Genomic DNA, 56007 nt, shown 5'->3' with positions numbered 1-56007 from the left:
GCGGCGGCGATCAGTGCGGCCCGCACGTCCGGAGTGATCGTCGTCATGAAATCAATGATACGCCACCCGGCTAGCGCCGTTACGAGAACGTGCTACGGTGGTCATATCAGCGCTACGGCGCAGCGATATCGACGCTAGGGAGCACAGACATGGCACGGGTAGCAATCGTCACCGGCGGCTCGCGCGGCATCGGCCGGGCCACCGCCGTCAAGCTGGGCGCGCGCGGCGACGCGGTAGTGGTCGGATACGCGGGCAACGCCGATCTGGCCGCCGAGGTCGTCCGCGAGATCGTCGGCGCGGGCGGGCAGGCCGTCGCGGCCCAGGCCGACGTGGCCGACGAGAAGCAGGTGGCGGCCCTGTTCGACCTGGCCGAGCAGACCTACGGCGGGGTCGACACGGTGGTCAACTCGGCCGGCATCATGGTCCTCTCCCCCGTCGCCGACATCGACCTCGACGACCTCGACCGGATGCACCGCACCAACATCCGCGGCACCTTCGTCGTGACCCGCGAGGCGGCCCGCCGGGTGCGCGACGGCGGTGCGATCGTCACGATCTCGACCTCGGTCGTCGGTCTGCAGCTCCCCTCGTACGCCGGGTACGCCGCGAGCAAGGCGGCCGTCGAGGCGACGAGCCTGATCCTGGCCCGCGAGTTGCGCGGCCGGCAGATCACGGTCAACACGGTGGCCCCCGGCCCCACCGCGACCAGCTTCTTCCTGGACGGCAAGGACCAGGAGACGATCGACCGGATGGCCAAGCAGCCGCCCCTGGAGCGGCTCGGCACCCCCGAGGACGCCGCCGAGATGGTCGCGTTCCTGACCGGCCCGCAGGGCCACTGGATCAACGGGCAGACCATCCGCAGCAACGGCGGGATCATCTGATGGCCGCCGGGGAGGTCGTCCTCGTCACCGGCGCGTCGAGCGGCTTCGGCCGGCTCACCGCGGAGTCCCTCACCCGCGCCGGTTACCTGGTGGCGGCGGGCATGCGGGACGTCGCCGGCCGCAACGCCCCGGCCGCCGCCGCGCTCGGCGGCCGGGCGGTGGAGCTCGACGTGCAGTCCCAGGAGTCGGTCGACGCCGCCGTGGCCGCGGTGCTCGACCGGCACGGCCGGATCGACGCGATCGTGCACAACGCCGGGCACATGGCGCTCGGCCCGGCCGAGGCGTTCACTCCGGACGAGTACGCGGCCCTGTACGACGTCAACGTGCTCGGCGCTCAGCGGGTCAACCGGGCCGCGCTGCCCTCGATGCGTACGGCTGGGAAAGGTTTTCTGATCTGGGTGGGCAGCTCCTCGACGCGCGGCGGGCACCCGCCGTTCCTGGCGCCCTACTTCGCGGCCAAGGCGGCCATGGACGCGCTGGCCGAGAGCTACGCAAGCGAACTGATCCGCTTCGGGATCGACACCACGATCGTGGTGCCGGGCGCCTTCACCTCGGGCACCAACCACTTCGCGCACGCCGGCACACCGCGCGACCACGAGCGCGAGCAGGCGTACGGGGAACTCTACGGCGAACTGCGGGCGGGCCTGAGCGATCGGCTGGCCGCCCTGATCCCGCCCGGCAGCGAGGCGCAGACCGTGGCCGACGAGATCCTGCGCGTGCTCGACCGGCCCGCCGGCACCCGCCCGTTCCGCACCCACGTCGACCCGAGCCGCGACGGCAGCGAGGTCGTCTCGGCGGTGGCCGACCGCATCCGCCAGGAGTTCTTCCACCGCATCGGCCTGCCCGACCTGCTGCCCGCCAACGCCGCCCTGTGAACCGCATCGGCCTGCCCGACCCGCCGCCCGCCAACGCCGCCCTGTGAACCGCATCGGCCTGCCCGACCCGCCGCCCTGTGACCGGAGGCTGGTGGCCGCGGTGCACACCGCCATCGATCAGGTGGGCAGCGGGACCCCGAGAAGGTCGAGCAGCTGACGTCGCAGGGCGCCGAAACCGGCGGCGTCCGGCGTGCGCGGGTGCGGCAGCGTGACCGGCAGGTCGGCCGCGATGACGCCGCGGTCGAGCACGAGGGCCCGGTCGGCCAGGAGCAGGGCTTCCTCGACGTCGTGGGTGACCAGCAGGGCCGCGAAGCCGTGCCGGGCCCGCAGCCGGCCGAACAGTTCCTGCATGCGCAGCCGGGTCAGCGCGTCGAGGGCGCCGAACGGCTCGTCCAGCAACAGCAGCGCCGGCTCGCGGGCCAGGGCCCGGGCGAACGCCACCCGTTGCGCCTGGCCGCCGGACAGCTCGATCGGCCAGGCCCGGGCCCGGTCGGCCAGGCCCACCTCGGCCAGGGCGTCGGTGCAGCGGGAGCGGTCGGTCACGCCGAGGGCCACGTTGTCGAGGACCCGCTTCCAGGGCAGCAGCCGGTGCTCCTGGAAGACGACGGCGTGCTTCTCGCTGACGGTGTACGAGCCCGGCGCCGCGGGGTCGAGCCCGGCCAGGACACGCAGCAGCGTGCTCTTGCCCGAGCCGCTGCCGCCGAGCAGGGCGACCACCTCGCCGGGGGCGATGTCGAGATCGACCCCGTCCAGCACGGTGGCCGGGCCGAAGCTGCGGCGCACGCCGCGGGCGGTCACGACGCCTGCAGTCCCCGTCGCCACGACAGCACCCTCCTTTCCGCGATGCGCAGCAGCAGGTCGGAGAGCAGGCCCAGACCGGCGTAGACGAAGAGGCCGAGCACCACGACGTCGGTCTGGCTGAACTCGCGGGCCTCCATCATCAGGAAGCCGATGCCGTTCTGCGTGTTGGTCTGCTCGCCCACGACCAGGCTGAGCCAGGCCGCGCCGATCGCCAGGCGCAGGCCGAGGAAGAGCGACGGCATCGCGCCCGGCAGCACCACGTGCCGGATCCGCTGCCAGGTGCCGAGCCCGCACGTACGGGCCGCTTCGACCAGGCGCTCGTCGATGTCGCGGATGCCCGCGTAGACGTTGAAGTAGAGCGGGAAGAACGCGCCCAGGGCGACCAGCGTGATCTTCATGGACTCGCCGATGCCGACCCAGATGATCAGCAGCGGGACCAGCGCCAGGTGGGGCAGCATGCGGGCCATCTGCACGGGCGGGTCGATGGCGTCGTCCCCGGCCCGCAACAGCCCGGCCACCGAGCCGAGCACGAGCGCCAGGCTGCCCCCGATGAGCAGGCCGATCACCGCGCGGGTGAGCGAGTCGAGCAGGTGGTCGCCGAGCGTGCCGTCCGCGGCGAGCCGCCAGCCGGTGGCGAACACGGTGGTCGGCGCGGGCAGTTTGTCCTCGTCGATGACTCCCGTACGCGAGGCGGCCTCCCACGCGACCAGGATGATCACCGGGCTCAGCGTGCGCTGCCACCGGAGCTGGCGTCGCCGGCGCACCGGCGCCGCCTGCTCGGTGGTGGCCGGCGCGGCCACCAGCGTCACGGCGCGGCCTCGGCGAACCGCTCGTCGACCAGCGACTTCACGTCGACCCGGCCGGGGATGAGCTCGAGGTCGGCGAACCCGTCGGCGATGGTCTGGATCTCCGTGCCGATCTCGCCGTTCAGCGTGTCGACCGGCTGCGCCGCGCGGGCCAGCGCCCGTTTCGTGGTCGGCTCGTCGATCTTCAACTCGGGCGCGAGCACGGCGGCCCGCTCGTCGGGGTGCTCGATCCCCCACGCGGTCGTTTTCCCGTACGTCTGCAGGAAGCTCCTGATCCGGTCGGTCTTCGCGTCGGCCGCCGTCTTGCTGACGAGCAGGTATTCGCGGTTGTTGGCGAGCCCGGTGGCGTCGGCCAGGACTTTGACGCCCGGCTGTTCGGCCAGCGCGAAGTACGGATCCCAAATGATCCACGCGTCGACCTGGTCGTTGTCGAACGCGGGCCGGCCCTCGGCCGGCTTGAGGTACTTGACGTTGATGTCGGACAGCGTCATCTTGTTCGCCTCGAGCAACTTCACGAGCAGCCAGTGCACGTTCGAGCCCTTGTTGAGCGCGACCGTCTTGCCCTTGAGATCCGCGAAGGTCTTGAAGCCCTTGGACTCCTTGACCAGCACGGCCTCGCTCCGGGGCGACGGCGCGCCGACCCCGGCGATGACGAAGTCGGTCCCGGCGGCGGCCGCGAAGATCGGGGGTGCCTCGCCGGTCTGCCCGATGTCGATCGCGCCCGCCTTGAGCGCCTCGGTCAGCGCGGGCCCGCTCTCGAACAGCGACCAGGTCACCCCGGGCGCGTCGCCGCGCGCCTTGATCAGGCTGAGCCCGCCGAACCGCTGATAACCGACGCGCAGGCCGCCGTCGCCGGACCCGGCCTCCTCGTCACCCCCGCAGCCACCCAGGGCCACAGCCACAACCACGGTCGCCACCACTGCAAGCCATCGACGCATGGGCTGTACTCTACATAACCCATAGGAGATGCCGGAAGAGTGGGATCGAGGTTGATCAGTACGTGAACGACGCCACCAAGGTCTGCAGGTCGTCCGACGCGCGACCCAGATCGGCTGCGGTCTGCTTCGTGCGGCCGGCACCGGCGGTGGTCTCCTGCGCGTTCCGGGCCACGCCCTGGATGCCGGCCGCGATGTCGCCGGCGCCGGTGGCGGTCTCACCCACGTTGCGGCTCATCTCGGCCGTGGTGGCCGACTGCTCCTCGATGGCCGAGGCGATGGTCAGCTGAGTGGCGTTGATGTCGGCCACGACCGTGCCGATGCGGCCGATCGCCTGCACCGCGGCCGCACTGCCCTGCTGGATGGCGGTGACCCGCCGGCCGATCTGCTCGGTCGCGGCCGCCGTCTGCTCGGCCAGGGCCTTCACCTCGCCGGCGACCACCGCGAAGCCTTTGCCGCTCTCCCCCGCCCGGGCGGCCTCGATGGTCGCGTTGAGGGCCAGCATGTTGGTCTGCTGCGCGATCGACGTGATCAGGTTGACCACGTCGTGGATCTCGGCCGACGAGTCGCCGAGCCGGGTGATCGTCTCATTGGCCTCCTCGGCCACGCGGACGCCGCCCTCGGCGATCTCCGTGGCCATGGCGGCGCTGCGCGAGATCTCGGCGATCGACGCGGTCATCTCCTCCGCCGACGCCGCCATGGTCGAGACGATGGCCGACACCTCCTCGGCGCCGGTGCTGACCACGCCGGCCTGGCTGCTGGTCTGCGCGGCGCCACCGGCCAGCTGAGCGCTGACCGTGCCGAGCTCGTCGGCGGCGCGGGCGACCCGGCCCGCCTCGGCCGCGACCTTGGCCACGAGCTGTTGCATGCGCTCCGCGAACCGGTTGAAGCTGCGGGCGGCCTGACCGAGTTCGTCGCGGCCGTCGTCGTGCACGCGCTGAGTCAGGTCGCCGTCCCCGTCGGCGATCTCGGCCAGCCGGTCGTTGAGGTCCCGCAGCGGCCGGGTGATCGAGCGGACCAGCAGGAACGCCAGCATCGCACCCAGCAGGACGACCACGGCCCCGGCCGCGATCATCACTGCGGAGGACCGCTCGGACGCCTTCGCAGCGGCGGCCACGGCCAGCTCCGAGTTGCGGTCGACGGAGTCCACGAGCTGGTCGACGGCGGCCGCGACCGCGTTGAAGATCTTGATCTCGTCCACGGCCACCAGCTCGTGACCGCGGGCCACCGAGGCCGGGCGGCCGTTCCGGTATCCGGCGATGATGGTCTTGTCGAGCGTCATGAACTGCTCGAACAGGTCCGCGGCACGGTCGGCGGCGGCCCGCTCGGCGTCGGTCAGCCGAGCCGCGCGCAGGGCGGCGAGCTCCCGGCGGAACGCGTCAGCCGAGGCGAGGAACGCGGCCCGGCTGTCCGCGGTGTCCGCCGTCGCGCCGGCCAGGCCGCGGGCGACGTCGAAGGCGTACGCCGTCTGCCAGCCGTTGAAGTCGGCCGACCGGAACTTGACCTGCATGGCCAGGCGCGTGGCCTCGCGGTGATCCTGCACCGAGGCGGTCGCCCGGCGCTGCTCGGCCATCGCCGACAGCCCTACGGTGATCATGGTGACGATGAGGGCGAGCAGCAGCGACATGCTCAGGACGAGCCGTGCACCGATCTTGATCCTGCGCAGCGCCGCGAGCATTGGTGTCCCCTCATGATGCGTACCGGGCACTGCCCCTTCGGCAATCGCTCAGACATCCTTAGTCCCCGGCGGTGAGGCCGGCCGCCACCTGCTCGAGGGTTTCGCGCAGGGCCCGGGCCGCCGGGGAGGCCGCACCGGCCACGCGCTGGGCCGTGAAGATGGTGCGGTGCGGCCGGCCGGGCAGGTCGAGCAGGCGGCACGAGGTGTCGCGGCCCAGCCAGAGCAGGTCCGGGATCAGAGCGACCGCGTTGCCGGATTCGACGAGGCGGATGTGGGCTTGCAGGTCGGCGGTCTCGTAGCGTACGTCGGGCTCGAAACCGGTGAGCCGGCACAGCTGCTCGGCGAAGTGGCGCGACGCCGTGCCGCGCGGCTCCATCACCCAGGGCATGTGCCGGGCCTCGCCGAGGGAGGCCACCGGGTGCAGCGCGGCCCCGGGCGACGGCAGGGCGAGCCGGATGGCGTCGGTGGTCAGCGGGCGGCGATCGAGGCCGGGGTGGTGTGGGGCGGCGTGAGCCGGGTACTGCTCAGCGATCACCATGTCGAAGTCGCGGGCCCAGGTTTCGCGCAGCGCCTCTTCCGGCTCGCGCTGCACCATTTCGACCCGTACGTCGGGAAAGCGGGACGCCATGGCGAGGAGCGTCGCCGGCATCAGGGCGAGCGCGGCGGACTGGAACACGGCCACCCGGACCCGGCCGCTGACCCGGGTCACGGCGGCCTGCAGCCCGGCCTCCGCGCGCTCCAGGCTGTCGAGGATCTCGCCCACCGACGCCACCAGCACCTCGGCCTGCGGGGTGAGCTGCACGCCGCGCCCCGACTTGCGCAGCAGCGGCTGGCCGGCCTCCTTCTCGAGCAGGCTGAGCTGCTGCGACACGGCCGACGGGGAGAAGTTGAGCGCCTCCGCCACGGCCGCGATCGTGCCCCGGACGGCCAGCTCCCGCAGCAGCACGAGCCGCCGGATCTCCAGCATTCGACCCCCCTCGGCATCGTTAAGCAGAACTGAAGAGTACTCGTCGGAAACCGTTGCTTTTCCTGAACGGATAGCGGAAGGACACTTTCGGCATGTCTGACGTCGTGCAGTCCCGGCCCCTGAACGTCGAACGCGACGAGCTCGCCGACGAGGCCATCGCCCTGGTCCGCCGGTGGCTCCGCGAGGCCTCGGCGATCAAGACCACCGGGTCCGCCGCGCAACTGGCCGGTGTGCTGCGCGACCCGAAGGGGCTGGCCTTCGCGGTCGGCTTCGTCGACGGCGTGGTGCGGCCGGAGGACGTACGGGTCAGTGCCCGCGCCCTGGCCGCCCTCGCGCCGGACGTGCCGCGGTTCCTGCCCGCTCCCCTGCGCGCCGCCGTCCGCGCCGGTGGGGTGCTGGCGCCGGTGCTGCCGGGCGTCGTCGTGCCGATCGCCCGCCGGGTGCTGCGGCGCATGGTCGGCCACCTGATCGTGGACGCGACCGACGCCAAGCTGGGCCGTGCGATCGCGAAGATCAAGCGCCGCGACGTGCGGCTGAACGTCAACCTGCTCGGCGAGGCGGTGCTGGGCCGGGGCGAGGCGACCCGCAGGTTGCGCGAAACCGAGCGTCTGCTCGGCCGCGACGACGTCGACTACGTGTCGATCAAGGTGTCGTCGACCGTCGCGCCGCACAACCCGTGGGCGTTCGACGAGGCCGTGACCGAGATCGTCGAGCAGCTGACGCCGCTGTTCACGCTGGCCGCCACCGCCCGTACGCGCAAATTCGTCAACCTCGACATGGAGGAGTACAAGGACCTCGACCTGACGATCGCGGTCTTCACCCGGCTGCTCGACAAGCCCGAGATGCACAACCTCGAGGCCGGCATCGTGCTGCAGGCCTATCTGCCGGACGCGCTCGCGGCCATGATCCGCCTGCAGGAGTGGGCCGCGGTGCGCCGGCAGACCGGCGGCGCGGGCGTCAAGGTGCGCCTGGTCAAGGGGGCCAACCTGCCGATGGAGCAGGTCGAGGCGACGGTGCACGGCTGGCCGCTGGCCACGTGGGGCTCCAAGCAGGAGACGGACACCAACTACAAGCGGGTGCTCGACTACGCGCTCGATCCCGCGCGGATCGGCAACGTGCGGCTGGGCGTGGCCGGGCACAACCTGTTCGACGTCGCGTACGCGTGGCTGCTCGCCGGTCGTCGCGGGGTGCGTGAGGGCATCGAGTTCGAGATGCTGCTCGGCATGGCCGAAGGGCAGGCCGAGGTGGTGCGGCGCGAGGTCGGCGGGCTGTTGCTCTACACCCCGGTCGTACGGCCGGAGCAGTTCGACGTGGCCATCGCGTACTTGATCCGTCGCCTCGAGGAGGGCGCGTCGAGCGACAACTTCATGTCCGCGGTGTTCGAGCTGGACAGCAATACTGCGTTGTTCACGCGCGAGCGTGACCGCTTCCTGGCTTCGCTGGCGGGTCTTGATGCTGCGGTGCCGTCGCCGCATCGGGTGGCGGACCGGCACGCGGCGGTACCGCCTGCCGTTTCCGGGCATTTCGCCAATACGCCCGACACCGACCCGTCCGTCGCGGAGAACCGTTCTCTCGTCCGCGAGGTGCTCGGGCGGGTGCCGACCTCGCAGCTGGGCGTGGCCACGATCGCGGCCGCGCGGGTCGTCGACGAACGCCGGCTCGACGACCGGCTGGGATCCGCGGTGGCCGCGGCCGACGCGTGGGGAGCCCTCAGCGGGGCCGCCCGCGGTGAGATCCTGCACCGTGTGGGCGCGGCCCTGGAGGCCCGGCGCGCCGACCTGATCGAAGTCATGGCGTCCGAGACGGGCAAAACGGCCGACCAGGCCGACCCCGAAGTGTCCGAAGCTGTCGACTTCGCGCACTACTACGCGGAACTGGCCGCGCAACTGGACGACATCGACGGCGCGGTGGCCATCCCGGAGAAGCTGACCCTGGTCACGCCGCCGTGGAACTTCCCCGTGGCCATCCCCGCCGGTTCGGTGCTGTCCGCGCTGGCCGCCGGCTCGGCCGTCGCGCTCAAACCGGCCGGGCCGGCCGAACGCTGCGGCGCCCTGCTGGCCGAGATCATCAAGCCCGAACTGCCGGACGCCGACCTGCTCACGCTCGTGCAGGTCGAGGAGAACGAACTGGGCAGCAAACTGATCGCCCACGCGCTCGTCGACCGGGTGATCCTGACCGGGGCGTACGAGACCGCGCAGCTGTTCCGCTCGTTCCGCGCCGACCTGCCGCTGCTGGCCGAGACGAGCGGCAAGAACGCCATCATCGTCACCCCGAGCGCCGACCTGGACCTGGCCGTCAAGGACGTGGTGAACTCCGCGTTCGGCCACGCCGGTCAGAAGTGCTCGGCCGCCTCGCTGGTCGTTCTGGTCGGATCGGTGGCCCGGTCCGAGCGGTTCCGCCACCAGCTGCTCGACGCGGCGTCGTCGCTCACCGTGGGCTGGCCGTCGGACGCGCGCAGCCAGGTCGGCCCGGTCATCGAACCCGCCGCCGGAAAACTGCACGACGGCCTGACGAAGCTCGGCCCCGGCGAGAAATGGCTGCTCCAGCCGAAGTCGCTCGACGACAGCGGCCGCCTGTGGACCCCCGGCATCCGCGACGGCGTGACCCGCGGCTCGGCCTTCCACCGCACCGAGTACTTCGGCCCCGTGCTCGGCATCATGACCGCGGCGACCCTCGACGAGGCCATCGACCTGGTCAACGACGTCGACTTCGGTCTGACCTCCGGTCTGCACTCGCTCGACCCGGCCGAGCTCAACACGTGGCTGTCGCGCGTGCAGGCCGGCAACCTGTACGTCAACCGCGGCATCACCGGCGCGATCGTCCGCCGCCAGCCGTTCGGCGGCTGGAAGAAGTCGGCGGTCGGCCCCGGCACGAAGGCCGGCGGCCCCAACTACCTGATCGGCCTGACCGGTTGGCAGTCGGCTCCGGCCACCACGGGCGAGGTGCCCGACGACATGCGCGCCCTGCTGGCCGCGGCGCCCTCAACGGCTGCTGACCTGCTCACGCGCGCCGTCGCCAGTGACGCCGCCGCCTGGTCCGGGCACTTCGCCCAGTCCGACGTCTCCGGCCTGTGGGCCGAACGCAACGTGCTGCGCTACCTGCCGGTCCCGGTCACCGTCCGGTTGTCCGCGGACGCCCCCGTGGAGTCCCTGGCCCGCGTGGTCGCCGCCGGCCTGCGCGCCGGCGCTCCCGTCCAGGTCTCCGTGGCGTCCCCGCTCCCGGCCGAACTGGCCGCGGCCATCCCGTTCGGCATCCGCGTGGAGGACGACGCCACCTTCGCGGCGGGCCTGCGCACGGTGAACCGGGTCCGCCTGATCGGCGGCTCCGCCGAGGCCCTGGCCCGCGCCACCGAAGGCCGCCCCGACCTGGCCGTCTGGTCAGGTCCCGTCACCGAGGCCGGGCGCGTCGAACTCCTGCCGTTCCTCCACGAACAGGCCGTGAGCATCACCGCGCACCGCTTCGGCAACCCCGACAAGCTCGCCCACACAGCCCTGTAACTCAACCCTCAACGGCCGCGCGGTTCCCTTCACCGCGCGGCCGTTCACTGCAAGACACGCCCGCCTGTCGTTGCTCGTTTCATCCGCCCCGCCGCCCGCGACGAAGCCCACCGCCCACCGTCGCTCACCGCTCACCTCAGCCGGGCCGCCGCACGAACACGACCACCGGCCGTCGTTTGCTGCTCACTTCAGCCGAACCGCCGCGCAGACACGACCGCCTCACTGCTCACCTCAGCCGGGCCGCTGCTCGAATGTGACCGCCGACCGCCGGCTGCCGACCGCCGCTCACTGCGCACCTCGGCCAAACTGCTGCGCGAACATGACCATCGGGCGCCGCTTACTGCTCACCCCGGCCAAACCGCTACGCGAACACGACCATCGGACGCCGCTTACTGCTCACCCCGGCCAAACCGCTACGCGAACACGACCATCGGACGCCGCCTACTGCTCACCCCGGCCAAACCGCTACGCGAACACGACCATCGGACGCCGCCTACTGCTCACCCCGGCCAAACCGCTACGCGAACACGACCATCGGACGCCGCCTACTGCTCACCCCGGCCAAACCGCTACGCGAACATGACCGCCGGGCGTCGTTTTGTTACTCGCCTGGGTGGGTGGGCATGGGCGCCAGCCGTCGTTGAGGGCTTGTCGGGGCTGGGTCTGTCGTGTGGTGCTGGACGGTGGACGGGGGTCAGCGTTCGACGATGTTGCGCAGTGGGCGGCCGTCCTGGAAGGCGGTCACGTTTTCGCTGATCAGGGCGGAAGCGCCGAGCGGGCGGCCGCCGGCCACGTGGGGGGTGAGGATGACGTTGGGCTCGTTCCACAGGCCGGAGTCGGCGGGCAGCGGCTCGGTCTCGAAGACGTCCAGAGCCGCCCCGCCGATGTCACCCTCGCGCAGGGCGTCGAGCAGCGCGTCCTCGTCCAGGGTGGCGCCGCGCCCGACGTTGACCACCCAGGCGTGCGCAGGTAGTTGCGCGAACATGTCCGCGTTGAGCGCGTGCTGCGTGGCCGGGGTGGCGGGCAGGATGCCGATGAGCACGTCGGCCGTGGGCAGCAGCTGGGCGAAGCTGTCCTCGGTCACCACTTCGACGCCGTGGCGGGTGCCGGCGCTGCGGGCGACCCCGGTGACCCGCGCCCCCAGCGCGGTCAGGTGTGGTGTGAGCGCGGCCGCGATGCCGCCGAAGCCCCAGATGACCACATGCGCATCGCGGAGTGTGTAGAACTGCGCGGTGGCCGGTGCGGCTTGCAGTTCGCGCATCTCCTCGGCCCAGTGGTGGCCGATCTGCGCGCGAACGAGCACGTGCAGGTGGCGTACGGCGGCCAGTACCATCGCCAGCGTGTGCTCGGCCACTGTCTGATCGTGCAGCCCGCGCCCAGAGGTGATCACAACCTCGGGCGCGAAACCGGCGGCGACCACGGCGTCGGGCCCGGCGGCCAGGGTCTGCACCCAGCGCAGCCGGGTGAGCCGCTGCGCGGCGTCGCGCATCTGGTCGCCCGAGTTGTTCCAGACGACCAGCGCCTCGGCGTCGGTGTGCTCGCCGGGGATCGGCCGGTTGACCGCGTATCGCACGGCCGTCACGCCGGCGGGCAGGTCGGGGTTCAGGTCGACGCTGTCGGGCAGCAGAAGCTTCATGTCCCCCATTCTGGTTCAGTGACGATCGTTCAGTTCGAGCCCCGCGACGGAATCCTCGATCTCGGCTGGGGCCACCCGCTGCCGGAGCTGCTGCCGGCGGCCGCGTGGGCCACGGCCGCGGCGAGCGCCTTGGACACGTACGGCTGGAAAGCGCTCACCTACGGCCATGCCCCCGGCCCGGCGCCGTTGCGCGAATGGATCGCGGCGCGCACGAATGAACAGTCCGCGGACTGCACGTTTGTGACTGCGGGCGCTTCGCACGGGCTGACGCTGGTGGCGCAGGTGCTGGCCGAACCCGGCGACACCGTCCTGGTCGACTCCCCTACCTATCACTACGCGTTCCGGATCCTGACCGATCGTGGCCTCAGGCTTGTTCCCGTGCGGGCGGAGGACGCCGACGAGGTGGGCCGGCAGGCACGCCGGCACCGGGCCGCCTTCCTGTACGTGGTCCCGACGTTCGGCAACCCGACCGGTCGCAGCCTCTCCCCCGGGCAGCGCCGAGCGCTGGCCGCCCAGGACCTGCCGATCGTGGAGGACGACCCTTATCGCGAGCTGTACTACGACAGATCGCCGCCGCCGTTCACCGACGCCAACGTGATCAGCCTGGGCTCTTTCTCGAAAACGGTCGCCCCCGGCCTGCGCCTGGGCTGGATCACCGCGACACCGGACCTGGTCGCCCGGCTGGCCCGAGTCGGCTCCGTCCACAGCGGAGGCGGCGTCAACCACACGACCGCGCTCACCATGGCCGAGTTCGCCGCCTCAGGGGCGTACGGGAAGCATGTCGCTCTTCTGCGCGAACGCTATCGAACGCACAGGGACGTCCTGAGTGAGGCGATCAACGCCGACCGGCCGGACGGCGGCTGGTTCCTCTGGCTGAGGTTGCCCGACGGTGTCGACGCGGAGTCACTGCTGGCGGTCGCGGAGCGTCACGGCACCAGCTTCGTTCCGGGCCCACGGTTCTTCGCCGACCGGCGTGGGGGTTCTGATCGCGTACGGCTCAGTTTCTCGCTCCTGCCCCCGGCCGAGCTGACCGAGGCGGCCCGTCGCCTGAAACTCGCCCTTCGTTCCGTCTCGGGACAGTGACGAGATCACCCGCCTACTAGGACCTGACGCTGCAGCCGGCGGAAAAGACCTGCTAAATTCTTCCCGTACGCCGTCAGGCCCAGCAGAAGGGAGGTCGCACCGTGTCCCAGGAAATGCGCCCCTTCCGCGGCCCGGCGTCCCCGCGGTTCTGACTCCGGGGCGCACTCTGCGCGCCTCGGAGGTCCCGCATGATCTACCGCCATCTGCTCCCCGGCGAGGAAGCCGTCTTCGACTCCCTCGGCCCGATCACCCCGATCTCGTACGCCGACGGCCTCGCCGGCGGCGGTTTCCACCCGTCCCGTACGTGGGTCGCCCAGCGCGACGGCCAGGTGGTGGCGCGCGCCGCGTGGGTGCTCCCGCCCGGCGCCGCCGGCGGTCCGTGGCTGGAACACTTCGACCTGACCGGCCCGCCCGAGGTCGGGTCCGCGCTGCTGACCGCGGCCCACGCCGCGCTGGGCGGCCCCCGCCCGTTCCATGCCACCCTGCCCGTGGACGAGCGCGTGCTGACGGCGGCCCGCCTGGCCGGTCTCGTCCCCACCGTCGAGCGCAGGCGTTTCCGCTGGTCCGGCGGTCGTGTCGAGACCCCGGCCCAGCCCGTACGCCCGGCGGCGGGCGCCGGTGAGGTCCGGGCGCTGGTGGCTGGGGTCGCCCGCCCCGATGTGCTCACCGGCTCCGAGACCGCGCTGGCCGTGGCCGGGCTCGATCTGGCCCGCGACCCGTGGCCGTGGCTGACCGGCCCGGCCGCGGCGTGGCACGTGCTTGCGGACGGCACGGGCCTGGCCGGAACCGCGGGCGAGGCCTGCTGGCCCATGCTCGTCTACCTCGGGGTGCTGCCCGGCGCCGCCCCCGGGGCCCGGTCGTCGCTGCTCGCCGCGTCGCTCGGCGCGCTGGTCGCGGGCGGCGCGGAGCAGGTCGTGGCCGATGTCGAGTCCACCTTGCCGGGCCTGGAGCCTGCGGGGTTCCATCACATCCGGTCGCGCCTGACGTTCGTGCCGGCCTGAGCACCCACCAGGTCCCGGATCCGGTCGATCGAGCGCCGGAAGTAGCGGTGCTCGACCGGCCGGGTCAGGAAGTCGGCCAGCGCGAACAGGTCGGCGGCCTGGCTGATGCGCCGCCAGCCGGGCGGGAGGTCACCGCCGGCGTCGCGGAAGCCGCTCAGGAAGCCGTCGAGGAACGCCGGCGGCCGCGGGTCGCGCAGCATGTTGCCCACGTCGACGAGCGGGGTGCTGCTGAACGCGAATTCCCAGTCGAGCACGGCCGCCACCCGCCACCGACCGGTCGCGGAGCGGGCGGCGAGCAGGTTCTTCGGGTTGTAGTCGGAGTGCACCAACTGCCGGGAGCCCTTGACCGCGGCCAGGTCGGCGGCGGCTCCGGCGGCGTAACGCAGCAAGGCGTCCTGCTCGGCGGCGGTCAGGTGGCCGGCGGCGTTGCCCTCACGCAGGCAGCGCTCGACGAACTGGTCGAGGCCCACGGTGGGTTCCGACCCGTCGGGCCGCAGGCCGTCGGCGAAGAAGCCGGGCGCCTCGAACGCGATCGTGCCGATACGGGCCAGCGTGGCCCCGACATCACGGCCCAGCTCGGCGTCGTCGCCCGCGGCCAGGATCTCGCCCACCGGCAGGCCCGCGACGAACGTCGACAGCAGCAGCGGCTCACCCACGCTGTCGCCCGTGGGGTCGGCCGCCACCACCTCGGGCACCGGCGCCGTGCCCTTGAGCCGGTCGGCCAGGGCGGCCTCGAGGGCGCACTTGTTGTGCCGCAGGTAGCGCCGGAGCACGTACCGGTGGCCGTCGTCGGTGGTGAGCGCCGTGTTCTCGTTGCTGTAGCCACCGGTCAGCCTGCGCGCGTCGACGATCCGGCGGCCCGGCAGGGCGACGTGCTCGACCCAGTGCGTGACGGCTTGTTCCATGGTCACCACTGCCCTGTCCAGCCGAGCGCCACACAGGCGATCGGCCACCAATGGCGTTGCCCCAGCAGGGCCGGCGCCTCGTCGCGGCCGACCCAGGCGCCCAGCGTCCCGTCCGGTTCGGGCGGCTCGGTGCGGGGCGTGAACACCAGGACGTTCGCGTCCGGGACGGGCAGCCGGTAGGTCTCGTCGGGTTCGGGCACGATGTTGCGCACGTAGCCGACGCAGCGCGTGGCCACCTCCGACCCCAGGTGCACGCGGCACAGACCGGCCACACCCGCCTGCCAGCGGTGAACGGTGCCGAGCACGGTGGTCGGCAGGTCGGGGCCTCGCGGCGTCGGGACGCAGAAGATCTCGCCGGGCGCGCGGGTCAGCAGCAGCCGCACGATGACGGCCGGGCGTGGGATGTCGAGGTCCTCGCCGGCCCAGACCTCGGCGGTGCTCCCGGCGGGCAGCCACGGCGCGCCCGGCACCGTGCGCACGAGCCGCGGGAAGTCCATCACCGCACCCTCGTTCGGATCTTGCTGGTTACCGTGCACCGACCCACCTCCGAACCCACCCCCCGCCCTGGGGGTGTGCCGACCCTACGCGGCGCGTACGACAGGAATCCGGGTTGTCCACAGGGCAGCCCACCCCGGCGCGACGGCGTTCCGGAGTCGTCCACAGCTGACGGCCCGGCCTTGACACCACAGCCAGACCCTACGATGTGCGGCATGTTGTGGGTCTTCTCAATGGCCTACTGGGCGTTCATCGGGCTCAGTTGCGTCGTGTTCTTCGCCGGCGCGGTCGTGGTGTGGCTCGTGACGCTCCCGTTCGACCGGCGGCGGGTGGCCCTGCACCTGTACTCCTCGGCCTGGGCGTCGTTCTACGTCTACGTGAACCCGCTGTGGCGGCTGCGCGTGACCGGTCGCGACCTCGTGCCCTGGCACGGCTCGGCGGTCCTGGTGGCCAACCACGCGTCGCTGATCGACATCCTGGGGCTGTTCGCGCTGTTCCGGCCGTTCAAGTGGGTGTCGAAGCAGGAAATCTTCCGGGTTCCCCTGATCGGGTGGAACATGCGCCTCAACGACTACGTGCCGCTGGTCCGGGGCAGTGGCGAGTCGATCCGCCGCATGATGGCGCACTGCGACCGTCTGCTGGCCGCCGGTTCGCCCGTCCTGATGTTCCCGGAGGGCCGGCGCACCTCCGACGGTGAGCTGCAGCCGTTCAAGGACGGCGCCTTCGAGCTTGCCGTTCGCCACCAGGTGCCCATCGTCCCGATCGCGGTGCACGGCACCCGGCGCGCGCTGCCGCGGCACGGTCTCGTCCTGCGCGACCACGTCGACGTGCACGTGGAAGTGCTGCCCCCGATCGCGCCGCAGGACGACGCCGCGACGATGAAGGATCTGGCCCGCAAGGCGATCGCGAGCGCCCTCAACGCGTCGTGAGGGTCGCCCACTTCTGCGACAGCCACACCGGCCGTCCCGACGGGGTGTCCCGGTCGGCCACCCTGACCGTCGCGCTGCCGCGGTCGTCCCGGCGTACGGGAAAGATTGTCCTGTTGGTGGGCCGGGCGACGGCGACACGCTCCGCGCAAACGTGACCGACCACGGTTGGCGCGCCACCGAGGCGTACGGGCCGGAGGTCTACCCCGGCCGCCCGGTCGAGCTGTAGCAACGCCTGTGACCCCCGTGCGGAGCCGCCACCGGCACCAGCCGCCGCAGTCGGGACAGCGGTCGGGAAATGACCGGAATTGCTGGTTCGCTCGAGACATGAGCATGTTGCACACGCCCGGGCACGGCGCCGTCCTGAACCCGTTCGTCATGGTCGAGGACGCGGCCGGCCTGATCACCTTCGTGTCCGAGGTCTTCGACGTCGGCGAGACCCCCGAGGCGCACACCGAGATGCCCGACGGCAAACTCATCCACTCCGAGCTGCGGCTGGGCAGCGTCGACCTGATGATCGTGGACCGCCTGGACGGCTGGCCGCTGCGCCCCGGCCTGCTGCAGGTCTGGGTCACCGACGTCGCGACCGTGCAGAAACGCGCAGCCGAACGAGGCGCGAGGATCGTCACCGAGCCGACCCCGTTCTACGGTGAGACCACTGTGGGTCGCATGCTCGACCCGTGGCAGAACCTCTGGTGGCTGTACGCCCCGGCCCCCGGCCAACCCGACCCGGCGCCGCACTGGGACGACGAGGGCGGCGACACGATCTTCACCACGCTCGACGCCGCCTTGCGCACCCTTCGCTGAGGTCTGTCCGGTACCTGGGTCCGGACGCAGCCAGGAGACAGTCCCTATGCGTTCACCTTGTCGAACGCGCGCTTGAGGCGGACGACGGCCTCGTCCATCAGGGCGGGCGGGGCCGCGGCGTAGGTGAGGCGCAAGTAGGCGGCCGGCGGCTCGGCCGCGAACCAGGGGCGGCCGGGAAAGACGATGACGCCCTCGGCCGCGGCGGCGGAGGCCAGCGCCACGTCGTCGATGTCATGACCGGAACGCACCCACAGGTGCAGGCCGCCGGTGGGAGCCTGGCCCGCGTCGAGCGGAAGATGCCGGCGCAGAGCGGTCAGGAGCGCGTCGCGGCGGGCGCGCAACTCCTTGCGGAGCGCACGACGGTGGCGGTCCCAGGCCGGCGACGTGACCAGTTCGAGGGCGGCCTGCTGCAAGGGGCCCGCCACGAACAGGTCGTCGAGCAGGCGGGCCGCGCGCAACCGGGCCCCGGCCTGACCCCGGGCCCCGATCGCGGCGATCCGCAGGCCGGGGGCGGCCGACTTGGTGAGCGAGCGCAGATGCACGACGTGACCGTCCGGGTCGTCGGCCGCGAGCGGGGGCGGTGGTGTGCCGTCGATGGCCAGGTCGCGGGCATAGTCGTCCTCGATGAGAAAAGAACCGGTTTCGCGTACGGCGTCGAGCACCTCGATCCTGCGGTGCGGGGCCAGGGTGGCGCCGGTCGGGTTGGCGTACAGGGGCTGGCTGTAGAAGACGCGCGCCCCGGTGCGGGTGAACGCCGCCCGCAACTGGTCGGGGAGCACGCCGTTGGCGTCCGCCGGCACGGGGATGACGGTGAGTCCCGCGGCGCGGGCCGCGGCCAGCGCGCCCAGATAGGTCGGTGACTCCACGAGGAGGGTGTCGCCCGGGTTGGTCAGGGCGCGCAGGGTCGACGTGATCGCGGCCTGACCGCCGGGGCTGATCACCATGTCGTCGGCGCGCAGGCCCGGGTCCCGGGCGAACCAGGCGCGCAGGTCGGCCCGGCCCTCCGCCGGTCCGCGCTGCCAGGCGGCGGGTTGCCGGGCGGCCCGGGCCAGCGCCGCACCGAGGGCGGCCGTCGGCTGCAGCTCCGGGTCGAGGTAGCCACCGGATAACGCAATGGTCCCGTCAGGCGGTGTCGCGAGTAACGCTTGCAGCTCCTCCTCGCCGCCGCGCCTCGCTCCTAAGGCCACGGTCTGCCACGACAGGTCGGGTCGTGCGCTCTGCCGGTTCCGGCCGCGCGGCTCGCGCTGCGCAACAAAGGTGCCCTGCCCCGGCCGTGCTTCGACAAGCCCTTCGCGCACAAGGGCCCGGATCGCCGCCGCGACAGTGACCGGTGAGGCGTGATGCCGAGCGGTCAATTCCCGTACGGAGGGCAGCCTGGACCCTGACGGGGCCGCACCGGCCCGCTCGCGCAGATCTTGGATAACGCGATCGACTGCGTTACCGTCACTCATGAGGGACCAGAGTAGCGCTACCACCGCCGGGCCGGTAACAGCGTCGGCGACCACAGGTCCACCGAACGGAAGCGTCCCGGCCGGCCCCGAGCAACAGGGCGCCAACGACGCGGAACGAGCAAACGCCTGGGGCCGGGGACGGCAAGACGCAGCCGGCGCGAAACGGTGGGCTGCCGACAGCGCGGAACGGCCGGTTGCCGGCGACGCTCAACGGCCCAGCAGCGGCCGCTCCCGGCCGCACGATCCTGACGGCACGCAACGGACCGGCACCCACGGCGCGGAGCGGCGGGAGGGGCGCGCGGCTGCCCCGAGCAGGAACTCCGCGGCCCCGGGCCGGGCCGGTGGGCTGGCGCTGGGGGCGCTGGGTGTGCTGGCGTTCAGCATGTCGCTGCCGGCCACCCGCGTCGCGGTCGGTGAGCTGGATGCCTGGTTCGTGGCTTTCGGGCGGGCGGCCGGGGCGGCGGTCCTGGCCGCCGTCTACCTGCGGATCACCGGCGCGCCCCGGCCGGCCGGTCGGCAGTGGCGGCGGCTGGCGATTGTCGCCCTGGGTGTGGTGGTCGGGTTTCCGCTTTTCACGTCGCTGGCCCTGACCAGTCAGACGTCGGCGCACGGCGCGGTCGTGGTCACCGTTCTGCCCGCCGTGACGGCGGTTTTCGCCGTGTTGCGGGCCGGGGAACGCCCTCCGTGGGTGTTCTGGCCGGCCGGTGCGGCCGGGGTGGGCGTCGTCCTGACGTTCCTCGTCGCCACGGGGGCGGCCGGTGGGGCGCTTGCCGCTTCCGACCTGTTTCTGCTGGCCGCGGTCATCCTCTGCGGACTGGGTTACGCCGAGGGCGGCGCCTTGGCCCGGGAGCTCGGCGGGGCCCGCACGATCTGCTGGGCACTGGTGCTGTCGCTGCCCGTAACGGCGACCATCACGGCGGTTTCGGCGACCGCCGCCGTCCCGCACGCGGGAACCGCGGCCTGGTCGGCGTTCGCCTACCTGACCGCGGTCTCGATGTTTCTCGGCTTCTTCGCCTGGTACGCGGGCCTGGCCCGGGGCGGGATCGCGCGGGTGGGCCAGGTTCAGCTGGCCCAGCCCGTGCTCACCTTGCTCTGGTCGGCCCTGCTGCTGGGCGAGTCCGTCACCCCGGCCGCGCTGGTGGCCGCCGCTGTGGTCCTCGCCTGCGTCGCCCTGATCCAGCGAACCCGCCGCTGACCGGGCCCCGCGCCGGCGTCATGACGTCACTCCTTCGCGGTCCGTCACGGCCACCTCCCGTACGGCCGAGGCCACGGCCCGGTAGTCGCGGCGCAGGAGCGCGCCGTGGTTGCTGCTCACCTTGGCGCTCAGCCGGATGTGGCTGTTGCGCGTCATCACCGCGTCCAGACCGGCCCGGATCCGCTCCTGCTCGTCGTTGCGGCTGCCGAACGACGTGCCCGACGCCACCACGTACCGGGCCGGCACCGTCAGCGTGTCGAGCACCGGCCCGAGCGCCTCCGTCCGCGACAGCCGTCCGAGCTCGATGTTGGACTCGGCTTGCTGCCGGGCGGTCATGCGCGGCATCAGCCCGGCGAGCCGCAGGACCGGCGCGATCAGCCGCAACCGGCCGAACAGGGTGTGGATCCGCTTCTCCATGGCGTCGTCCAGCCAGTCGTACGGGAAAGCACCGTCGACGAGGACCGCGCCGACCGTCCGCCCGGGGTTGCGGGCCGCCCAGTGCGCGGCCACGACCGCCCCGTAGGACCAGCCCACCAGGAGCGCCCGGTCGACGCCCCGGGCCTCGAGGACCGCGTCGACGTCCCGTAGGGCGGCCTCGAACGAGTAGTCCGCCGAGCGGCCCGACCGGCGCCCGCGGGCCCGTCCGTCGAACGTGATGTGCCGCCACTGCGGCCCGAGTTCGGCGCGGACCCGACGCCAGTAGCCCTGGGTGGCGAACTGTCCGTTCAGGTAGATCACCGGTGGCCCGTCGCCGCCGGTGTCGGTGACCGCGAGGGCCGTGTCGTCCACCGGCACCAGACCGGTCCAGGCCGAGTTCGTCATGCTGATCTCCTTGAAGCAGGGGAAGAAGGTTGCGGCAAAAGGGAACGGGAAGAAGGCTGCGGGACGGAAAGGCTCGGGTCAGAGGCTGCGAGCGGTGATGTCGCCGCGGGCGGTGGTGGCTCGGATGCAGAGCTCGGCCCCGCCGCCGTTCACCAGCGAGCTGCTGACCCGGCCGAGGCTGGTGCCCGCGTCCAGGGTGGCGGGAGCCCCGGCCGCGGCGCCGATCGTGATGTCGCCGTCCTGGCTGGTCAGAATGACTGTGCCGCGGACGGCCTCGTCGATGCGGATGGCGCCGCGGGTGGTGCTGATCTCGGCCGGGCCGGTGAGCCGGCCCACCGCGACGTCGCCGTCGACGGCGGTCAGGCGCAGGCTCGCCGCCTCGTCGACCTTGATCGCCCGGTAGGCCCCGGTGAAGACGACGTCGCCCAGCCGTCCGACGCCGCGCAGCTCGGCGGCGGCGCTGTGCCCCTCGACCCGCGAACCGGCGGGCAGTTGCACGGTGACCTCGACCGCGCCGGCCTTGTTGTCCGCGGGGGCCTCGACCCGCAGCACGCCGTCGGCGAAGCCCACAGTGGTCTCGGCCGCGCTGCGGACGTCGCGGCTGTTGCCGGGCTGGGCGGGCCGGACCTCGACGACGGTGTCGGCGCGTTCGGCCGCGATGAACTGGACCCGGCCCGCGGGAACGGTGAGGACGGCGGCGATCGGGGCCGGGGTGGCGAACTGGTTCATGACTCTACCTCCGTGTTGTTGTTTCCGATGCAGGAAACGCTACGTTGCTTTCCACATGAGGGCAACGTCGTTGTTGCACTAGCTGGAGATAGCGCCAGCTCAGAGCCCTGCATTCATTGCAACAGTTCGGAATCTAACGCAACGTTGCGTTGCAATGGAGGGAAGTGAAGGCTAGGGTGGGCGAACGACGAGCGAAGGGAGCCCGGGCATGCCGGGAGGCCGACTGACCCAGCAGGAACGCCACCAGATCGCGCTGGGGCTGGCCGACGACCTGCCCTACGCCGAGATCGCCCGCCGCCTCGACCGTCCCACGTCGACGATCACCCGCGAGGTGATGCGCAACGGCGGCCCGATGGCCTATCGCGCCGATCTCGCCCACCACGCCACCGAGCACCGGGCCCACCGCCGCCGGCCCAGCAGCGCCGGGCCGCGAGAGGCCACGCAGCAAGGGCCGCAGGGGCGAGCCGAATACGAGGAGACACTGACCGGCGTGCTCATGGGCTCGGGCCTGCCCAAGATGACGGCCCGCGTGCTGACCTGCCTGTTCACCGTCGACGAGGGCAGCCTGACCGCGGCCCAGCTGGCGCAGCGCCTGCGGGTCAGCCCGGCGTCGATCTCCAAGGCCATCGCGTTTCTCGAGAGCCAGAGTCTCGTGCGGCGCGAGCGTGACGAGCGCCGCCGCGATCGTTACATCGTCGACGACGAACTGTTCTATCAGGCCACGATCGCCAGTGCCCGCGCCAACGACCAGCTCATCGCCACCGCGCGGCAGGGCGTGGCGGTGCTCGGCCCCGGCTCGCCCGCCGCCGACCGCCTCGAGAAGATCGCCCGCTTCCTCGATTTCGTCAGTGAGAACATCCTGCGCGCCGCCGAGCAGGGCCGTGCCGTGCTGCACACGAAGCCGTCAACCGGCCAGCTTCTCGAGCGACCCGACGACGGACTCCGGTGACGGCATGCCGGCGATCTCGGCGGCGACCTCCCGGGCCGCCGCCCGCAGCCCTTCGTCGCTGATCAGCCGGTTCAGGTCGGCCGCGGTGATCGCGTCGGCCGCCACGGCCAGCCCGGCGCCGCGCCGGGCCAGCAGCCCGGAGTTGTAGCGCCGGTCCCCCGCCCCCGGCGTGGTCAGTTGGGGCACGCCCGCGGCCAGCCCGCCGAGCACGCTGCCGGCCCCGGAGTGGTGCACGAAACCCGCGGCGTACGGGAGTAACTCGTCGAGGGGAACCCGCCCGACGGAACGCACATTGGCCGGCAGAGCACCGTCTCGAGCCGGACGCACCAGCACGATCTCGGCGTCGACGTCGGCCGCGGCGGCGATGACGGCGGGCCCCGGGTTGCCGTCGCTGGGGCCCTCCAGGGTGCTGCGGCTGACCAGGATGCGCGGCTTGTCACCGGGTGCGGTCAGCCAGGGCGGGATCGCGCCGCCGCCCGAGAACGGCACCGGGCGCATCGGCTGCGCGCCCTCGACCGGCGTACGGAGGCTGGGTGGGGTCACGGCCAGGGTCAGCGCGGGGGCGGCGGCGCCCAGCCGGGTGAGCGCGGAGCTGCCGGTGACCGCGCGGTAGAGCTCGTCGGCCGGCCACAGTGTGTTCTCCTGGAGCACCGACGGGATACCGAGGCGTCCGGCCACGACCGCGCCCGCCTCGCTGAGCGACTCGTAGACGATCAGGTCGGGGCGTTCCCGCTCGGCCAGGGCCTGCAACGGCCCGAGCAGCGCCAGGTTGGCCCGGCCGAACAGTTCGCCGACGAAGCCGTGCCCGGCGCGGCCCCGCATCTCGGCGCGGGCGAGCCCGGGATGCCGCAGGGCCACCCGGATCGCGCTGCGGGGCAGGTTGAAACCGCCCCCGATGTCCGCGGTGCGCAGGCCCCGCACGTCGGGCGGGAACCCGCCGGAGGCCAGGGTCACGTCATGCCCGGCGTCGCGGCAGGCCGCGGCGAGCGGGACCAGCGGCAGCAGATGACCTTGCAGGGGCGCGGCGACGAACACGATACGCATAAATGGGTTCTACCAGAGGTCACCTGGGTCTACGCTGAGCCGCCGTGATCCGGATCGTGCATCTCGACGCCGACGCCTTCCGCGCGCTCGCCGCCGGCGACGTGACCACCGCCGGGAAGGTCAGCCCCGTCGCCGTGTCCGCGTGGCTGGCCGGGCCCGACAACCGCGATGTCTGGCTGATGCGGCTGGGGCAGGCCCGCGACGACCCCGGCAGTGCGGCCTGGACGACCGGCATCGTCTGGGATCCCGTACGGGGAAAGGCTGTCGGCCGTGCCGGTTTCCACGCCCCGCCCGACGCCGCCGGCACGGTCGAGATCGGCTATGCCATCGACCCCGCCTTCCGCCGTCAGGGCTACGCGCGCGCGGCGCTGGAGGCGTTGCTCGCCCGGGCCCGCGACGAGCCTTCGGTGCGCCGGATCCGCGTGAGCATCAGCCCCGGCAACCTGGCCTCGCAGAACCTGGCGCTGCCCTACGGCTTCGCGAAGGTCGGTGAGCAGTGGGACGAGGAGGACGGCCTTGAGATCGTCTACGAGCTACCGGCCTAGCTGAGCGATCACCGCGGACAGGGCCTCGGCGCCGAGTTCGTGGGCCGTCTCGCCGGCGCGCGGGTCACGGGCGTGCAGGACGTGCAGCAACGGCGAGTGCGGGGTGCTCAGGTCGACCAGAGTGGCGCACGCCCCGCGTACCGCGCGCTCGGTGCCCGGAACACCCGTGAGGTCGACCCGCGTGATGACACCGGGAGTCACCCACACCGGCACCGATCCGAGCAGGCCGAACAGCTGCAGGTGGAAGTGGCCGGTCAGGATCAGCCGCACGTCGCTGCCGCGGATGGCCTCGGCCAGCGCCTCCGGGTCGAGCAGGCCCAGTTCGCGCTGCACCTCGACGCCGGGCAGGGCGATCGGCGGGTGGTGGAAGGCGAGCACCGTGCCGTTGGCGGCGGGCGTCGACAGTTCCCGGCGCAGCCAGGCCAGCTGGTCGTCGCCGAGCCGGCCGTACGCCTTGCCGGGCACCAGCGTGTCCAGCGTGATCAGGCGGAACCCGTCGACGTCGGTGGCCGCGACCAGGTCGTCGCCGAGCACCGACGCGAAGGCCGTGCGCTCGTCGTGGTTGCCCGTGGTGTAGAGGGCCGGAATGCCCCGCGCCTGCGCGAACCCGCCGACCAGGGCCCGCACGTCCGCATACGCCGAGACGCTGCCGTCGTCGGCGATGTCACCGGTGACGAGCACCGCGCTCAGCCCGGTGAGCCGTTCGCAGTCGGCCAGCATGCCGCGCAGCGATTCGCGGGAGTCGATGCCGTCGGCATTGGGGCCGGGCGCGGCGGTCAGATGGGTGTCCGACAGGTGCAGGATCCTCATCGGAGCAAGCTATCGAGGATCCCGCGCCCGCGAACGGTCCACGGCGATGCCGGTGGCCTGCTTACCGGTTCAGCTTCGTGCGCCAGTCGGCCGGCACGTTCCCGGCCGGGCCGGGCACGGGCTGGTCCTCGGGGCGGCTGGTGGCCGGCGCGAGCTGCGGACCGTTGCCCGCCTCCTGCGTCGTGAAGTCCCAATACCAGTCCTCGCCGGGCTCGAACGACTGGATGATCGGGTGGCCGGTCTCGCGCCAGTGGCCGGTGGCGTGCTGCGCCGGTGAGGTGTCGCAGCAGCCGATGTGCCCGCACTGGGCGCAGCGGCGCAGGTGGAACCACCACCCGCCGTTGTCGAGGCACTCGACGCAGCCGGTGCCGGAAGGGGGTACGTCGGGCTGGATCGCTTCGCTCGTCACGCGCAGAACCTACCCCAACTCCTCGGTCACGTCCGCGAACGTCCCGCCCAGCGCCTGCACGGCCTCGTCGGCGGACACCTGCAGCCCCACGCCGCGCTCGCCGGCGCCCAGGTTGATCGTCCGTCCCCGCGTACGGGAATCGGCTATCACGGGCCAGGCCCGGGCCGAGCCGAACGGGGTGATGGTGCCGCGCTCGTAACCGGTGGCCTGCTTGGCCGTGGCCGCGTCGGGCATGGAGAGCCGGTTGACGCCGAGCAGCGCGCGCAGCTTGGGCCACGAGATCGACCGGTCACCGGGCACCAGCACGAACACGTAGTCGTCGTCGGCGCGCCGGACGACGAGGGTCTTGACCAGGTCGCGGATCTCGACACCCTGGGCCGCGGCGGCCTCGGCGACGCTGCTGACCGGGCCGTGACTCAACAGCTTGAACGCCAGGCCGAGGGAGGTGGCCGCGGCTTCGGCGGGATTCGTCGACATGGGTCGAAAATAGCGTCAGGCCACACCCGGAGCGGGTGTGGCCTGGCCATTCTGTGACGGATCAGTCGTCGTCGCCGCGGTGGTCGCGCCAGTCGCGACCGCGGTCGCGCCAGTCCCGATCCTTCTCGACGGTCAGCTGCCAGTCGCCACGGTGACGGCCCCAGCGGACCAGGTCGCAGTCGTAGCTGTCCCACCGGTCACGACGTTCGCCGACCCGGCCGATCCATTCGCACTCGCGTCGTGTGTCGTAGTAACCGAAGGTCCACTCCCGGTCACGACGCGGCTGGTCAGCCGTGGTCGTGGCCGTGCGGGCCGCCGGGTCTGGTGCGGATGTCGACGCCATGGCCGGAGCGGCCCCGAGCGTCGCGCCCGTCATCAGGCTCAGTCCGACGAGTGTCAGAATCCGCGTTGCCGCTTTCATGGTTCACCCTTCCTCGAGCCGATTTGTGCACCCCCAGACCATCACGCCCGCTCGCCCGGCATGTGGCAATCACGGCCTTTCGGCCGTTCGGTGGAGGCAGGGGTGGATATCCGTCCCGAATACCGTGGCGAGACTGACGCCACGCTCGCGATATGCGACGCGCGCAGAGGGAATGGTGGTGTGCGGGAGCGGATTGATCCCAGAGCAGACCACAGACATTTTCGAGGAGCTGTCATGTCCAAGCGTCCCGAGCTCGAGCCCGGCCCTGACCACCCCATCACCATCACGCCGAGCACGGCCCACATCGTCGTGAAGGTGGGCGGCAAGGTGGTCGCCGACACCTACAGCGCGCAGACGCTGCAGGAATCGACCTACCCGCCGGTGCCGTACATCCCGATCGGCGACGTCGACCAGTCGCTGCTCGAGCGCACGTCGACGACGACCTACTGCCCGTACAAGGGGGACGCCACCTACTACTCGATCCCGGCCGGCGGCGAGAAGTCCGTCGACGCCATCTGGGTCTACGAGAACCCGCGCGAGGCCGTGGCCCCGATCAAGGACCACGTGGCGTTCTACCCCGACCGGGTCGACTCGATCGAGGTCACAGCCGCACCACAGTGAAACCACAGACCCGCGCGGCAGCGTGAGGCCGGTGCGTAGACGAACACTGTTGCTCAGCATGTCGGCGGCCGCGGCCGGGGGTCTCGCGGTCAAGGCGGGGCAGGCCTCGGCCGCCGGACGGACCGTGCTGTCGTCGACCAAGGCCTCGGCGCTGGCGCCGCAGCCGGTCACCCCGTACGAGCCCCGGCCGGGCCGCGCGCCCGCCGCGGTCCGGACCGTCGGGCGCCACGACTTCTCGTTCGCCCGCGACGGCCGGGCCCTGCCGACCCGCGTCTGGTATCCGATCGGCCCCGGCCCGTACCCCGTGGTGCTCTTCAGTCACGGGCTGCACTCGCGCCCCGACGACTACGCGGCATTGCTGGTCAGCTGGGCCCTGGCCGGGTTCGTGGTGGCCGCCCCGGCCTACCCGCACACCTCGCTCGGCTCGTCCCGGTTCAACGCCTACGACCTGGTCAACCAGCCGGAGGACGCGTCCGAGGTGCTCACCCGGGTCGTCGAGCGCAACACCTCCGGCGGCGGCCCGCTGCGCGGCAAGCTGGACACGAGCCGGCTGGCCGCGGCCGGGCACTCGGGCGGCGGCATCACCACGGCCGGCCTGTTCAGCGCGCACCGCGACGACCGCTTGTCGGCGGGCATCCTGATCGCCGGCACGGACTTCCTCGGTACGCCGTTCAGCGGGCCCGCCGCGGCCGTGCTGCTCGTGCACGGCCGCAAGGACACCTCGGTCAAGTACTCCGCGGCGCGCACGGTCTACGAGGCGGTGCCCTGGTCGCGAGCCATGCTGTCGATCACCGAGGGCGGCCACCAGACCACGAACGACGAGTTCGCCGCGGTCAGCGGGACCACTGCGGCCTTCCTGCGGTGGAGCCTCTACGGCGGCGCGCCCGCGCTGGAACCGGCCGCGGCTCAGGGCTCCGTGGCGACGCTCGACAACGAGCTCGCCTTGACCCCGGGGTCGATCTCGTAGGGCGTGTAGAGCGAGATCCGGTCGACCAGCCCGGCGAACCGTTCGCGCAGCGCGGCCCCGCCGGTCACCGCGAACGTGTCGAGCACCTCGTCGCTGATCAGCGCGGTCATCTCCGTCCAGGCCTGCCGCCGCGACAGCAGGTTGAGCTGATCGGCCAAATCGCCCCAGCCGTGCATGTCGAGCACCGCACGATAGGCGGGCGTGGAGGCGTAGAACGCGATCTGGCCCTTGACCGCCTGCTCGGCCCGCGACCGCTCGGCCTCGGTCTCGCCCAGCACGACCATGGCCGACAGGCAGACCGTGAAGTCGCCGAGGTCGCCGCCGCGGGCCTCGCGCAGTGCGGGCAGGGTGCGCTCGCTCAGGTAGGCGGCGCTGGTCAGCGGGTGCACGAGCAGACCGTCGGCGACGCGCCCGGCGGTCCTGGTCATGTGCTCCCCCACCGCGGCCACCAGGACAGGCGGATTCCCGTACGGGTTGGGACCGGGGTTGAAGAAGTCGGTCATCAGCGTGTGCCGGTAGAACTCGCCGCGGAAGGCCAGCCGCTCGCCGCCCCACGCCGCCCAGATGGCCCGCACCGCCCGCACGAACTCCTCCATGCGCGCGGCCGGCTTGCCCCACGGCATCGCGAACCGGCGCTCGATGTGCGCCTGCACCTGCGAGCCCAGGCCCAGCTGGAACCGGCCCCGGCTGATCAGCTGCAGGTCGTTGGCCAGCACGGCCACGTTCATCGGGTTGCGCGAGAACGCGACCGCGATGGCCGACTGCAGGGTGATGCGCTCGGTCGCGCGGGCAGCCAGGGTGAGCGCCGGGAAGACGTCGTGTTTCGTCTCGGCCGCGGCGAACCCGTCGTAGCCGTCCCGCTCGGCGGCCACCGCGGCCTCCTCGACTGCGATCGGCGTGGCCGCGACGTCGGCGGCGAAGTCAACCAGCATGCGTCAGCTATAGCACCTGCTGCCGGACCCACTTCACGCACGCCCGGTCGACGGTGGTGAACGGGACCCCGTACGCGTCCCGCGCGGCCTGGTCGAGCTCGTTGTCCTGCGTCAGCACGAGCCTGACAAAGGTGAAGAGCCGCTGGTCGCCGTACTTCTTGGCCATGCAGTCGACGGCCAGGTGGCTCAGGCCGTAGAAGGCGTCCCCGGCGCGGGCCGCCGCGCCGGGGCCCGGCTGGACCGGGATCATCGACGTGGCCGCCCGGCGGTTGAGGGCCCACCGCACGCTGGAGCGGCGCAGCGTCCTGGCGCCGCTCAACGGCCACCACCCGATGTATTCGGCGATGCCCTCGCTGAGCCAGGTGTCCTCGGCGGCGTCGGCCCGGTAGGCGCCGGACAGGGTCACGACGTGTCCCAGCTCGTGCTGCAGGGCCACCCGGAGCATGACCGGATTGTCGTCCAGCTCCTTCATCCGCAGCATGACGTCGATGCCGTGCATGTTGAGCGGGATGGCCAGGCCGATCGCCCAGTCGCTGTCCTCACCGCCGTACCACGAGCGCCACTGCGCCTCGCCGGCCAGATAGATGCGGTAGCGGGACTGCTGCGTGCCGATCAGGGCGGCGAACCGGTCGTCGACCCGCGCGGCGGCCTCGGCCAGCGGCAGCACCCGGTTCAGGTAGGCGCGCTGCGCGGGCGCCGCGAACAGCGTGACCCGGCTGCCACGCAACGCCACCAGCTCGCCGTTCTCCCACGGCGCGGGGCGGCGCGGGTCCTCGCTCGGCCCCGGCGCGGCGGCGCTGATCACGTACCGCCCGCCGGTCTCGCGCATGGTGAGGCGCTGCTCGATGTGCGGCGGTCCCTGCCAGTCGCTGCCCGTCTTGTCCGGGCACATGTCGGTGCCCAGGCAATAGTTGACCTCGGCCCGGAAGGACACCGCGGCCGGGTTGCCGCGGACCGGCTGCCCGACGCCGGTCTCGTAGTCGAACCGGGTCACGTCGAGCGCGCGCAGGGAGCGGAACATGTTGCGGTAGCGCGTTCTCAGCGGCGTGTCGACGGCGGCCAGCCAGCCCTGCTCGTCCCCGGCGATCAGCGCCTCGGCGTGCGCCTCCAGCGCGGCCACGGCCCGGTCGAACGGCGTGGCCGGCCGGTCCGCGGCGGTGCCGGGGCCGGCGGCGATCGCGACCCGGGGCCGTTCGGGTCGCGAGATCACCAGGCCGATCGTGAGGAGCAGAACGCCGATGACGAGCGTGGCGGTGAAAGCGCGGCGCATGGACGTCCCGTCTCGTCAGAGGCTGAGAGGGCATCCAACCAAACAGGCCACGGTGGAATCCATCCCCGTCACGACAATCCCTGACAGGCGCTACTCGATCACGCTCCGCTGCGCTACCCCCGGGTGGTCGCCGGCGCTGCGAAGAACGGCAGGCCGACGACGCGCACGGTCCAGCGGCGGGTGCCGTGGTTGCCGGCGCACGAGTCCTGCACCGCCACCCCGCTCTGGATCTGCAGGCACTTCCCGGTACGGGTGTTGACGACCTTGGCCGTGTCCCCCGGCGCGTCGCGCAGGCCCCAGCGGCGGGACGGGAGCGCGGCGCACGCCTGGAGCCCGGCCCGCGCCCCGGGGGTGGCGGTGCCGCCGGGCATGGCCAGGCAGCGGTTGTCCCGCACGCTGAGGATCTCGAACGTGCCGGTGGCGCCGACGGGCCGGAACCGCCACCGGTACGGGTCGGTGGTGGCGCACGGCAGCTCGGTGAGCCCGGCGGTGAGGCACCAGCGGCTGGCCGCGTTGATCAGCTGGAAGTCGAGCCCGACCAGGTCGGCGGGGGCGGCTTTCTCCGGCTTTCCCCGTACGGCGTCACCGCGGGGCGCGCCACTGATGTCTGCGCTCCCGCCTGCTCCCGTCGCGGCACCGGCTTCCGGCGCGTCGAGAACGACTGTCCGGCCCGACCGCCGCAACGCAGCGGCTGGGGCTGCCGTCGCACTCCCGGCGGCTGCCGTCGCACTCCCGGCGGCTGCCGTCGCACTCCCGGCGGCTGCCGTCGCACTCCCGGCGGCTGCCGTCGCACTCCCGGCGGCTGCCGTCGCTCGTTCCGCCGGAGGAGGCGAGGCGTGGGCGGCAGGGACGGGTGTGAGCAGGGCCGGGAGGGTGGCGGTGATCAGGGCCGTGAAGAAGGCGGAGCTGCGGCGCATGCCCGCCACCCTAACCGATTTGTCCTTATTGTCGGATGAGTGGGGTCCGGTCGAGCAGCGCCCGCAGTTCCTTGACCACCAGCTCCGGGGCCTCCTCGGCCATGAAGTGCCCGCACGAGACCGGCACGTGGTGCAGGTCGGGCGCCCACGCGCGCCACCGGGCGGCGGCGTCGAAGCCGAGCTGGGCGCCCCAGTCCTGTTGGAGAACGGTCACCGGCATCATGAGGGTGCGGCCGGCGGCGCGGTCCGCACGGTCGTGGTCGAGGTCGACGCCGGCCGAGGCACGGTAGTCCGCCACGATCGACGGCACCGCGGCGCGGCAGGCGTCCAGGTAACGGGCCCGCACGTCGGGCGGGACGGCGGCCGGGTCACGGATCCACAGATCGAGGAAGTAGCCGAAGAAGTCGTCGGCCGCGGCCGCGATCATGCGCTCGGGCAGGCCGGGCGGCTGGGCCATCAGATACAGGTGGAAGCCGACGGCCGCCGTCTCGCCGCGCAGGACGTCCCACATGTCCAAGGTCGGCAGCACGTCGAGCGAGGCCAGGTGGGTGACGTGGCCGGGGTGGTCGAGGCCGGCCCGGATCGCGACCAGCGCACCCCGGTCGTGCCCGGCCAGTGCGAACTGCTCGTGACCGAGCGCCCGGGCGAGGCGAACGATGTCGCGCGCCATCGTGCGCTTGGCGTAGCCGCCCGCCGGCTTGTCGCTCGCGCCGTAGCCGCGCAGGTCCGGGCAGATGACCGTGTGATCGGCGGCCAGGTCGGCGGCCACGTGCCGCCACATCAGGTGCGTCTGGGGGAAACCGTGCAGCAGGACGATCGGGCGGCCCGAACCGCTCACGCTCACGAACAGTTCGACGTCGTCGTCCACGCGCACCTTGTGTTGTTCAACCATGGCCCCAGCGTGCGACGGGCGAATGAGCAACCGATGAGCGCGCTGATCGAGACCCGCGGCGCGGCCGGCTCGTTCGTCGGCGCGGGCGGCGAGCAGGGACGCGAGACCGCCCGCCGGGCCGCCGCCGAGTACGCGGCAGTCATCGCGGCCCTCGGCATCGAGACCACCGAGGCCGTCCGCATCGTCCAGGCGGCGCTGACCCGGGGCGTTCCCGAGGCCGGCTGACCGGTGGGCGTTACGGTTGCCCGGTGACTGTCGGTTTCGGGGTGCTGGGCCCGGTCACGGCCTGGGACGAGCACGGCCGGCCGATCGCGCTCAAGGGGCCCCGGCATCGCGCCGTGCTGGCCCGGCTGATCGTGGCCCGGGGACGGGTCGTGCCGATCGGCCATCTGGTCGACGACCTGTGGACGGCGCCGCCCGAGGGTGCGGTCTCCGCCGTGCGCACCTTCGTGGCCGCCCTGCGGCGCGCCCTCGAACCCGGCCGCCCGCCCCGCACTCCCCCGGCCGTCCTGGTCACGGAAGGGCCGGGCTACGCGCTGCGCGCGACGGACGTCGACTCCTGGCGGTTCGAGCAGATGATGCACGAGGACGCGCACCGAGCGCTCAGTTTGTGGCGCGGTCCCGCGTACGCCGACTTCGCGACCGAGCCGTGGGCGCACGCCGAACGGTCGCGCCTGACCGAACTGCGCCTGCGCACGGTCGAGCTGCTCGCCGACGAGCGCATCGCGCGGGGCCGCTACGCCGAGGCGATCGCCGACCTGGACGCGCACGTGATCGAGCACCCGTGGCGCGAGGAGGCCTGGCGTCTGCTGGCCCTGGCCCTCTATCGCGACGACCGCCAGGGCGACGCCTTGGCCGTGCTGCGCAGCGCCCGCGACAAGCTGACCGGCCGGCTCGGCCTGGACCCCGGTCCCGCGCTGGCCCGGCTGCAGACCGACATCCTGCGCCGGGCCGACCACCTGAGACCGCCCGTGGGCCCGGCGGCGGCCGCCGAGCACATCTGGACGTCCGCAGCCGCCGATTACGACCGGATCGTGGCGGCGGGGGCACGGAAACGGCTCGACTCCACCGTCGGGTTGCTGCGCGACCTGGCTGTGACCGGGGGCGGCGGCCTGGAGGCGGCACGCGGACATCGGGTAGCCGCCATCGCCGCGGCGGAGGAACTGGGCGATCGGGTGCTGACCGCGCGCGTCATCGGGGCCTACGACGTGCCGGCGATCTGGACGCGTTCGGACGACCCCGAGCAGGCCGCGTTCATCGTGGCGGCGGCGCAACGCGCACTGCCCGGCCAGGAAGGGCCGGCCCGGGCCCGGCTGCTGGCGACCATCGCGCTCGAAACCCGTGGTGGCGACGGCGATGCGCACCGAGCGACGACGAACGCGCATGGGGACGCACATGCGTACGGGTGGGAATGCGCGCAGCAAGCGGTGGCGATCGCGCGGGGTCTGGACGATCCGGGGCTGCTGGCCTTCGCGCTCAACGGCCTGTTCATGCAGAGCTGCCGGCGGTGCGGGCTGGCGCCGGAGCGGGATGCAACCGGGGCCGAGCTCGTCGGGCTGGCGGCGCGGCACGGGCTGACGACGTACGAGGTCCTCGGGCACTTGATCCGGATGCAGGCGCGCGCGGGCGTGGGGGACCTCGCGGGTGCCGACGAGCATGCGGAGGCGGCCGATCGGCTGGCCGACGGGCACGAGCTTCCCCTCGTCGCGGTGTTCACCACGTGGTATCGCGCGATGCGGGAACCGTCGGAGGCGGCCTATCGGGCGGCCGCGACCACGTTGGACGGTGCGGGGATGCCGGGGCTGGCGGACGGGTTGCTGCCGCTCGCCCTGCTGTGTCTGGGCGTCGTGACCGACGAGAGCTTCGGACCGTACGAGCCGTGGGCCCGCCCGCATCTGCTGCTGGCCGCCGGGGACCGGGCCGGGGCCCGGGAGGCGCTGCGAGCGGTCCCGGACCCGCCGGCCGATCTGCTGTCGGAAGCGCTGTGGGCGCTCGTCGTGCGCGCCGCGCGCAGTCTGGACGACCGTTCGTTGCTCGGACGGGCGCGCAAGGCGCTGGAACCCGCGCGCGGGCAGATCGCCGGGGCCGGCAGTGGCGTGCTCAGCGCCGGCCCGGTCGACGACTACCTCTAGGCCCCCGTGCCCGTGTAGAAGGCATATGTGCGCTCGCCGGCTGCGCGGGCCGCCTGCGGATCGGTGCCGGCGGCGATCGACGCCTGCGCCCACAGGTCGCTGGATCGGCGCAGGAACGACCGGCCCTCCGGCGTCTCGTGCCAGGTCGCCATCTTCTCGGCGTCGGGGGCGGCGGACGGATCGGCCAGGTGGCGGGCCAGCCCGAGCAGGCCCATGTCCCAGCCCACTCCGGTCGCGCCGGGGCCGAACTGGTCCCACCACTCGTCGGCCACGTGGGCCACGTGCTCGAGCTCGAAGCGGGTGCCGTCGCCTGCGGGCGTCAGGCGCACCTCGATCCAGCTCACCTGGTCGGCGTACTCCCACGTGGCGGCGTACGAGGAAGGCTTGTCGCACTTGGTGATGGTGCCGCTCGCGTTGCCGGTGAGCTGATAGTGGCCGCCCTCCTTGAGCTCGCCCTCGACGGGCAGGAACCAGCGGGAGATGCGCTCGGGGTCGGTCACCACGTCCCACAGATCCTCGATGCCGGTCGGGTAGACCTGGCTGATCGTGGAGACGCGGGCCTCACCCGCCTCGAGCGTGCGGCTGCCCAGCGTGCGGCGGACCTGACTGATCTGGGTGTCGACGTCAATCATCAGTTCTTCCCTCGTCTGCGAGTCGTCGCTGTCTTTTGCCCCGGGCCACCTCGGTGGCCATGGCGGCCAGGTGAGGAGCCCAGAAGCGGCGGAACCGCGCGAGCCACGCGTCCGCCTCGCGCAACGCGGTGTCGTCGACCGCGTAGAGGCGGCGGGCCCCCTGCGGGCGCACGGTGGCGAAGCCGTTGTCGCGCAACACCTTGAGGTGCTGCGACACGGCCGGCTGCGAAATGCCGAACTCGGAGCGGATCACGGCGGTGACCTCCCCGGAGCTCTGCTCCCCCTCGGCGAGCAGCTCCAGGATGCGGCGCCGGACGGGATCGCCGAGAACATCGAACGCGTGCACGAGCCGTACGTTATCAGGCTCTTCTTATATAAGCTAGCGCTGATGTCGGTGGTTCCGCCGATGCCGAGTTCACCTTCATGCGGCATGCTGAGCGCACGTTCAGGCGCCGCCTGTGCGCAACGGGGAAGGGGAACCAGAGTGCCGGACGTGCGGGCCAACGGGATCGATGTGCGGTACGAGACGGTGGGCGACCCCGGCGATCCGGCGCTGCTGCTGATCATGGGGCTGGGGGCGCAGCTCACCGACTGGCCCGACGAGTTCTGCGCACAGCTGGCCGCACGCGGGTTCCACCTGGTCCGCTTCGACAACCGGGACGCCGGGCTGTCGACCGCCTTCGACAGCCTCGGTCAGCCCGACACCGCCGCCATCCTGCGCGGCGACCCGGCCACCGTGCCGTACCTGCTCAGCGACATGGCCGCCGACGCCGCGGGCCTGCTCAAGGAACTGGGCATCACCCGGGCCCACGTGGTCGGGGCCTCGATGGGCGGCATGATCGCGCAGCAGCTGACGATCGACCACCCCGGCCTGGTGGCCTCGCTCTGCTCGATCATGTCGACGACCGGCGACCGTACGGTGGGCCGGCCCACCCCGGAGGCGGCGGCCGCGCTCATGCGCCCGCCCGCCACCACACGCGAGGAGATCCTGGCCGGCGCGACGGCGACGTCCCGGGTGATCGGCTCCCCCGCCTACCCGGCGACCGACGAGTGGCTGCAGCAGCGGGCCGCCGCGAAATACGACCGCAGCTTCCGGCCCCGGGGCACCCAGCGCCAGTACGCGGCGATCATCGCCTCCCCCGACCGCACGGCCGCCCTGGGCGCGGTGACCGCCCCGACCCTCGTCGTCCACGGCGAGGCCGACCCGCTGATCGACGTCAGCGGCGGCCGGGCCACAGCGGCCGCCGTCCCGGGCGCCGAGCTGCTGGTCATCCCGGGCATGGGCCACGACCTGCCGCAGGCCCTGTGGCCGCAGATCATCGACGCCATCGCCACGAACGCGGCCCGCGCCGGGCAGTGACGCGGAGGCCTTCCGCGGACAGCGCCGGCGCCGGCGCCGGGGAGAATCGGGGCATGTATGTCATCCGGGAAAAGTTCTTCTCCGTCGGCGACGACTTCGACGTGCTGGACGAGCACGGCACCAAGGTGTTCCACGTCGACGGCAAGGTGCTCAGTGTCCGCGACAAGGTTGTGATCGAGGACCCGTCGGGGCAGGAGGTGGCGACGCTGCACCGGCACCTGGTGGCGCTGCGGCCGACGTACGAGATCCGGATCGGCGGTGAGAAGGCGGCCGAGGTCCGCAAGAAGCTGTTCACGCCGTTCCGCGAGAAGTTCACCATCGACGTGCCCGGGCCCGACGACCTGGAGATGAAGGGCAACCTGCTCGACCACGAGTACGTGATCGAGCGCGGCGGCGAGGAGGTGGCCGCGGTCTCCAAGCGCTGGCTGACGATCCGGGACACGTACGCGGTGCAGATCGCGGCCGGGATCGAGCCGTTGCTGATCATCGGGGCGGTGCTCGCCCTGGACCTGGCGCTGGAGCGCGAGAAGGACGAGAAGTCCGACGAATAGCATGATCAGCCTATGGAGCTGTGGGAGATCTTCGCGCTGCTGGGCGGCGGGCTGGCCGCGGGCACGGTCAACGCCGTCGCCGGTGGCGGCTCGCTGATCACGTTCCCGCTGCTGGTGGGTCTGGGGCTGCCCGGTGTCGCGGCCAACGTGAGCAACGCGCTGTCGGTGGCGCCGGGCTACGCGGCCAGCGCCGTGGCCAGCCGGCCCGACCTGACCGGGCAGGGCCGGCGGATCTGGTCGATCGTGCCGACCATCGTCGTGGGCACGCTCTGCGGCAGCTCGTTGCTGCTGTTCACGCCGCGGTCGGTGTTCGACGTCGTGGTGCCGTTCCTGCTGCTGCTCGCGGCCGCGATGATGGCCTTTCAGGACAGGCTGAAGGCACTGGCCGGGCGGCGGGCGGGTGGCGGCTCCACCCCGTACGTGCAGGTGGCCGTGTTTTTGAGCGGCCTGTACGGCGGCTACTTCAACGCGGCCATGGGGCTGCTGCTGATCGCCGCGCTGGCGCTGGTGCTGGAGGAGCCGCTGCGCCGGATCAGCGCGCTGAAGAACGTGTTCTCGGCCGTCGTCGGCGTCACGACGGTGCTCACCTACAGCGTCTTCGGGCCGGTGAACTGGGCCGTGGTCGCCGTGCTGGCCCCGGCCACGATCGTCGGCGGCGTCATCGGGGCCCGCATCGCCCGGCGCCTGCCGTCGGAGGTGCTGCGCTGGACGATCGTGGTGTTCGCGCTCGTCGTGGCGGTCATCCTCTTCGTGGTGTGACGCTGCTGCATAGGTCCCGGTGCGCGGGCTCCGTCGTGCGCCACGCCATCGACGGGTCGGCTGGTGGGCCTTGCCCGCGCCGCTCAGAAGCGCTCGTACGGGCGGTCCTTGTCCAGGGCGGTCACGTCGAGACGGACGCGGCCCTCGGTGATGTCGGTGACCCGCCGCGCCATCGTGTGCCACTGGGCGCGGCTCAGGGCGCCCGCGTCGACCAGGTGACGGCGATGGTCGCCCGGACCTTCGGCGTAAAGGGCGACGGCGCTGTCGTAGGTGGCGGTGTCGAGGTAGAGGGAAGTCACTGAGGACCAGGGCAGTGCATGAAGCTGCCGCCAGCTCTGGGCGAACCCGAAGCCGGGCAGCTCGACGATGATGGCGGTGGCGCTGAGGGTCACCCGCGGGTGGTTCGGTCCGTGGCCGAACGTTTCCGGCTGCGGCTGCGGCTGCGGCGGCGGGGTCGGGGCCGGGCTGACGGCTGCGGGTTCCGCGGCGTTCCGGTGCACAGGGGCTGAACTCGTGGGGCGCAAGGCGTAGGTCAGTGCGACGATCGCGGTCGAGAGCAGGAGCGCTCCCGCCACCCAGATGAGGTCCATGTGTGCTCCCGGGGTGCGCTTGCCTCGAACGTCGCAGACGATGTCGCTGTTGGCAATACCGTGGACGGGGCTCCGCCGTACGGGCGCGGCCGGGGTTTATGGTTCTTGCTCGTCGAAGGGCCGACGGGAGACGCATGAACGACGACGACCGGTGGATGAGCCGTGCGGTGGAGCTGGCTCGGCGGTCGCCCCGGTCGTCGGCGGCGTTCGCGGTGGGGGCCGTGATCGTGGGCGCGGACGGGGCGGAGATCGCGAGCGGGTGGTCGCGCGATGTGGATCCGCTGGTGCATGCGGAGGAGTCGGCGCTGCTGCGGGCCCGCGGCGATCTGACCGGGGCTACGCTCTACAGCAGTCTGGAGCCGTGCTCGAAGCGGGCCAGCCGGCCGGAGGCGACGTGCGCGAGCCTGATCATCGCGGCGGGGATCTCGCGGGTGGTGATCGCGTGGCACGAACCCGATGTGTTCGTGACGTGTGAGGGTGTGGCGCTGCTGACGGCGGCGGGGGTCGACGTGGTGGAGATGCCGGAGTTCGCGGAGCGGGCGCGGGCCGTCAACAGTCATCTGCTGCCGGCCCGCACCACGCCGCGGTCTACTCGAAGAGCTTGGCCGCGGTGATCACGGTTTGGACGATGCCGTAGCCGAGCAGGACGGCCACCAGCAACCAGGACACAACCAGGCGGGCGCTCATGCCGCGGGCTCCTTCTCGAGTGGCGTGGCCGGTTCGTGGTACTGCGACGGCACCGGCCGGATCAGCAGGTTGGCGATGAAGCCGACGGCCAGCACCCCGACCATCGTGAACAGGGCGGGCTGGTAGGCCGAGGAGGTCAGCGTGCCCGGCTTACCCTCGGCGTCGAGGAAGCCGTTGATGATCAGAGGGCCGGCCACGCCCGCGGCCGACCAGGCGGTGAGCAGGCGGCCGTGGATGGCGCCGACCTGGTAGGTGCCGAAGAGGTCACGCAGGTAGGCCGGGACCGTGGCGAAGCCGCCGCCGTAGAACGACAGGATGACGCCGGCCAGCAGCACGAACAGGGCCGTCGCGGCGTCGCCGACGACCGCCAGCAGCAGATAGAGGACCATGCCGACGCCCAGGTAGACCATGTAGATGGGCTTGCGGCCGATCACGTCGGAGGTGGACGACCAGGCGAACCGGCCGGCCATGTTGAACAGCGAGAGCACGCCGACGAAACCGCCCGCGGCGGCCACGCTGACGGCGGAGGTGCCGTTGTCGCGGAAGAAGTCCTGGATCATCGGGCTGGCCTGTTCGAGGATGCCGATGCCCGCGGTCACGTTGCAGAACAGAACGATCCAGAGCAGCCAGAAGGACCGGGTCTTGATCGCGTTGGCGGCCGACACGCTGGCCGTGGTGACCAGCGGCTTCTCCTTGACCGAGGCCGGGTCCCAGCCGTCGGGCCGCCAGGTGTCGGCGGGCACGCGCATGTTGGCCACGCCGAACATCATGATGACGAAGTACGCGATGCCGAGCGTCAGGAACAGCGCCACGAGCGCTCCGCCGGACGCGACCGAGGTGGCCACGTTGGGGTCGTAGCCGTCGTCGTAGAACGACAGCAGTTGGCGCGAGGCGGGGCTGGCGATCAGCGCGCCGCCGCCGAAGCCCATGATGGCCAGGCCGGTGGCCAGGCCGGGACGGTCGGGGAACCACTTGATCAGCGTGGACACCGGCGAGATGTAGCCGATGCCCAGACCGATGCCGCCGATCACGCCGTAGCCGAGGTAGACCAGCCACAGCTGCTTGGTGGCGATGCCGAGGGCGCCGATCAGGAAGCCGGCCGCCCAGAAGCAGGCCGACACGAACATGGCTTTGCGCGGGCCGTTTTTCTCGACCCAGGTGCCGCCGACGGCCGCGGACAGGCCGAGCATGACGATGGCGATGCTGAAGATGATGCCGATCGCGGTTTGCGACGTTTCAAAGTGGGAGACGAACGAGTTCTTGTAGACGCTGGTCGCGTAGACCTGGCCGATGCACAGATGCACCGACAGGGCGGCCGGCGGGATCAGCCAGCGGCTGAAACCGGGCGGCGCCACGGAACGTTCACGGTCGAGCCTGCTGAGGAACGGCAAAGCGCCTCCCTACCCGGACGGGACGAATCGATCTTCATCGTCGACCCTGCCGAGTGGCCCGGCAACTTGAGACTCAAACCTTTCGGACGTCTCGACGGACGAGCCGGCGCTCAGCGGGCGTCAACGAGCCGAGCGCCATACGTCAGACGCGCGCCGACGGTGACAGCCACTGCTCGCGGGGCGGCTGGCGGCGGCGATGTCGACGATTCGGCGGCGCCGGTCGCGGTCGTTGGCGCGGCGTTCCAGCACGCCCATGCGGCTCAGGTCGCCGACCAGCAGGCTCACCGTCGTCGGGGCGACCTCAAGCGTGCGGCCAGCTCGTTCACGGTCTGCGGCCGTCGAAGATCATCAGCGCGAACAGGTTCAGGTGGCGCGGGGCCAGGTCGAGTCCCGCGAGCTGGGCCGGCGGCGGGGTGCGCTTGGCCCGGCCGACCAGCCGCGGCATGAGCAGGAACAACTCGCGAACGTCGTCGTCCGGTGTCGACACTCCACCGCGGGTGGAGTCCGGGATTTGACCCGTCAGCACGTGGCAGACGCCACGCTGGGCCCCTTGCACTCGGACGCACAACGCCGGCCCGGTTGCCGGGCTGCACCGTCAACCGCCGACCCCGGCGTCCATCGCACTCTCCACGCGACGGTCACCGCTGGACCCAGGGCGACGTTCATTCACGTTGCCGGCATTGCGTAAGGTAGTCGAATCACTCCATCCTGTAGTGCTGGCTACTGCGAAGGAGTGACGTTGTCGCAGCCAAGTTCGCCGACGGACACCGCCGTAACGGAACTCACCACCGGACTGATCACCTACGTGAGGGCTCTGCTCAGCAGGTCTCCGCAACAGCAAGTACGCAACGCCATCGGCGGTAACGACCATGTCTGGCTCCATGCATACCGACAGCACCTGCAGGCGGAAAATCCGAGATGCCTGGTTGAGATCGAGTTTCTGCCGGCTGCCGGACCGCCTGTGCCTCCAGCCGAACTCGCCGGGTGGATCACAGAGCTGCCGGACGATCCCGCCGGACCCGTACCCACGCTGATACCCGACGAGAACACCGAGACGACCCCGACCGTAAGACGGACATATGCGGCCTGGCTGGCGCAGTGGCGCTCCTGGGCTCAGGAGGAAAAGCAGGCAGCATCCGCCCGCGACGCATACACGCAGCTCGAGCGGCTTGGCCGCAAGACGGAGCAACTGGCCGACACACACGAGCTCGTCCTCGGCGTAGGCCTACTTACCGTTGCTGCCGAAGGCGTCTGGACCGTCTACCGGCACCTGCTGACCATCGATGCAGCAATCGTCGTCGACCCGGACAGTGACGCTGTACGAGTTGAACTGCCGCTGAATCTGCGGATCCGCCGTGAGGACCAGGATTTCCTGGCGGGCATGACACCGTTCCACCGGGAACGAGCTTCGTCGGCGCAGTTCGACACTGCGTTGGAGGACCTGGAAGGTCCGCTGTCACCGGCGCTCGACGCCTGGTTGCAGAGGTGGGGACGCAATTGCTGGACGCCGGCCCTCACCCCGGCGACGGACCAGTGGACGCAGCCCGAGGGTGCCGACGTCGCCGAGGCGAAGCTCTGCCTGGCCCCGGCACTCATCCTGCGGCGCCGCGACCGAGGTGGCCTCGCCGATTTCTACGACCGGATCGGTGAGGACCTCCGCCGGCCTGGCGCAACGGCGCCGGTGGGCCTGGCCCAGCTGGTCGTGGCCCTGCACCCGGAGCAACGGCTCCGCTGGCTGAGCGAGACCAGCGTCGCGACAGCAGCCCCGCCCGACGCCGACCCGCTGCTGCCCCTGGCGGCCAACGACGAGCAACGCGATGTGTTGCACGTCCTACGTCACGACACAGCTGCGGTCGTTCAGGGGCCACCCGGTACCGGCAAGACCCACACGATCGCCAACCTCATCTGTGCCCTGCTGGCGGACGGGCATCGCATCTTGATCACCAGCCAGAAGAGCCAAGCCCTGCAGGTATTACGGAAGAAGTTGCCGGAGGCGGTACAGGACCTGTGTGTACTCATGAGTGGACTGCAGCGCGGCGGGATCGACGAACTCGATCGGAGCATCACCCGGCTCTCCGACCTACAAGCCTCGACCAACCTGGACCGCTTGCGACAGGAGATCGAGGAGCTCCGCCACGAGCGGACGCGCCTGCAGGGCCATATCCGGCGAGTGATGGCCGACCTGCACACCGTGCGTGGTCAGGAGTACGCCTACCATCCCGTGGCCGCCGACCGCTACGCCGGAACCCTGCGCGATCTGGTGTCAGCGATCCGGGCCGACCGCGAGCGGCACGAGTGGATCGGCGACCTGCCGGCCGGTGCCGATGCTCGCTCCCCCATCAGCGACGACCAGGCCCTGACCCTGCTACGGCTGCTCCGCGACGCGGCGCCAGAACGGGCAGCCCGCAACGACCAGGTGCTACCGGACGATCATGAGCTCGTCGGCGTCAACGAACTGGTGGATGCCGTCGCCGACATCACCGCAGCAGCGAACCATCTCGGCGCGGACGCGGACCTAGCCGGTACGTTGGTGGATCTCGACCCGCAGGTCCTGGACCAGCTGCGGCGCCCGATCGATGACGCCGCCGATGCCCTGGCCGCGGGTGGCCTGGGCGAACTGACCGCTACCTGGGACGACACAGACTGGCGGCTCCCTGCCGTGCAGGCCCTGTTCAGCCGCCGTAATCCCGCTTACTGGCAGGCACTGTTCGACGAGGTTTCCCATGCGCTGCAGCACGATGATGTCGTGGCGGCCGCCACCGGTCCCGAGGTCAGCATCGAACCGGCGCCGGCATCCGGCGCTGACCGGGCCCGGCTGCTCGGACAGGCCAGGCGATTGCACGACTACCTCGCTCGAGGCGGCCGGATCCGTCGATGCCTACCCGCGCAGGAGCAGGCCGAAGCCGCAGAGTTCCTCCGCGCCTGCCTTGTTTCCGGCGCTACCCCGACCACCCATGCCCGCGTTGCCGCCGCCATCACCTATCTTCATGCCGAGACTGTCATCACCGCCGCTCTGGACGAATGGTCCGGCAAAGGGGTGCCTGTCGCGGCCGGCAATCTTCGCCAGCGCATTGCTCAGCTACGCGACATCGACAGCAGCGTGCAAGCAACCAAGGCGCTGATCACTGCCCGTGAGACCGTTGAGGCGATACTGCGCGGTGCTGGGGTACGCCATCACCTGCGAACAGCCGCGCACTGGGACGCTGTCGTACGTGTCGTACGCGCGACGCCGCTCATGACCAGGGCCCGCCTGGGGCGTCGCCTACTCGCCGAGGCAGTGCGTAACCTCACCGCTCTCGCCCGGCACCCCGCCGCCGCCCCGGAGACAGCCCTGCTGGCTGCGGCCATCTCGGGGCAGGATGCCGCCGCCTACACCGCTGCTCGCGATCAGCTGGCGGCCGCCCGCCGCGACCAGCGCGCGGAACAGCAGTACCGCATGCTGATGAGCAAACTGAGCGCGGCACATCCCGAACTGGCGACCAGACTCTGCAGCACCGCCCTGCACCCGCACTGGCCCAGCCGCCTCGCCGGCCTCGAAGCCGCTTGGTCGTGGGCGGCAGCCTGCGCCTACCACCGCCTCGTGCAGCGCATGGACAGCGAACGTGACTACGAGCAAGCCCTGGCCCAGGCGGAACTGCAGCTGAGCACCGTCACCGGCCGCCTCGCCGGCAAGCAGGCGCTGTGGCACTGCCTAACTCGCATCACCCCCGAACAGCGACAGGCTCTGCAGGCCTACCGCAGCCACGTCGCCCGCTACGGCAAGGGACACAGCAGCCAAAAACACCGCCAGAGCGCAGCCATCCGTGACGCAATGAAGTCCGCCCAGGCCGCAGTGCCCGCGTGGGTCATGCCGTTGACCGTTGTCGCCGAAACCCTCCCCAGGGAGCCTGGAACCTTCGATGTGGTTATCGTCGATGAAGCCAGCCAGGCCGGGCTCGATGCGATCTTCCTTCTCTGGCTGGCGCCTCGAATGATCGTCGTCGGCGACGACAAGCAATGCGCACCACCACCGGGCAGCGACCTGGAGGACGCTGCTGCCCTACGCGATCGGCATCTGGCAGCTCTGCCACCCCGGCTGCGCGAAGGCTTCGAGCCCGGAATGAACTTGTACGAGCTGCTCGCAGCTCGTTTCCCGAAAGTCATCAGGCTCTCGGAACACTTCCGCAGCATGCCCGAGATCATCGGCTGGTCGTCAAACCTGTTCTACGATCGCCGGCTCGTCCCACTGCGCCAGTTCGGCGCCGACCGCCTGCAACCTCTCAAGGTCGTCACGATCGACGACGCTGTCACCGAGGGCAGCACGGACCTCCGCAATCGCAGTGAGGCCGAAGCCATCGCCGACACCGTCCAGAAACTCGTCGACGACCCCGCCAACAGCAAAATGACCATCGGCGTGATCACCCTCGCCCAGGGCAACCGGCAAGCCACCCTTATCGAGAATCTGATCGGCGAACGGGTCGATCCGGCTGTGGCACGCCGGCACCGGATCCAGGTCGGGCAGCCGCCCGACTTCCAAGGCGACGAACGCCACATCATTCTGCTGTCGATGGTCGTCGCGCCCGCCCGGAACCGCGCCCGCGTCCCTCTGACCACGCGCACACACCAGCGGCGGTTCAACGTCGCCGTCACCCGCGCCCGCGATCAGCTCTGGCTGTTCACTTCCGTGCGGCCCAGCGATTTGAAGACCGACGACCTGCGGCACATGCTGCTGACGTACATGTTGCATCCGCCCGCGACGCTCGAGCCCGACTCACGGCACGACGACACCACCCGCGATGCGCGCCGGCCTCCGTTCGAAAGCCTGTTCGAGCAGCGGGTGTTCCTCGATCTGCGTAGCCGGGGCTTCGACGTCCTGCCGCATTACGCGGTCGGCCGCCACTACCTCGACCTGGTCGTGGTAGGCGACCGCGGCCGCCTGGCGGTCGAGTGTGAAACACCGGACAAGCGGGCCACGCCGGAGCAACTCCGCGAACGTCTGTACCGCGAACGCGAGCTGCGGCGCGCCGAATGGCAGCTTCACCGCATCCGCGAAAGCCAATACCTGGTCGACCCCGCCAATGCTCTGGAGCCGTTGTGGCAGCGCCTGCACGACCTGCAGATCGAACCGAGAACGTTGGCGCCTGCTGCGGCGGAGGCGGTCCACTGGACGCCCGGGGTCCTGTCCGATGACGAAGACGACAGTTAAGGAGAACAAGGTGCTCGAAGGCCTCGACGACAACACCCTTGACGGCATCGCCCGGGTGGCGTGCGGCGGCGACGACTTCCCCGTTTATCGCAGTACCGCCGACCTCCGCAAACTGCTACAACAGGCGCGGTGGGAGAACGTTGGCGCCCACGACGGCGTCACACCGCGCCGCGCATGGTTCACCGCGCAGCTCCGCTCCCGCAGCAACACACCGGGCGCCGTCGAGGCCGTGGTGCTGCGTCTGGTGGATCCCCGCGAGTACCTGAACCGGAACGAACCGCTAGCCGCCGCGGAGATCAGCGATCTCCTCAATCCGCTGCTCATCGCCGAAGGCTTCGAGATCACCCACCATCACGGTAAGCCCCGTATCCGTGCCTACGAACCGGCCTCCGGGCAAGGCGAGGACCCGGCCGACACTCAGTTGCACGTGGCGATGGCCGACATCGTCCGCGACCCCGATCTCGCCGCGGTTCTCGAGCAACGACTCACCGAAGCTCGCATCTGCCGCCGCAACGGTGCCTACACCAGCGCCGTCATCATGCTCGGGAGCCTCTTGGAAGGCATCCTTCTGGACGCCGTCACCACCCGGCTGCCGAACAGCACCACCCCGGCCAACAGATGGATGCTCGATCTGCTGATCAAGACCGCACGGGAGCACCGTTGGATCCAGTCCGACGTCCATGACTTCGGCGGCGTCCTGCGCCAATACCGCAACATGGTCCACCCACAAGCGCAGATTCGCCGGGGCGACGCGCCGGACGAAGACACCATGCGCATCTGCTGGCCCGTGATCAGCGCGGCACTCAACGATCTGGCCACCACGGCCCCGTGACCCCGTACAGGGCGCCGAGGCTCGTAGGCGGGATCGCGGGCGGAGTTCCCAGCGACCAGCACGGACATGAAACGCCGCCAGCCGTTGGTCTTGACCTTGACGTCCGGGGCGGCCCGGCCCACCGCGTCGACGACGTCGGTCATGCCCCGGCCGGACAGCACCAACCACGAACGGACTCATGGCGGACGACTAGATCAGGTCGTCGCCGTCGGTGCCCGCCGATCTCGGCCATTCGCCCAGCGGCACCCGATACCGGGCCAGCGGCGCCCGCAGCCGCAGGTCGCCCGAGGTCAGGTTCATCCGATAGATCAGCCGGGCCGACACCCGCCAGGCCAGCGGGATCGCGACCACCAGGAACAGCGTCTCGACCCACCAGGCGGTGGCGTCGATGAACAGGGCCAGGATCGGCCAGGCGATCGAGGCCGCCACCATCACCGGATGATCAGCGCTGCCCATCGATACCGGTAGGTCATGGACCTGCACTACCCATCTGGGTCGTCCTTGACCCGGGCCACCAGCTGGGTCGGGTTGACGAAACGCAGCGCGATCACCGGCAGCACCAGCATCGACGACGTGTAGAGGACGGCCATCGCGTCGACCGACTGCTGGGCCCGGATCCCGGCCGCCGACATCGAGTAGTAGAGGGCCACCAGGGTCTGCGAGTCGGGCCCGGCGGTCAGGAAGGTCAGCTCGAACATGCCGACCGTGCGCACCAGTACCAGGATCGACGCGGCCCGGATGCCCGGCACCAGCAGGGGGGGCCAGGATGCGGGCGAAGATCTGCCAGGTGCGGGCGCCGCACATGCGGGCGGCGCGCTCGACGGACTGGTCGATCTGCTCGATGAACGGGGTCATGGTCAGGATGACGAACGGGATCGACGGCACCAGGTTGGCCAGCACCACCCCGGCCAGGTGCCCCGCGAAGCCGTACTTGTAGAGCTCGGTGGCCAGCGGAATCCCGTACGTGATGGGTGGCATCAGGATCGGCAGCAGGAACAGCAGGTAGACCAGGCGGCGGCCGGGAAAAGACCTGCGGGCGAGGACGTACGAGGCGGGCACGCCGACCAGCACAGAGCTTATGGCTGGTCCCGCCCCCGCGCCCTCGGCGGCGTCACCCTGGCCACCGGCGTCCCACTGCTGGGCGTGGGCGCGCTGCTGTGGTCACTCGGCCTGGAACGCGCCCTGACCGTCTGGAACGACCAGCTGGCCCTGCTGCCGTGGGGCCCGCACCGTATCCTCGGCATCGTCACCTACCTCGGCATCCCACCGTCCCTGCCGCTATGGCTGATCGGTGCCGGCGGCATCGTGTGCGCGTCAGCTGCGGGCTTGCTGCTGGCCCGGGGCCGCCGTCCTACGCCTCCCGCAGCTTGACGAACTGCAAACCTGGCACGTCGGCGGTAGAAGCGAGGATCTCTCCCAGCAGAACGTCATCGTCGGTGGTGGGCAGGATGATGACCGTGGCGCCGGACGGCAATTCGCTCCACAGTTCATCCATGACCGGCGTCGTCACGACGCACCGACCGGGCCTCAGGGCGCCCAGAGCCGCCCGGCGCTCGGCGCGCGACGTCGAAGCACTGACGCTCGCCGCCGGCTGCATCCCCGCCCGTCCGAGGGCGTCCGCAGCGTAGACCATGTCCGCTGTCGTCGGCGCTACGACAAGCGAAGGGCTGGACACCCTGGACGCGAGGCGCACGGTCCGGACGAGAATCGCGAGTCGATCATCGTCCGCCAGGAAATCCTCGATCGCATCCAGCACGGTCCATAGCTCGTTGCCGGCATCACCGTTCTTCTCGGCGCGTCCGGCCAAGCGGAGCATTTGCGCGTGCAACGAGGGCAAGCTGACGCTTTGGTAGAGCCGTTGATCGGGCGTACGTGGAGCATCGTTCCTCAGCAGGGCCAGAGCCGCCTTCCGGAGATCAACCTCATGCGGAGTCAGGGTGAAAGACATCACCGTCACGGCACGAGAAGGCTGACGAAGCTGATTTGGTAAGACGGACGCCAGGACCGGCCATCCCGCCCAGGCGTCTTGCTGTCCCGTCGTGAGCAGAGCGATCACGCTCCTCGCGCGAGCCAGGACCGCCAGATCGTCCGCCCCGGGTGACTTCGGGCCGTCCAAAATCACCAGGCCGGGGCGCACATCGGCGAGAGCCTGCCGGCTCGGACCGTTCCTGAGGCGCTCGTAAGTGGTGATGAGGACGCCCTGCCGCGGCGAGGACGGATTTTCCAGTAAAGCCAACGCCGCTGAGGCTCGATTCACCAAGCGGACATCGACCGCCAGGTCCGAGAGACGAGCCTCCCATTGGGCGGCCATGACCAATGACCCCGTCACCACCAGAACAAGCGACGTGGGGGCGATCTCGGCCAGGTACGTCACCATCGCGGTGCGGATTCCTGCCCCTGTCGGTGCCACCACCACACCGTTGGCGGGACGCGAAGGGTCGCGGAGACGCTCGAGCAGATCCTGCTGATGCGCCCATAGATACCTCACCGGCCACCGCCGTTCATGATGGTGCGCCGCCGCAGCCAGGCCGTGACGTCCTTGAGGCTTTGCAACTCCTCCAGGGAGATCTCCGCGCGGAAGTGAAACACTTTGTTCCGGATCTCACGGACCGGGTCAAGCGTGACCTTGACGATCCCCCTGTTCTTGCCGAATTGATGCCGGAAATGCCGTCCGAAATTCGAGTCCTGCAAGAGAACCGTGAGCAACTGGCTCCACGTAAGGTTCTCGAGGAGAGCCTCTGCGATCCCGGAACCGGACGGCAGCGACACCGTGATGCAGGCGGAAAGTTCCTCCGGCGAACAACTGGACCTCATCAGGTCTCGCACACCCAACTCGATGTCCCGCAACAGCAGGAACGGCTGAGTGCGCCACCACAGGAAGTTGTTGAGGTCGGCGGCGGTGACAATGGCGAGCAACTGCTCCTCATCGCCCACCAGAACAGCGTTGTCGGCCGCCAGGGAGTCCAGGACCTTCTCCACCTGTTCCGACGGCAGGACGAATCGCAGGTCCTCCACCAAGTCGTCGACCGGTGCGATCAGCGGATTGCCCGACGCGACATGATGCATCCCTAGGGCGAGGGAACGGTGGCTGAAGACCCCGATGACCAGCCCGGCCGCCGTCGTGACGGGCAGCTGATCGATATTGCGGGACCGCATCGTGTGCAGGGCATCCCCAACCGCTGTCCCCACAGGAACCGCCACGATCTCCTGGTCGTCCGGAACGAGTTCGCGAACGCGGGCGAACCTGACAGGCGTCTTCGCCACGACCGCAGAACCGATCGAATCTGCCGTTGACGCACTGACCACTCGACGATCCTTGCAGGGCAACGATCGCTTCGTCCATCCGGCACGGTCACGTGCGGCCGGCGGGAACCGGGCCTTACCCGCGCACACCCTGCAACAGGCGCCGGCGTCCCGCGCGACGGCGCACACCTCTACATGGCCTGCCGCAGGCCCGGCCCTGTCTGAACCTCGGCGATCGCGGCGAGGTCGCTGGGCCGGGCCGGTCGGGGCGGGTCAGGAGCGGCTGATTGCGGCCACCTCGGCCGGGGTCAGTTTGAGGGCGGCCGCGGCCACGTTCTCCTCGAGGTGGCCGGTCGAGCCGGTGCCGGGAATGGGCAAAATCTGTGGGGAACGGGCCAGCAGCCAGGCGAGCACGACCTGGTGCGGGGTGACGTCGTACTTGGTGGCGGCTTCCTGCACGGCAGTGTTGCCGTCGAGGTTCTGGATCGGGGCCCACGGCAGGAAGACGATCTGCTCCTGCTCGCACAGGTCGACCAGCGACTCCGACTTGCGGTCGTCCACGTTGTAGCGGTTCTGCAGCGACACGATGGGGACGATGCGCTGGGCCGCCCGCAGCTGCTCCTCGTCGAAGTTCGACACGCCGACGTGGCGGATCTTGCCCTCGTTCTTGAGTTCGGCGATCGCGCCGATCGAGTCCTCCAGCGGCACCTTGGGGTCGACGCGGTGGAACTGGTAAAGCGGGATCTGCTCGAGCCGCAGCCGTCGCAGGCTGCCCTCGAGCGCCTCGCGCAGATGGCCGGGGCGGCCGTCGGGCACCCACTGGCCCGGCCCGGGACGCGTCAGCCCACCCTTGGTCGCGATGACCAGATCATCCGCGTACGGATGCAGCGCCTCGCCGATCAGCGTCTCGCTCACGTCCGGCCCGTACGAGTCGGCCGTGTCGATGAAGTTGACGCCCAGCTCGACCGCCCGTCGCAGCACCGCCTTGGCGTCGTCGCGGCTCTTGGGGTCGCCCCAGATGCCGTCCCCGGTGATCCGCATGGCCCCGTAACCGAGGCGGTTGACTGTGATGTCCCCGCCGACGTCGATCGTTCCCGCCGCACCCGCGTTCGCTGTGCTCACCACAAGGCTCCCTCCGACGAAGATTCGATCCCGACGCTACGCCCGTTCCGAGCCCGGATCCGCCTTCGAGTGACCCGCGCAACGCGATGAGTTTCTGCTCGGACGGGCGGCCGGCGAGCTGCTCGGCTGGTGAACGTGCGGCGGCACAGCGAGACGTGGCCGGCCCGGGCGGCACGCTCACCCTCATCATGGTCGGCGGCGGGGTGCGCGAGGCCGCGGACGCTCTGGCGCGGGTGGTGGCCCGGACCGGCCGGCTGGCCGGGACGCGGGGTGGATCCGACCGGAATCGGCAAGACCGGCCCGGCGGCCGGGACCGTTCGCGATGATGTTGAACGTGTCGCAATCCCTGCTGCATCGCGCCGATCGGGAACAGCCGGTCGACGTCACGGCGATGCGCGCCACCGACCGGGAAGCGGACGCCGGGGACACGTTCGACGCCACCCGCCATACCCGGGCGATGCATTTGTGGCTGCTGTGGCTCGGCGGGGCCGTGGTGTTCGCCGTGGGGCAGGCCTTCACCGACCCGAAGGGCCCCGTCGGCGGCCTGATGTCCTTCTCGATGCCGGTGCTGTTCACCGTGGGGATCCTCGGCGGCGTGCTGGTCAACCGGCCGCGGCCGCGCTGGCCGTGGCTCATGCTGGCGTCGGCCGGCCTGGTCACCGTCATCGGTTACGTCGTCTGGACCTCCGGTGCGACCACCCTCGCGTTCTCGATCTTCATGACGGTGTATCCCCTGGAGGCGATCGCCCTGTTGCTGATCGTGCGGGGTGGCTCGTGGCGTCAGGACCGGGCCGGGCTGCTCGACACCGCGATGATCAGTGTCGGTCTCGGTCTGGCCTGCTGGATGCTGGTGATCACGCCGCTGCTGCAGGTCAGCACCGACCTGCCGGGCGGGCCGCTGGTCGCGCTCTTCCCGCTGGGCGACGTGCTGCTGCTCAGCGTGCTGGTCCGCTTCTTCATCTCGCGCGGCCTGCGGAACGCGGCGTTCTGGCAGATCAGCGTGTCCCTGCTGTTCCAGGCGGTCACGCACATGGCCAGCCTGCTGCCGACCATCTTCTCCGCCGGCGCCACCGACGTCCGGGCCTTGTCGTCGTTGTCCTCGTTCCTCATCGCGGCGGCCGCTTTCCACCCGTCGATGCGCACGTTCAGCGGGCACGAGCCACGCCTGGCGACCGAAATGTCACCACGGCGGGTGCTGCTGGTCAACCTGGCCGGCATGGCTGCGCCCGGGCTGCTCATCGCCCAGGGAGTTCTGCAGCACGGCAAGGTCGGCTGGCTCGCCGCCGGGGTCGGCTGCATCCTGCTTTTTGCGCTGGTCACCCTGCGCATGATCGACCTGGTCGGGGAGGTGCAGGACAAGGCCCGCCAGCTCGACGCGGTCGCGCACATCGACGCGCTGACCGCGCTGCCCAACCGGCGGGCCTGGGACCTGGAGCTGGACCGCCGGATCGCCGCGGCCCAGCGCCACGGCACCCCGGTCGTCGTGGCCATCCTCGACCTGGACCACTTCAAGCGGTTCAACGACGAGCACGGCCACCAGGGCGGCGACGAGCTGCTGACCACGGCCGCAGCGGCCTGGCGGGCCCAGCTGCGTCCCGAGGACCTGCTGGCCCGTTACGGCGGCGAGGAGTTCGGGGCGATCTTCGACCATTCCCGGCTGGCCGACGCCGACCGGATCATCGAGCGGCTGCAGGCGGTCACCCCGCTCGGGCAGACGTTCTCGGCCGGCGCGGCCCAGTGGAACGGCACCGAGACGGCCGAGATGCTGCTGGCCCGGGCCGACGCTGCCCTGTACTCGGCCAAGCGGGCCGGACGCGACCGGGTCTACGTCTCCCCCACGCGCTGAACCACCTGTCTTCACATTCCGGGTATGCCGCGAAGTCCGTTGTGCGACCGTGTTTTCGTGGGACCTGTGGCGGTTCGGGCGATCTGGCTGTGGGCTGCGGTGGCCGCCACGGCCGTGCTCGTCGTTCTGGCCTTCCCGGTGACCACGCTCGATCAGCTGGCCGGGCTCATGCTGGCCGGCGCCACTCTGACCATGGCCGCGATCGTGGCCGGCGTACGCCTGCACCGGCCCGCTTTCCCGCGGGCCTGGTGGCTGATTCTCACCTCGGTCGGCCTGGCCCTGATCGGCAATGTCATCTGGGCCACGCTGCTGCCCTCGTCGGTCACGAACAATGCGGCCGCCATCAACATCATCTACGGCATCACCTACCCCATCCTGTGCGCCGGAGTGGGGCTGATGCCCAACCACGGCCGGCCGGGCGCCCACCGCGCGGGCCTGACCGAGAGCGCGATCCTGGCCTGCGGCACGGCGGTCGTTTGGTGGATGCTGTTCGTCGACCCCCGCCTGATCGACACCGGCGGCATCCGCACCCACGCCTACCTGCTGGTCGAGCCCTTCCTCGACCTGCTGCTGCTCGGTCTGGGCCTGCGGCTGCTGCTGCTCAGCGACTCCCGCGCGGTCGCGTACCGGCTGGTCGCGGCGTCCTGCCTGGCCCGGCTGACCGCCGACACCGCCTACCTGACCGTGGGCAGCGTCAGCGGCTTCCCGACCCTGGTCAGCATCGTCGGCTGGGTCGTCTGCAACGGCCTGATCGCGGTGGCCGCGCTGCACCCGTCGATGGGCCGCACCGTGCCCCTGCCCGAGGACGTGGTCACCGGCGGCCGGCAGGGCGCCACCCGCATCTACGTCGGCACCGTGCTGGCCACTCCCACCCTGACCGGGATCTTCCTGCTCCACGAGGGCATCAACAACGAGCTCAGCAGCATCGACGTGGTCGTCCCGTGCATCGCCACCGCGATCACCTCGGCTCTGGTCGTGCAGCGCATGCGCCAGTTCAACCGGATCGCCGACCGGCGTGCCACCGCCCTCGAGACGGCCCTGCGCGCGGAGGCCGACCTCCAGCAGGAACTGCGGTTCCGCTCCGAGCACGACATCCTGACCGGGCTGCCCGGCCGCTCGGTGCTCTACAGCCGGCTCACCACCGCGCTGGCCCGGGAACGCCCGGGCGCGCTGCTGCTGCTCGACCTGGACGCCTTCAAAGAGGTCAACGACCGGTTCGGCGACACCGTGGGCGACGAGATGCTGGTGCAGGTGGCGGCCCGGCTGCGCGTGCAGATCGAGGGGCACCTGGTGGCCAAGCTGCACAGCGACGAGTTCGCCGTGCTGCTCACCGACGTCACCGTGGCCGCGGCCCGCGACACCGCCGAGCAGGTCCTGGAGGTGATGCGCAGGCCGATGCCGGTGCAGAACAACGAGCTGTTCGCGCCGGTCAGCATCGGCCTGCGCGCACTCGAGGACGGGCTGTTGCCGGCCGACATCGTCCGCGACGCCTACCTCGCCCTGCACGCGGCCAAGGAGGCCGGGCGCGACCAGCTGGTGTCGTTCGACCCCACTTTGCGCGAGAAGCGTCTCGAGGCGGCCCGGACCACCGAACGGCTGCGCCGGGCGATCGTCCGCGACGAACTGATCGTGCACTTTCAGCCCCTGATCCGGTTGGCCGACGAACGCATCACCGGTGTCGAGGCGCTGATCCGGTGGCAGCCGCCGGGCCAGCGGATGGTGCCGCCCGACAAATTCATCGGCGTGGCCGAGGACAGCGGCCTGATCGTGCCGATCGGGGCGTGGGTGCTGCGCGAGTCGTGCCGGGTGGTGGCGGCCTGGCACCGCGAGCACGGCACTGTCGTGTCGGTCAACGTGTCCCCACGGCAGCTGCGCGAACCCGACTTCGCAGCCACGGTACTCGACGCCCTGCGCGGCTCGGGACTGCCGCCGGTCGCCCTGATCCTGGAGATCACCGAGGGCGTGCTGGTCGACTCGGGGGCGGTCACCGAGCAGGCCATCGGCCACCTGAGCATGCTGCGCGCCCACGGCGTCCGGGTGGCGGTCGACGACTTCGGCACCGGCTACTCGTCCCTGGCCTACCTGCGCGACCTCCCGATCGACCACATCAAGATCGATCGTTCCTTCATGCCCGCCCCCGGCGACACCGACCCCGCCGCCCGTACGCTGGTCAAGGCCATCATCGACCTCGCCTCGGGCCTGCGCCTGGGCACGATCGCCGAGGGCGTGGAGACCGCCGAACAGGTTGCCCTGCTCCGCGACCTCGGGTGCCAGCGGGCCCAGGGCTTCTACTACTCCCGCCCGGTGCCCGCAGACGACGCGGCCCGGCTGATCCTCGAGTCGTCCACCGTCACGTCGTAGCGTTCCCACCGCCCCTCGGGGGGTTCACCACCGGCAGCCTGGCCCGGTGTCAGGCCGTGGTCTTCCTCTCCACCACCGGCGATGTGCTCGACCCGGCGCCGCAGCAAGCCTTCGAGGCGCACGTGGAAGGAGGTGGCGGTTCGCCGGGGTGCACGCGGCGGCCGACACCGCGTACGACTGGCCGTGGTACGAGAACCCGGTCGGCGCGTACTTCCACTCGCACCCGGCCGACCAGACGGCCACCGTACGGGTGGAGGACCGTGGCAACGCGTCGACCGCGCACCTGCCGCAGGCCTGGCCGCGCCACGACGGCATCCAGCGACGCCCTCAACCCGCCCGGCTCGTGGAACACGTACGAGATCACCTGGGCCGGGTGCAGCCGAGCAACCGGCCACCGGCCGTTTCGTCAGAGTCCTGGGCACGCGGCGCGCCACCCAGTGGGGCTGCTCCCTGTACGACCTCAACGTCTTCGGGCCAGCTCCCGTAGCTCGCTGACCAGCTCGTCGATCCATGTCCGGGAGATCGGCACCGCGTGCACGCCGACCTCCGCCACCCACCGCAGCGCGCCCATGGTCCAGCACAGCCCGCCGGTCACGAGCTGGTCGTCCACCGTACGGACATCGATGCCCGCCTCGTGCGCGTAGAGCTCGGTCAGCCCGTCCATCGACACCCGGCCCTGTTTACGGCCCTCCCGCAGCAACAGATGGAGATCGCCCAGATGCGCGTGCACGCAGGCGTCCGACCAGTCGAGCACGACGATCCCGCCGCCGGGACGGTGCAGCAGATTCTTGGCCTGGAAGTCGCCGTGCACGACCGTCGCCGGTTCGTCCCCGAGCCGCTCGGTCATCGCGCGGACCGGCTCGTCCAACGCCCCGGCCAGATCCGGGCGCAGCCCGGTCAGCGCCGCGTCCGCCCGTCTCGCCACCTCGAGCAGGTCGGCCGTGTCCCGGCGCAGCCCGGCGGCGGGCACGGCACCCAGCCCGCGGACCGCCTCGGAGCGCATCCGGGCCAGGACCCGCACCGCCTCCGCGTAGCCCTCGGCCGTGGGCCGCTCCTCGAGGTCTTCGCCGCCCAGGTCCTCCAGGACGATCACGCCCGGCCCGCCCTCCGCGAGCAGCCGGGGCGCGCTGATCCCGAGCGGGACGACGAGGTCGCGATAGCGCCGCGCCTCGCCGGCCAGTTCGCCGACGCCGCGCTTGGCGATCACCGAGGTGGCGCCGCCGCCCTTCAGGTGAATGCGCCAGACCTCGGACAACTGCCAGCGGCGCAGCACCTCACCGCCCACGACCGTGCCGTCGAGGCCGGGCAGCCAGTCCGGGGTCTCGATCACTGCCGCATTCTGCCCGAATGCGCCGTTGCGGGGAATCGAATACCCCGTCCCGGCCGGGCGTAGGGCTCGGCGGGGTGCTGTACGTTCTCTGCCGTGAGCGAGAAAGACCTGGCCGAGACCCCGGAATCGCGTTTCACCGCATTGCTGGCCGGTGCGGCGAAACTGCCCGGCGTACGGATAAATCGGGACGCCTATCTGAGGAGCGCGCTGGCCCGGTATTGCACCGACGACGAGATCCGCCGGGC

General features: G+C 71.2%; 57 protein-coding genes and 2 pseudogenes (2 of these 59 only partly in view). 25 read left to right on the top strand and 34 right to left on the bottom strand.

The genetic code is table 11. The features are described 5' to 3' along the window. Positions 1–47: the start of a TetR/AcrR family transcriptional regulator gene (locus BKA14_RS08645; protein ID WP_184950384.1), read on the bottom strand. The gene continues 694 nt to the left of window position 1, outside the view; only the first 47 of its 741 coding nucleotides appear in the window; its start codon is at positions 45–47; its stop codon lies beyond the left edge, outside the window. Between the two features lie 102 nt (positions 48–149). Here BKA14_RS08645 and BKA14_RS08640 point away from each other — a divergent pair, with 102 nt between their 5' ends. Together BKA14_RS08640 and BKA14_RS08635 are read left to right on the top strand one after the other, a co-directional pair. Next, positions 150–878, top strand: a complete 729-nt coding sequence (locus BKA14_RS08640) for an SDR family oxidoreductase (RefSeq protein ID WP_184950383.1) — start codon at positions 150–152, stop codon at positions 876–878. Beyond that, positions 878–1753, top strand: a complete 876-nt coding sequence (locus BKA14_RS08635) for an SDR family oxidoreductase (protein WP_184950382.1) — start codon at positions 878–880, stop codon at positions 1751–1753. The genes BKA14_RS08640 and BKA14_RS08635 overlap by 1 nt, the downstream gene beginning before the upstream one ends. A 117-nt stretch (positions 1754–1870) precedes the next feature. Here the strand turns inward: BKA14_RS08635 and BKA14_RS08630 are convergent, their stop codons facing one another. The 5 genes from BKA14_RS08630 to BKA14_RS08610 are packed head-to-tail and all read right to left on the bottom strand — an operon-like array spanning position 1871 to position 6940. Then, positions 1871–2575 (bottom strand): ABC transporter ATP-binding protein, encoded by a 705-nt coding sequence (locus BKA14_RS08630; protein WP_184950381.1) that lies wholly within the window; start codon positions 2573–2575, stop codon positions 1871–1873. Beyond that, positions 2548–3363, bottom strand: coding sequence for an ABC transporter permease (locus tag BKA14_RS08625; RefSeq protein WP_184950380.1), 816 nt, complete (start codon positions 3361–3363; stop codon positions 2548–2550). Before BKA14_RS08625 ends, BKA14_RS08630 begins: the two co-directional genes overlap by 28 nt. Then, positions 3360–4298, bottom strand: coding sequence for an aliphatic sulfonate ABC transporter substrate-binding protein (locus BKA14_RS08620; protein ID WP_184950379.1), 939 nt, complete (start codon positions 4296–4298; stop codon positions 3360–3362). Before BKA14_RS08620 ends, BKA14_RS08625 begins: the two co-directional genes overlap by 4 nt. A 55-nt stretch (positions 4299–4353) precedes the next feature. Continuing rightward, on the bottom strand, positions 4354–5973 hold the full coding sequence (locus tag BKA14_RS08615) for a methyl-accepting chemotaxis protein (RefSeq protein WP_184950378.1): 1620 nt from the start codon (positions 5971–5973) through the stop codon (positions 4354–4356). Between the two features lie 58 nt (positions 5974–6031). Continuing rightward, positions 6032–6940: a LysR family transcriptional regulator gene (locus BKA14_RS08610; RefSeq protein ID WP_184950377.1), complete on the bottom strand. Its 909-nt coding sequence runs from the start codon at positions 6938–6940 to the stop codon at positions 6032–6034. A gap of 92 nt (positions 6941–7032) precedes the next feature. Here BKA14_RS08610 and BKA14_RS08605 point away from each other — a divergent pair, with 92 nt between their 5' ends. Further along, the gene (locus tag BKA14_RS08605; RefSeq protein ID WP_184950376.1) at positions 7033–10437 is read left to right on the top strand and encodes a proline dehydrogenase family protein; all 3405 of its coding nucleotides are present in this window, start codon (positions 7033–7035) and stop codon (positions 10435–10437) included. A gap of 694 nt (positions 10438–11131) precedes the next feature. On the opposite strand, the gene BKA14_RS08600 is transcribed toward BKA14_RS08605, so the two are convergent. Continuing rightward, positions 11132–12073 carry a phosphoglycerate dehydrogenase gene (locus BKA14_RS08600; protein WP_184950375.1) on the bottom strand — a complete coding sequence of 314 codons (942 nt, stop codon included), beginning with the start codon at positions 12071–12073 and terminating at the stop codon, positions 11132–11134. An 18-nt stretch (positions 12074–12091) separates the two neighbouring features. On the opposite strand from BKA14_RS08600, the gene BKA14_RS08595 reads away from it, so the two are divergent. Both BKA14_RS08595 and BKA14_RS08590 read left to right on the top strand, forming a co-directional pair. Then, entirely contained in the window at positions 12092–13156 is a 1065-nt protein-coding gene (locus BKA14_RS08595; RefSeq protein WP_184950374.1) for an aminotransferase-like domain-containing protein, read from the top strand. A gap of 188 nt (positions 13157–13344) precedes the next feature. Then, entirely contained in the window at positions 13345–14157 is an 813-nt protein-coding gene (locus BKA14_RS08590; protein ID WP_184950373.1) for an acetyltransferase, read from the top strand. Here BKA14_RS08590 and BKA14_RS08585 read toward each other — a convergent pair. Continuing rightward, the gene (locus BKA14_RS08585) at positions 14121–15062 is read right to left on the bottom strand and encodes a phosphotransferase family protein (protein WP_184950372.1); all 942 of its coding nucleotides are present in this window, start codon (positions 15060–15062) and stop codon (positions 14121–14123) included. The two genes, BKA14_RS08590 and BKA14_RS08585, sit on opposite strands and share 37 nt — an antisense overlap. A gap of 2 nt (positions 15063–15064) precedes the next feature. After that, positions 15065–15598: a hypothetical protein gene (locus BKA14_RS08580; protein WP_184950371.1), complete on the bottom strand. Its 534-nt coding sequence runs from the start codon at positions 15596–15598 to the stop codon at positions 15065–15067. Positions 15599–15772: 174 nt separating this feature from the next. Here BKA14_RS08580 and BKA14_RS08575 point away from each other — a divergent pair, with 174 nt between their 5' ends. Both BKA14_RS08575 and BKA14_RS08570 read left to right on the top strand, forming a co-directional pair. Next, the gene (locus tag BKA14_RS08575; RefSeq protein ID WP_184950370.1) at positions 15773–16486 is read left to right on the top strand and encodes a lysophospholipid acyltransferase family protein; all 714 of its coding nucleotides are present in this window, start codon (positions 15773–15775) and stop codon (positions 16484–16486) included. A gap of 324 nt (positions 16487–16810) precedes the next feature. Further along, positions 16811–17290: a VOC family protein gene (locus BKA14_RS08570; RefSeq protein ID WP_184950369.1), complete on the top strand. Its 480-nt coding sequence runs from the start codon at positions 16811–16813 to the stop codon at positions 17288–17290. A gap of 44 nt (positions 17291–17334) precedes the next feature. Here the strand turns inward: BKA14_RS08570 and BKA14_RS08565 are convergent, their stop codons facing one another. Beyond that, positions 17335–18741 (bottom strand): aminotransferase-like domain-containing protein, encoded by a 1407-nt coding sequence (locus tag BKA14_RS08565; protein ID WP_184950368.1) that lies wholly within the window; start codon positions 18739–18741, stop codon positions 17335–17337. Between the two features lie 346 nt (positions 18742–19087). Between BKA14_RS08565 and BKA14_RS08560 the strand changes: the two genes are divergently transcribed. After that, a complete protein-coding gene (locus BKA14_RS08560) occupies positions 19088–19936 on the top strand; it encodes a DMT family transporter (RefSeq protein ID WP_260416910.1) in 849 nt (282 codons plus the stop codon). A gap of 18 nt (positions 19937–19954) precedes the next feature. On the opposite strand, the gene BKA14_RS08555 is transcribed toward BKA14_RS08560, so the two are convergent. Beyond that, on the bottom strand, positions 19955–20758 hold the full coding sequence (locus BKA14_RS08555; protein WP_184950366.1) for an alpha/beta hydrolase: 804 nt from the start codon (positions 20756–20758) through the stop codon (positions 19955–19957). 78 nt (positions 20759–20836) lie between these two features. Then, entirely contained in the window at positions 20837–21487 is a 651-nt protein-coding gene (locus BKA14_RS08550) for a DUF4097 family beta strand repeat-containing protein (RefSeq protein ID WP_184950365.1), read from the bottom strand. A 208-nt stretch (positions 21488–21695) separates the two neighbouring features. Between BKA14_RS08550 and BKA14_RS45675 the strand changes: the two genes are divergently transcribed. Beyond that, positions 21696–22436: a helix-turn-helix domain-containing protein gene (locus tag BKA14_RS45675; protein WP_184950364.1), complete on the top strand. Its 741-nt coding sequence runs from the start codon at positions 21696–21698 to the stop codon at positions 22434–22436. Here BKA14_RS45675 and BKA14_RS08540 read toward each other — a convergent pair. Then, a complete protein-coding gene (locus BKA14_RS08540; RefSeq protein ID WP_184950363.1) occupies positions 22392–23480 on the bottom strand; it encodes a glycosyltransferase in 1089 nt (362 codons plus the stop codon). The two genes, BKA14_RS45675 and BKA14_RS08540, sit on opposite strands and share 45 nt — an antisense overlap. A gap of 44 nt (positions 23481–23524) precedes the next feature. Between BKA14_RS08540 and BKA14_RS08535 the strand changes: the two genes are divergently transcribed. Continuing rightward, positions 23525–24025 carry a GNAT family N-acetyltransferase gene (locus tag BKA14_RS08535; RefSeq protein ID WP_239092391.1) on the top strand — a complete coding sequence of 167 codons (501 nt, stop codon included), beginning with the start codon at positions 23525–23527 and terminating at the stop codon, positions 24023–24025. On the opposite strand, the gene BKA14_RS08530 is transcribed toward BKA14_RS08535, so the two are convergent. From BKA14_RS08530 to BKA14_RS08515, 4 genes are all read right to left on the bottom strand, one after another. Further along, entirely contained in the window at positions 24014–24835 is an 822-nt protein-coding gene (locus BKA14_RS08530) for a metallophosphoesterase family protein (protein WP_184950362.1), read from the bottom strand. The genes BKA14_RS08535 and BKA14_RS08530 overlap by 12 nt on opposite strands. A 61-nt stretch (positions 24836–24896) precedes the next feature. Then, positions 24897–25244 (bottom strand): UBP-type zinc finger domain-containing protein, encoded by a 348-nt coding sequence (locus tag BKA14_RS08525; RefSeq protein WP_184950361.1) that lies wholly within the window; start codon positions 25242–25244, stop codon positions 24897–24899. Between the two features lie 9 nt (positions 25245–25253). Beyond that, positions 25254–25721: an aminoacyl-tRNA deacylase gene (locus BKA14_RS08520; protein WP_184950360.1), complete on the bottom strand. Its 468-nt coding sequence runs from the start codon at positions 25719–25721 to the stop codon at positions 25254–25256. Between the two features lie 61 nt (positions 25722–25782). Next, on the bottom strand, positions 25783–26142 hold the full coding sequence (locus BKA14_RS08515) for a hypothetical protein (RefSeq protein WP_184950359.1): 360 nt from the start codon (positions 26140–26142) through the stop codon (positions 25783–25785). A 234-nt stretch (positions 26143–26376) separates the two neighbouring features. On the opposite strand from BKA14_RS08515, the gene BKA14_RS08510 reads away from it, so the two are divergent. Together BKA14_RS08510 and BKA14_RS08505 are read left to right on the top strand one after the other, a co-directional pair. Further along, the gene (locus BKA14_RS08510) at positions 26377–26763 is read left to right on the top strand and encodes a DUF427 domain-containing protein (protein ID WP_184950358.1); all 387 of its coding nucleotides are present in this window, start codon (positions 26377–26379) and stop codon (positions 26761–26763) included. A gap of 31 nt (positions 26764–26794) precedes the next feature. Beyond that, positions 26795–27730: an alpha/beta hydrolase family protein gene (locus tag BKA14_RS08505; protein WP_184950357.1), complete on the top strand. Its 936-nt coding sequence runs from the start codon at positions 26795–26797 to the stop codon at positions 27728–27730. On the opposite strand, the gene BKA14_RS08500 is transcribed toward BKA14_RS08505, so the two are convergent. The 4 genes from BKA14_RS08500 to BKA14_RS08485 form a co-directional block, all read right to left on the bottom strand. Beyond that, complete coding sequence (locus BKA14_RS08500; protein WP_184950356.1) at positions 27670–28662, bottom strand: TIGR03617 family F420-dependent LLM class oxidoreductase; 993 nt, start codon at positions 28660–28662, stop codon at positions 27670–27672. The two genes, BKA14_RS08505 and BKA14_RS08500, sit on opposite strands and share 61 nt — an antisense overlap. Before the next feature lie 7 nt (positions 28663–28669). Further along, positions 28670–29932, bottom strand: coding sequence for a hypothetical protein (locus tag BKA14_RS08495; protein ID WP_184950355.1), 1263 nt, complete (start codon positions 29930–29932; stop codon positions 28670–28672). A 113-nt stretch (positions 29933–30045) separates the two neighbouring features. Continuing rightward, on the bottom strand, positions 30046–30615 hold the full coding sequence (locus BKA14_RS08490) for an RICIN domain-containing protein (protein WP_184950354.1): 570 nt from the start codon (positions 30613–30615) through the stop codon (positions 30046–30048). Between the two features lie 259 nt (positions 30616–30874). After that, the gene (locus tag BKA14_RS08485) at positions 30875–31741 is read right to left on the bottom strand and encodes an alpha/beta fold hydrolase (protein WP_184950353.1); all 867 of its coding nucleotides are present in this window, start codon (positions 31739–31741) and stop codon (positions 30875–30877) included. A gap of 33 nt (positions 31742–31774) precedes the next feature. Between BKA14_RS08485 and BKA14_RS08480 the strand changes: the two genes are divergently transcribed. Both BKA14_RS08480 and BKA14_RS45670 read left to right on the top strand, forming a co-directional pair. Further along, positions 31775–31966: a hypothetical protein gene (locus tag BKA14_RS08480; RefSeq protein ID WP_184950352.1), complete on the top strand. Its 192-nt coding sequence runs from the start codon at positions 31775–31777 to the stop codon at positions 31964–31966. 23 nt (positions 31967–31989) lie between these two features. Further along, positions 31990–32673: pseudogene (locus BKA14_RS45670) on the top strand (AfsR/SARP family transcriptional regulator); the annotation flags it as partial. Between the two features lie 1196 nt (positions 32674–33869). On the opposite strand, the gene BKA14_RS08470 reads toward BKA14_RS45670, so the two are convergent. Both BKA14_RS08470 and BKA14_RS08465 read right to left on the bottom strand, forming a co-directional pair. Then, positions 33870–34505 (bottom strand): SRPBCC family protein, encoded by a 636-nt coding sequence (locus BKA14_RS08470; protein WP_184950350.1) that lies wholly within the window; start codon positions 34503–34505, stop codon positions 33870–33872. Further along, positions 34498–34851, bottom strand: a complete 354-nt coding sequence (locus BKA14_RS08465) for an ArsR/SmtB family transcription factor (protein WP_184950349.1) — start codon at positions 34849–34851, stop codon at positions 34498–34500. Before BKA14_RS08465 ends, BKA14_RS08470 begins: the two co-directional genes overlap by 8 nt. A gap of 147 nt (positions 34852–34998) precedes the next feature. Between BKA14_RS08465 and BKA14_RS08460 the strand changes: the two genes are divergently transcribed. The 3 genes from BKA14_RS08460 to BKA14_RS08450 are packed head-to-tail and all read left to right on the top strand — an operon-like array spanning position 34999 to position 37175. Continuing rightward, positions 34999–35865 carry an alpha/beta fold hydrolase gene (locus BKA14_RS08460; protein ID WP_239092393.1) on the top strand — a complete coding sequence of 289 codons (867 nt, stop codon included), beginning with the start codon at positions 34999–35001 and terminating at the stop codon, positions 35863–35865. A gap of 53 nt (positions 35866–35918) precedes the next feature. After that, complete coding sequence (locus BKA14_RS08455) at positions 35919–36416, top strand: LURP-one-related/scramblase family protein (RefSeq protein WP_184950347.1); 498 nt, start codon at positions 35919–35921, stop codon at positions 36414–36416. Between the two features lie 12 nt (positions 36417–36428). Further along, positions 36429–37175: a sulfite exporter TauE/SafE family protein gene (locus BKA14_RS08450; RefSeq protein ID WP_184950346.1), complete on the top strand. Its 747-nt coding sequence runs from the start codon at positions 36429–36431 to the stop codon at positions 37173–37175. Positions 37176–37258: 83 nt separating this feature from the next. Here the strand turns inward: BKA14_RS08450 and BKA14_RS08445 are convergent, their stop codons facing one another. After that, positions 37259–37765 (bottom strand): hypothetical protein, encoded by a 507-nt coding sequence (locus BKA14_RS08445; RefSeq protein WP_184950345.1) that lies wholly within the window; start codon positions 37763–37765, stop codon positions 37259–37261. Between the two features lie 134 nt (positions 37766–37899). Between BKA14_RS08445 and BKA14_RS08440 the strand changes: the two genes are divergently transcribed. Further along, the gene (locus BKA14_RS08440; RefSeq protein WP_184950344.1) at positions 37900–38379 is read left to right on the top strand and encodes a deaminase; all 480 of its coding nucleotides are present in this window, start codon (positions 37900–37902) and stop codon (positions 38377–38379) included. Here BKA14_RS08440 and BKA14_RS45665 read toward each other — a convergent pair. The 3 genes from BKA14_RS45665 to BKA14_RS43135 all read right to left on the bottom strand — a co-directional run bounded on the left by BKA14_RS45665 (position 38354) and on the right by BKA14_RS43135 (position 40369). Continuing rightward, positions 38354–38452: an MFS transporter small subunit gene (locus BKA14_RS45665; protein WP_438861872.1), complete on the bottom strand. Its 99-nt coding sequence runs from the start codon at positions 38450–38452 to the stop codon at positions 38354–38356. The genes BKA14_RS08440 and BKA14_RS45665 overlap by 26 nt on opposite strands. Next, positions 38449–39843: an OFA family MFS transporter gene (locus tag BKA14_RS08435; protein WP_184950343.1), complete on the bottom strand. Its 1395-nt coding sequence runs from the start codon at positions 39841–39843 to the stop codon at positions 38449–38451. Before BKA14_RS08435 ends, BKA14_RS45665 begins: the two co-directional genes overlap by 4 nt. Positions 39844–40165: 322 nt before the next feature. Then, positions 40166–40369, bottom strand: a complete 204-nt coding sequence (locus tag BKA14_RS43135) for a hypothetical protein (protein ID WP_203721923.1) — start codon at positions 40367–40369, stop codon at positions 40166–40168. 207 nt (positions 40370–40576) lie between these two features. Here BKA14_RS43135 and BKA14_RS08425 point away from each other — a divergent pair, with 207 nt between their 5' ends. Together BKA14_RS08425 and BKA14_RS08420 are read left to right on the top strand one after the other, a co-directional pair. Beyond that, the gene (locus BKA14_RS08425) at positions 40577–45028 is read left to right on the top strand and encodes an AAA domain-containing protein (protein WP_184950342.1); all 4452 of its coding nucleotides are present in this window, start codon (positions 40577–40579) and stop codon (positions 45026–45028) included. Next, positions 45009–45860 (top strand): hypothetical protein, encoded by an 852-nt coding sequence (locus BKA14_RS08420; RefSeq protein WP_184950341.1) that lies wholly within the window; start codon positions 45009–45011, stop codon positions 45858–45860. The genes BKA14_RS08425 and BKA14_RS08420 overlap by 20 nt, the downstream gene beginning before the upstream one ends. 189 nt (positions 45861–46049) lie before the next feature. Here BKA14_RS08420 and BKA14_RS08415 read toward each other — a convergent pair whose 3' ends face one another. The 3 genes and pseudogenes from BKA14_RS08415 to BKA14_RS43720 form a co-directional block, all read right to left on the bottom strand. Then, on the bottom strand, positions 46050–46292 hold the full coding sequence (locus BKA14_RS08415) for a hypothetical protein (RefSeq protein ID WP_184950340.1): 243 nt from the start codon (positions 46290–46292) through the stop codon (positions 46050–46052). A 50-nt stretch (positions 46293–46342) separates the two neighbouring features. Continuing rightward, positions 46343–46573 (bottom strand): ABC transporter permease subunit, encoded by a 231-nt coding sequence (locus BKA14_RS43725; protein WP_239092438.1) that lies wholly within the window; start codon positions 46571–46573, stop codon positions 46343–46345. A gap of 100 nt (positions 46574–46673) precedes the next feature. Beyond that, a pseudogene (locus BKA14_RS43720) lies at positions 46674–46919 on the bottom strand (ABC transporter permease); the annotation flags it as partial. A gap of 84 nt (positions 46920–47003) precedes the next feature. On the opposite strand from BKA14_RS43720, the gene BKA14_RS08405 reads away from it, so the two are divergent. Further along, the gene (locus tag BKA14_RS08405) at positions 47004–47231 is read left to right on the top strand and encodes a hypothetical protein (protein WP_184950339.1); all 228 of its coding nucleotides are present in this window, start codon (positions 47004–47006) and stop codon (positions 47229–47231) included. Here the strand turns inward: BKA14_RS08405 and BKA14_RS08400 are convergent. The 3 genes from BKA14_RS08400 to BKA14_RS08390 form a co-directional block, all read right to left on the bottom strand. Further along, positions 47212–48237 carry a DEAD/DEAH box helicase family protein gene (locus BKA14_RS08400; protein ID WP_184950338.1) on the bottom strand — a complete coding sequence of 342 codons (1026 nt, stop codon included), beginning with the start codon at positions 48235–48237 and terminating at the stop codon, positions 47212–47214. The two genes, BKA14_RS08405 and BKA14_RS08400, sit on opposite strands and share 20 nt — an antisense overlap. A gap of 107 nt (positions 48238–48344) precedes the next feature. Beyond that, entirely contained in the window at positions 48345–49166 is an 822-nt protein-coding gene (locus tag BKA14_RS08395; RefSeq protein ID WP_184950337.1) for a CBS domain-containing protein, read from the bottom strand. A 210-nt stretch (positions 49167–49376) separates the two neighbouring features. Further along, positions 49377–50228: an aldo/keto reductase gene (locus BKA14_RS08390; RefSeq protein WP_184950336.1), complete on the bottom strand. Its 852-nt coding sequence runs from the start codon at positions 50226–50228 to the stop codon at positions 49377–49379. Positions 50229–50559: 331 nt separating this feature from the next. On the opposite strand from BKA14_RS08390, the gene BKA14_RS44975 reads away from it, so the two are divergent. The 3 genes from BKA14_RS44975 to BKA14_RS43705 are packed head-to-tail and all read left to right on the top strand — an operon-like array spanning position 50560 to position 54919. Next, positions 50560–52071 (top strand): GGDEF domain-containing protein, encoded by a 1512-nt coding sequence (locus BKA14_RS44975; RefSeq protein ID WP_184950335.1) that lies wholly within the window; start codon positions 50560–50562, stop codon positions 52069–52071. A 57-nt stretch (positions 52072–52128) separates the two neighbouring features. Beyond that, positions 52129–54432, top strand: coding sequence for a putative bifunctional diguanylate cyclase/phosphodiesterase (locus tag BKA14_RS44970; RefSeq protein WP_184950334.1), 2304 nt, complete (start codon positions 52129–52131; stop codon positions 54430–54432). A 46-nt stretch (positions 54433–54478) separates the two neighbouring features. Beyond that, positions 54479–54919: a ThuA domain-containing protein gene (locus BKA14_RS43705; RefSeq protein WP_311776105.1), complete on the top strand. Its 441-nt coding sequence runs from the start codon at positions 54479–54481 to the stop codon at positions 54917–54919. Here the strand turns inward: BKA14_RS43705 and BKA14_RS08370 are convergent. After that, positions 54893–55762, bottom strand: a complete 870-nt coding sequence (locus tag BKA14_RS08370; protein ID WP_184950333.1) for an aminoglycoside phosphotransferase family protein — start codon at positions 55760–55762, stop codon at positions 54893–54895. The genes BKA14_RS43705 and BKA14_RS08370 overlap by 27 nt on opposite strands. Before the next feature lie 93 nt (positions 55763–55855). Between BKA14_RS08370 and BKA14_RS08365 the strand changes: the two genes are divergently transcribed. After that, positions 55856–56007: the start of a hypothetical protein gene (locus BKA14_RS08365; protein ID WP_184950332.1), read on the top strand. The gene runs 640 nt beyond the window's last position; the window shows 152 of its 792 coding nt (coding positions 1–152); its start codon is at positions 55856–55858; its stop codon lies beyond the right edge, outside the window.

The organism is Paractinoplanes abujensis (assembly GCF_014204895.1).
Lineage (GTDB): Bacteria > Actinomycetota > Actinomycetes > Mycobacteriales > Micromonosporaceae > Actinoplanes > Actinoplanes abujensis.
The sequence above is the reverse complement of the archived record's forward strand: the minus strand, read 5'-3'. Positions and strand labels throughout refer to the sequence as shown.

Bases quoted from the DNA above. Each gene is read 5' to 3' on its own strand.
- BKA14_RS08640 (WP_184950383.1), top strand. From the start codon at position 150: ATGGCACGGGTAGCAATCGTCACCGGCGGCTCGCGCGGCATCGGCCGG.
- BKA14_RS08635 (WP_184950382.1), top strand. From the start codon at position 878: ATGGCCGCCGGGGAGGTCGTCCTCGTCACCGGCGCGTCGAGCGGCTTC.
- BKA14_RS08620 (WP_184950379.1), bottom strand. From the start codon at position 4,298: ATGCGTCGATGGCTTGCAGTGGTGGCGACCGTGGTTGTGGCTGTGGCC.
- BKA14_RS08615 (WP_184950378.1), bottom strand. From the start codon at position 5,973: ATGCTCGCGGCGCTGCGCAGGATCAAGATCGGTGCACGGCTCGTCCTG.
- BKA14_RS08610 (WP_184950377.1), bottom strand. From the start codon at position 6,940: ATGCTGGAGATCCGGCGGCTCGTGCTGCTGCGGGAGCTGGCCGTCCGG.
- BKA14_RS08605 (WP_184950376.1), top strand. From the start codon at position 7,033: ATGTCTGACGTCGTGCAGTCCCGGCCCCTGAACGTCGAACGCGACGAG.
- BKA14_RS08600 (WP_184950375.1), bottom strand. From the start codon at position 12,073: ATGAAGCTTCTGCTGCCCGACAGCGTCGACCTGAACCCCGACCTGCCC.
- BKA14_RS08590 (WP_184950373.1), top strand. From the start codon at position 13,345: ATGATCTACCGCCATCTGCTCCCCGGCGAGGAAGCCGTCTTCGACTCC.
- BKA14_RS08585 (WP_184950372.1), bottom strand. From the start codon at position 15,062: ATGGAACAAGCCGTCACGCACTGGGTCGAGCACGTCGCCCTGCCGGGC.
- BKA14_RS08575 (WP_184950370.1), top strand. From the start codon at position 15,773: ATGTTGTGGGTCTTCTCAATGGCCTACTGGGCGTTCATCGGGCTCAGT.
- BKA14_RS08570 (WP_184950369.1), top strand. From the start codon at position 16,811: ATGAGCATGTTGCACACGCCCGGGCACGGCGCCGTCCTGAACCCGTTC.
- BKA14_RS08565 (WP_184950368.1), bottom strand. From the start codon at position 18,741: ATGAGTGACGGTAACGCAGTCGATCGCGTTATCCAAGATCTGCGCGAG.
- BKA14_RS08555 (WP_184950366.1), bottom strand. From the start codon at position 20,758: ATGACGAACTCGGCCTGGACCGGTCTGGTGCCGGTGGACGACACGGCC.
- BKA14_RS08550 (WP_184950365.1), bottom strand. From the start codon at position 21,487: ATGAACCAGTTCGCCACCCCGGCCCCGATCGCCGCCGTCCTCACCGTT.
- BKA14_RS45675 (WP_184950364.1), top strand. From the start codon at position 21,696: ATGCCGGGAGGCCGACTGACCCAGCAGGAACGCCACCAGATCGCGCTG.
- BKA14_RS08540 (WP_184950363.1), bottom strand. From the start codon at position 23,480: ATGCGTATCGTGTTCGTCGCCGCGCCCCTGCAAGGTCATCTGCTGCCG.
- BKA14_RS08530 (WP_184950362.1), bottom strand. From the start codon at position 24,835: ATGAGGATCCTGCACCTGTCGGACACCCATCTGACCGCCGCGCCCGGC.
- BKA14_RS08520 (WP_184950360.1), bottom strand. From the start codon at position 25,721: ATGTCGACGAATCCCGCCGAAGCCGCGGCCACCTCCCTCGGCCTGGCG.
- BKA14_RS08515 (WP_184950359.1), bottom strand. From the start codon at position 26,142: ATGAAAGCGGCAACGCGGATTCTGACACTCGTCGGACTGAGCCTGATG.
- BKA14_RS08510 (WP_184950358.1), top strand. From the start codon at position 26,377: ATGTCCAAGCGTCCCGAGCTCGAGCCCGGCCCTGACCACCCCATCACC.
- BKA14_RS08500 (WP_184950356.1), bottom strand. From the start codon at position 28,662: ATGCTGGTTGACTTCGCCGCCGACGTCGCGGCCACGCCGATCGCAGTC.
- BKA14_RS08495 (WP_184950355.1), bottom strand. From the start codon at position 29,932: ATGCGCCGCGCTTTCACCGCCACGCTCGTCATCGGCGTTCTGCTCCTC.
- BKA14_RS08485 (WP_184950353.1), bottom strand. From the start codon at position 31,741: ATGGTTGAACAACACAAGGTGCGCGTGGACGACGACGTCGAACTGTTC.
- BKA14_RS08480 (WP_184950352.1), top strand. From the start codon at position 31,775: ATGAGCGCGCTGATCGAGACCCGCGGCGCGGCCGGCTCGTTCGTCGGC.
- BKA14_RS08470 (WP_184950350.1), bottom strand. From the start codon at position 34,505: ATGATTGACGTCGACACCCAGATCAGTCAGGTCCGCCGCACGCTGGGC.
- BKA14_RS08455 (WP_184950347.1), top strand. From the start codon at position 35,919: ATGTATGTCATCCGGGAAAAGTTCTTCTCCGTCGGCGACGACTTCGAC.
- BKA14_RS08450 (WP_184950346.1), top strand. From the start codon at position 36,429: ATGGAGCTGTGGGAGATCTTCGCGCTGCTGGGCGGCGGGCTGGCCGCG.
- BKA14_RS08445 (WP_184950345.1), bottom strand. From the start codon at position 37,765: ATGGACCTCATCTGGGTGGCGGGAGCGCTCCTGCTCTCGACCGCGATC.
- BKA14_RS08440 (WP_184950344.1), top strand. From the start codon at position 37,900: ATGAACGACGACGACCGGTGGATGAGCCGTGCGGTGGAGCTGGCTCGG.
- BKA14_RS45665 (WP_438861872.1), bottom strand. From the start codon at position 38,452: ATGAGCGCCCGCCTGGTTGTGTCCTGGTTGCTGGTGGCCGTCCTGCTC.
- BKA14_RS08420 (WP_184950341.1), top strand. From the start codon at position 45,009: ATGACGAAGACGACAGTTAAGGAGAACAAGGTGCTCGAAGGCCTCGAC.
- BKA14_RS08415 (WP_184950340.1), bottom strand. From the start codon at position 46,292: ATGGTGGCGGCCTCGATCGCCTGGCCGATCCTGGCCCTGTTCATCGAC.
- BKA14_RS08400 (WP_184950338.1), bottom strand. From the start codon at position 48,237: ATGGTGACGTACCTGGCCGAGATCGCCCCCACGTCGCTTGTTCTGGTG.